The following is a 57671-nucleotide window of genomic DNA, read 5'->3' on the forward strand; positions in this document are numbered from 1 at the left end:
AGCAGGTCGGGCCGGTGGGCGCCGCAGCGGTTGTGCGAGATGAACGGGCCCTCGAAGTGGATGCCGGCCAGGACGCCGTCCTCGACGAGTTCGGACAGGACGTGCGCCTGGCGGGCGACCTCGTCGATCTCGCCGGTGACGGTGGAGGCCACCGTGGTGGTGGTGCCGTGCTCCAGGTGGGTGCGGGCGGCCAGCAGCGCCTCCTCGGCGATGCCGGAGGCGTACGAGGCACCGCCGCCGCCGTGGACGTGCAGGTCGACGAAGCCGGGGACGACGGTGTACCCGGTCAGGTCGAGGTCGCCGGGCTCGGTGTCGCCGCCGAGGCCGGCGATGCGCTCGCCCTCGACGGCGAGGCGGTCGCCCTCGACGACGCCGCCGGGCAGGACCAGCCGGGCACCGGCCAGGGTGGTGCGGTTCGTGACGGTCATGGATGGGTCCTGGATGCCGTTCGCGGGGAGGGGCGGAGTCTCGGGCGGGGGAACGCCGACCGCCCGGCCCACGGGAGGCGGTCCGGTGGGCCGGGCGGCGCGGATCACGGCTGGACGGCCAGCGCGAACACGTGGATCGCCGCGGCGCGGGGCAGCGTGACGGAACGGATCGTCTTGCCGGGCGTCAGCGGGACGGTGTTGGTGAAGACGCCGTACCCGGTGCCGAAGTTGCCCGGCCCGGTGGGCGTGTTGCGGTGGTCCGTGGTGAACGCGGTCTTCGCGCCGTAGGCGTCGGTCGGGGTGCAGCACCAGTTGGGGAAGCCCAACTGGCCGCTGCTGGTGGTGCCGTCGGTGTAGGCGACGGTGACCGTGCCGGAGGCGAAGCCCGTTTCGGCCCCGAGGAAGCCCAGCGCGCTGCCCTGGCCGCTGAAGGTGATCTCCTGGCCCGCGGCCGACACGTTGTCGTTGGTGCCGGCGGCCGCGGACGGCCAGGTGAAGCTGAGGCCGTTGGCGCTGATCGTGGCGCCCGCGGTGGCGCCGGCCAGGGCCAGGGCCTGCGCCGAGTAGCTGTTCCCGGCGCCGTCGAAGTCGCCGGGAGCGGTGTCGCTCTCGGAGGTGGCGCCGACGTTGTCGAACGCCGCCTCCAGCGACGGGTAGGGCACGGTCCGCACGATCGTCTGCTCACCGCTGACGGTGTCGACCCCGGCCGGCCGGGCCCGGTAGCTCGCGGTGGCGGTGATCGCCGTGGCCGTGGTGCCGGGAGCGCCCTGGGGGCCGTGCACCGTCACCGTGGCCGACGCGGTCGTGCCCGGCGCGATGCGCGGGAGCGTGACGGTCGCCGGGGTGACGGTCCAGTCGGCGGGGGCGCTGATCCGCACGCTGGTGTCGTTCAGCGCGACGGCGCCGTTGTCGGCCAGGGTGATCCGGTACGTCCCGGGCTCCTGGGCCGTGCTGACGTCCTGCCAGGTGACGGCGGTGGCGGGGGCCAGGCCGTGGGTCGCGCCGGGGTGGACCCGGTAGAGCACCGTGGCGTGCGGCGGCACGTTCGCGGAGATCACGCCGGCCGTCCCGACGGCCTTCTTCGTCACCAGGTCGTCGAGCCGGTAGCCGCCGGCGGCGGGCAGGCCCGCCCGGGCGGCGGTCGTGGTGATGGTCTGCGCGGTGTCGGAGGAGTTGAAGAGCGCGACCGCCCGGTCCCCTCCGGCCAGCGGCCTGCTCAGCACGTCGTAGCCGGTTCCGTGCTGGACGACCCGCCCCTGGACGCCCAGCCGGTCCTGGTCGACGGCGATGACGTCGCGATTGCCGAGCAGCTCCAACGCCGCCGGGGAGAGACGGGTGAGGTCGGTGCTGGAGATCAGCGGCGCGGCCATCACGGCCCACAGCGAGATCTGGCTCTGCATCTCGTCCTGGCTGAGCCCGGAGTCGCCGGCGAGCAGGAAGTCGGGGTCGTTCCACCGGCCGGGGCGCTGCAGGTCGGCCAGTCCGACGTTGTAGCCGTAGTTGTACATGATCGACGCCCACTTCTCGGCGCCACCGGCCTGGCCGAGTGCGATGTCCGCGCCCTCCCGCCACAGGTTGCCGAGCGGCGCGGACCAGCGGATCACCGACTCCCAGTTCGTCGCACCCTGGAAGTAGGCGGGCGCGGAGACCGAGAAGACCATCCTGCGGTGGGTGTCGAGCAGCGCCCGGCTCATCGCGGTGTAGGTGTCGCGGTAGCTCTGCTCCTCGGTCTCGCCGGGCTTGACCGGGACGTTGCAGCCGTCGAGCTTGACGTAGTCGACGGCCCAGGACGCGAACAGGTCCGCGTCCTGCTGCCAGTGGTCGAGGGAGCCCGGGTAGCCGCCGCAGGTGGCGGTCCCGGCGTCCTCGTAGATGCCGAACTTCAGGCCGAGGTCGTGGACTTGGCGTCCGATGTAGGCCATGCCGTGCGGGAACAGCCGCGGGTCGGCGACCAGGTTGCCCTGGGCGTCGCGCTGCTTGGACATCCAGCAGTCGTCGATGGTGACGGTGTCGTACCCCTTCTTCGCCAGCCCGGTGGAGACGAGGGCCCGGGCGTTGTCGAGGATGGTCTTCTCGTCGATCCCGCACTGGTAGTACGACCAGTCGTTCCAGCCCATGGGCGGTGTGGGGGCGTAGTTCGGGTACTCGGCGACGGTGCCGGACGGGGAGGGCTCCGCGGCGACCGCGGGCTGAGCCAGGAGCGTAGCGGTGGACACGGCGGCGAGCGCCGTACAGCAGGCGACGGTGGTACGGAGCCACCGGCGGAGGGCAGTTGACACGCTTCGACCTCACGGGATCTCGGGGTCAGGGCATGGATGGCTGCTGTTGGTCCCAGCCAGACCATTTGTACGGGGCTCTGCTCACTCCTGACAAGATGACGGGCAGAATAAGCAATAACACGCACTCAATGGCAAAGTCCGAGCACGAGTGCACGTGGCCCCGGCCCGGCCGAGCCGCCACCGGACGCAGGAGCGCGACCGGCCGACCGGTCGGGTCGGGGCCCGTTGGGGTCCTGGGATACTGGATCATGTCGCGGCCGACGGCTCCCCGGTCGCCGACGCGAACGCCCCGGCGCCCCGCCCGGCCCTCGGCGGTGGCACCGGTACGTCCGGACCGCGGCAGGGTCGGCCTGCCGGAGGAAGCGGGAGCGGTCAGGCACCCGTTCGATCGAAAGGGCCTTCGTGGCTGATCAGAGTTTGCTCGCCCCGCAGCGCCAGGCGCTGATCCTGGAGGCCATCCGCAAGGCCGGCGCGGTGCGCGTCGCCGAGCTGGTCGAGCAGTTCGGCGTGTCGGACATGACGATCCGCCGCGACCTGGACGCGCTGGTCCGCCAGGGAGACGTGCGGAAGGTCCACGGCGGGGCCATCGCGGTGGGGACCGCCAGCACGGACGAACCCGGCTTCGACGTGAAGTCCGGGCTGGAGGAGAGCACCAAGGCCGCGCTGGCCGACGCCGCCGCGCAGCGGGTGGAACCGGGCAGCGTGGTGGCGCTGTCCGCCGGCACCACCACCTACGCGGTCGCCTCCCGGCTGCTGGAGGTGCCGGGGCTGACGGTCGTCACCAACTCCCTGCGGATCGCGGACCTGCTGTGGGCGGCGGAGAGCGACGGAGCGGAGACCGTTCCGTCGCTGCTGCTGACCGGTGGGGCGCCGACACGCTCCGCGGCCCTGGTGGGGGCTCTCGCGGACCAGACGATCCGCACCCTCCACGTGGACCTGCTCATCCTCGGCGTGCACGGCGTCAGCGAGCAGGCCGGGCTCACCACCCCCAACCTCGCCGAGGCGCAGACCAACCGGGCCCTGATCGCCTCGGCCCGCCGCACCGTCGTGGTCGCCGACCACACCAAGTGGGGCGTCGTCGGCCTGAGCAGCTTCGCGGCCCTGACGGAGGTCGACTGCTTCATCACCGACGACGCCCTCCCCGCGGCGGCCCGCAACGTGCTCGCCGAGGCGGTCGGCGAACTCGTCGTGGTACCGGCCGCCGGCTGACCGGGGGCTCCGGGCCCCGCCCGGTCAGGCCAGTCGACGCGCCCCCGCAGAGGGGACGGCGGTGAAGGCGACGGGTGCGGCGAAGCCCGCGGTGCCGAAGGCCGAGCGCACCGCGTCCGCGACCGCTGCCACGTCCGCCGCGGCCACCAGCGCGATGACGGAGCCGCCGAAGCCGCCGCCGGTCATCCGGGCGCCCAGCGCCCCGGCGGCCACGGCGGCCTCGACCGCGAGGTCCGTCTCGGGGCAGGAGACCCGGAAGTCGTCGCGCAGCGAGGCGTGTCCGGCCGTCAGGACCGGCCCCAGCGCGGCGGTCCGCCCGCCGTCCAGGTGCTCGATCACCTCGGCCACCCGCCGGTTCTCGGTGACCACGTGCCGCACCAGCGGGGCGAGTTCCCCGGGCAGGCGCTCCAGGGTCGCGGTGAGGCCGGCGGCCGGCAGGTCGCGCAGCGCGGCCAGGCCGAGCAGGTCGGCGGCCCGCTCGCAGCCGGCCCGCAGGGCGGCGTAGGCGCCGTCGCCGAGGTCGTGCTTGACCCGGGTGTCGATCACCAGCAGCCGGAAGCCGGCCGCCTCCAGGTCGAGCGGGACGTGGCGCCGCTCCAGCGTCCGGGTGTCGAGGAGCAGCGCGGCACCGTCCGTGCAGCAGGCGGAGGCCATCTGGTCCATCACCCCGCAGGGCACGCCGACGAAGGCGTTCTCGGCCCGCTGGGCGACCAGGGCGAGGTCCGGCGCGGACAGGCCGAGCCCGTACAGGTCGTTCAGGGCGGCGGCCGTGGCGCACTCCAGGGCGGCGGAGGAGGAGAGCCCGGCACCGGCCGGCACGTCGCTGTCGACGGAGAGGTCGGCGCCGCCGATCGCGTGTCCGGCCTCGGCGAGGGCCCAGAACACGCCGGCCGGGTAGGCGGCCCAGTTGGTGACGACCCCGGGGGCCAGGCCGTCGAGCGCGAGGTCGGTGACGGTGCCGTCGCCCCGGGTGCTGTGGAACCGCACCCGGCCGTCCGTGCGGCGGCGGGCGGTGACCCTGGTGGTGTGCGGGAGGGCGATGGGCAGGACGAAGCCGTCGTTGTAGTCGGTGTGTTCACCGATCAGGTTCACCCGGCCTGGCGCGGCCCACACGCCGCTCGGCCGGGCGCCGTGGACGGCCTCGAAGTCGGTGGCGGCCCGGTCGATCATCTGCTCGGCTCCCGTACGTCGTGCGCGTGCGTCGTGGCGGCTCCCGTCGGTGCCTCCATCGGCGGACGGGAGCCGATTTCGACATAATCAAACATCATCGGCCGCCGCAGTCAACGCCTGCGGGTTTCGCAGCGCGGCGCGGACCGGAATCGGTGCCCGGTGCCTTGCCGGCAGGTCTACACCTGTTGACAAACGATCGAATATGTTTGATTCTGTTGGAGATCGGCGCAGACTGGCCGAACTCCCCCGCAGAAGGAGCACGGCGGTGCACAAGACCGCGACCAAGTTGGCCGACGGCCGCGAACTCGTCTACTACGACCAGGAGTTCGGCACGAACCGGAACGCCGTGGACGAACGCCCGCTGGAACCCTCCGCGAGCCTCTCCGAGACCCGGCTCGACCCGGTGCTCGGCGAGTGGGTGACCGTCGCCGCCCACCGTCAGCAGCGGACCTACCACCCCCCGGCCGGCGAGTGCCCGCTCTGCCCCTCCCGGAACGGACGGCTGAGCGAGGTCCCGGCGGCCGACTACCAGGTCGTGGTCTTCGAGAACCGCTTCCCCTCGCTCGCCCCGGACTCCGCCGCTCACGTCACCGCCCACGAGGGCGACCCCCTGCGCACCCTCCGGCCGGGCACCGGCCGCTGCGAGGTGGTCTGCTTCGCCCCCGACCACGACGCCTCCTTCGCCGACCTGGACGAGGCCGGGGCCCGCCTGGTGCTGGACGCCTGGACCGACCGCACGGCCGAACTCTCCGCCCGGCCCGAGGTCCGGCAGGTGTACTGCTTCGAGAACCGCGGCGAGGAGATCGGCGTCACCCTGGCCCACCCGCACGGGCAGATCTACGCCTTCCCCTTCGTCCCCTCCCGCACCGCCCGGATGATCGGCCGCGCCGAGGCGTACCGGGCGAGCACCGGGCGGAACCTCTTCGAGGACCTCGTCGCCGCCGAACGGGCCGCCCCCGAGCGGCTGGTGCTCCGGGGCGGGCACTGGACGGCCTTCGTGCCCTTCGCCGCCCGCTGGCCGTACGAGGTCCACCTCTACCCCAACCGCCGGGTGCGCGACCTCACCGCGCTGAACGAGGCCGAGCGCGCCGAGTTCCCCGGCCTCTACCTCGACCTGCTGCGCCGCTTCGACCGGCTGTTCCCCGCTCCCGCCGGCTCCGCGCCGAACCGGACCCCGTACATCTCCGCCTGGCACCAGGCGCCGAAGGACGGCGGCGACGAACTCGCCCTGCACCTGGAGCTGTTCACCGTCCGGCGCGCTCCCGGCAGGCTCAAGTACCTGGCGGGCGTGGAATCCGGGCTCGACGCCTTCGTCACCGATGTGAGTCCGGAGGCCGCCGCCGAGCGGCTGCGCGAGGCCGCGGCCGACTGACCCGGCCCACAGGAGGGCCCCGGCACGGCCGTCGATCGAGCCGTGCCGGGGTCGGGGTCAGGAGGTCGACCACCGCCGCGGCGGCGATCCGGTGTCCGGCTCCCGCGTCACCGCGGCGCCTGCGGAACGAAGGCGAGGGTCTGCTCGGCCGCCGTGCGGCCGCCGCCGACCGTGGAGCCGGTGGTGTCGCTCCAGGAGCGGGCGGGCACGGTCTCGGCGAGTCGGCCCGAGGTACCGGACATGCCGATCACCAGGCCGCTGTAACGGTTCACCAGCTGGAACCGGCCCTTCCCGGCCTTGCTGGGGAGCACGAACCACTGCTGCCCGACGGTGGCGTTCCCGCCGACGGCGCCGGTGGCGGTCAGCGCCGCGCCCCAGGCCCGGCCCGCCGTCGAGGTGGCGTCGACGCCCAGCAGCCGACCGGTGGCGGCGTTGACGATCCGGTAGGAGCCGTCGCCCTCGGCCAGGAACCGCCAGGACCCGCGGGCGGAGCCGGCCGCCCCGGCCGTGGAGGTGACGGCGGAGCCGCCGGCGCTCTGGGCGAGGACCCGGCCGTTGCCGCTCTGGATCCGGTAGGTCCTGGCCAGGTCGACCGGCGGGGCGGCCGGCGCGGACGAGCCGACGGTGAGCTCGACGTACTGGCCGTCCGAGCCGGCGCAGGCGAAGGAGCAGTACGACCGGAAGGTCCTGCCGACGATCGTGGTACCGGTCAGGCTGGCGCTGTCCAGGAACCAGCGGTACCAGGAGGCGGTGTGGTAACCGCCGGTGTCGCCGAGCAGCGTCCACTTCTGGGTGGCCAGGTCCTTGGTGGCGTAGATCTGCTGCGGGGCGTTGCCGCTCTGGTCGACGGCCTGCGGAGTGCCGATGTAGAGGCCCAGGTAGGCGTCGTAGGCGATGTTCATGACGAACAGCGGCGTGCTCGGGGCGAGCGTGCCGGCCGCGATCTGCCGGCTCACGGTGCCGGGGTTGGCCGGGTCGTACTCCTTGGCCGGCGGGAGGTACCCGGTGGGGTTGGCGCCGTCGGCGGGCACCATGTCGCTCTCCAGGCCGCCGGCCCCGGGCTGCGACCACGCGCCGTCGTACCACTTCTGCCAGCTGCCCGGCGTCATCTTGGCGGACATCGGGGCCCGCGCGACGTGCTGCTGGAACGCGCCCCAGCTGCCGCCCTTGTCGACGATCCGGGAGCCGTAGAAGACGTAGAAGTATCCGGAGGCGGTGTCCACGAACAGTCGCTGGTCGCCGTCGCCGTAGGAGAAGGTCTGCTGCGGGAAGGCCGCGGTGTCACCTCGCGTGGTGCTGCGGGGCGAGGTGATCACGTGGTCCCTGATCGTCCAGGTCCGGCCCTGGTCGGTGGAGACGGCGTAGTCGATCGCGTCGTAGTGCAGGCCGTCACCGAAGGGCTGGGGGGTGAACTCGTTGTGCACCAGCCCGTACCAGTCCCCGCTGTCCGGGTCGACCCAGACCCCGGCCAGGTCGCAGTAGTTCCGCTGGGCGTAGTGCGAACCCTGCGGCGCGTAGCTGGACTCCCGTCCGGTGGGGCTGTTGTTGCAGCGCGCCGTGGTGTCGTCGTTGCGGTCCGACGGGTCGGCGGGGTTGACGGCGTCGCTGATCGCGGCGGACCTGGTGGCGCTGTCGAAGTCCCGGCCGGTGAAGAAGTCCCACTGCCGGGAGTCGTTCGCGCCGTACAGCGAGTGCGACTGCTGGAAGTAGAACGTGCCGTCCTTGTCGGTGTAGGGACTGGCCTGGGTGTCGTCGGGGTAGGCGTACGAGCCGGTCCTGCCGACCGAGACCGTGTACGTGGCGGGGGCCGGTCTGCCGGCGGCGGGTGAGTCGGCGGACGGCCTGTCGGCGGACGCCGGTCCGGCGGCCAGGGTTCCGGCGCCGAGCGCCGCCAGGGCCGTGGCGGCGAGGACGCGGGCCCATCGGGTGGGTAGAGGTGGCACTGGTACTCCTCTTCCGTGGCGGGGCGCACGGTTGCGCCCCTGCTGTGGGGGGCGGAACGGGAGAGTGGTCCGGGGCGGCGGGCGGTCAGCCGTCCGCCATGCGGAAGTCGTACTGCGGGGGCACCGGTGTGCCGGGGTGGACGGCGAGCCAGAGGGTGTCCAGGGAGAGCTCGCCCTCGCGCATGGTGTCGACCTGGATGCCCTCGGCCAGCAGTCGCCGGACCCGGTCGTCGTCGCCGAGGGCGTGCGCCGCCTCCGCCTCGGCCAGCCTGATCCGCCCGTGCGCCCGGTCGGCCGGGGAGAGCGCCTCGATCAGCGCGAGCGCCTCGGCGGGGCGCTCGGCGCGCCGCAGCGACTCCAGCGTCTCGATCGTCAACTCCCGTAGTTCCGGCCGGAGTCGGTGGGACGAGAGCATGAGGTCGGCGGCCTCCCACGGCTGCGGGGCGAGGAGGGCGAGCGCGCGCAGCGCCCACGGCGAGGCCTGCACGGCGACGGAGCGTTCGAACGCCTCGTGGGCGGACTCCCGTTCCCCGTCGGCCAGGCGCAGCAGCCCGAGCTGGTACAGCGCGTGCCAGTCCGTGGCGTTCGCCTCCAGCAACCGCCGCCAGTGCGCCCCGGTGACCGGCTCGGCCGGCGGGTCGCAGACCGGGAGCGTGCCGGTCCTCAGGAGCCGCCGCCAGGGCTCCTGGGCGGCCGCCGGCTCGCCGAAGGGCAGGGCGGGCGAGGCGGGCAGGGCACCGGCCTCGATCTCCAGCGCGGCCCAGCCGCCGCCCTCGGACAGCACCTCCTCGGGCGCGCCGAACTCCCCGGCCCGGGCGTCGGCCCGATCCAGCTCCAGCGGCGGGAGCAGCCGGTCCAGCGCCTGGCCGGCGGCCTTCCGGGCGGCGCCCCAACTCCCGTGCACCGCCGTGGGATCGGCCTGCAGCAGCCCGTACGCCTCGGTCCACGACCAGGTGGCGCCGGCGGGCATCGCCAGGTGCTCCAGCTGGGTGCGGGCCAGGCCCGCCTGGATCTCCAGGTAGGCGGAGTCCGGGCCGGAGAGCCACTCCTGCCAGTGCCTGCCGCCGGTGCCGGTGCCCCAGCAGAACAGCTTGCGTCCGCGCAGCCGGGCGGTGGAGGTCTGGACGAGCCCGGCGCCGGTGCCGTCCAGCGCGGCGATCCAGGGGCGTTCGCCGCCGGGGAGGTCGAGGAAGTAGTCCGCGGCGCGCGCCGCCCGGCCGGGGTAGCTGCGGTCGGCGCCGTCGACCTCCGGGAAGGCCACCCGGCGCAGATCGCTGACGTAGTCGCAGTGGAAGGCGTGGTCGGCCGGGCCGAGGACGCGCACGTCCCGGTCCTGGGGCACCGCGATGTTGGACCACCAGTAGACCGGTGTCTCGCTCGGCGCGGGGTTGTGCACGGCGACATGGACGTAGAGCACCGGGGAGCCGGCGGGCAGCCAGCTGTCCATCCGCAGCACCAGGCGCCGCAGCCGCTCGAAGGCGTACATCCGCAGGACCGGGGTGCCGTCGGGCGCGCGCACCCGGACGGCGTGCAGCGGCTCGCAGGTCAGCGGCCAGTGCCCGGTGGCGCCGAGGTTCCACTCCACCCCGCCGGCCAGCCAGGCGTCGCGCAGGGCGAGGTTGGCGGGCTGCAGGATCCGGTTGCGGTGCAGCAGCTCCCGCCCGGTGGGGCGGTGGACCAGGGACCACAGCCGCCCGCCGAGGGAGGGCAGGAAGGTCGCGGTGAGGGTCTCGTTCTCCAGTACCACGCACGGGAGTTCGCGCTCGGTACGGACGCGGTCGTACCCGCCCTGCCGGGTGTACGGCAGCAGCGTGTCGGGCACCCCGTAGGCCAGGTTGCGGCGCATCTCGTCGTCGACCCCGGCGCCGGCGCCGGTCTGCCGGGGCAGGCCGTGCAGGATCGGCAGGGTGCCGCCGACCGGATCGGGGGTCCCGTCGATGCGGAGCGGGTCGGTGCGCAGGGTCGAGGTCACTTGCCGATCCCAACTGTCATGCCCTGGATGATCCGCGAGCCCATCCAGGAGAAGAGCGCGATCATCGGGGCGAGGATGATGCAGACCCCGGCGAACATCGTGCCGAAGTCCAGGCCGTTGAACTGCTGTGCCGCGACGAACGAGGAGAGCGCCACCGGGAGGGTGGTCGTTCCCTGGCTGTTCGTCAGGACGAGGGCGAACAGGGTCTCGTTCCAGGCGGTGATGAACTGCAGGAGGAAGGCGGTGACCAGTCCGCCCCGGGCGACCGGGAGCACCACCTGGACGAAGGTGCGCAGCGGGCCGGCGCCGTCCAGGACTGCGGCCTCCTCCAGCACGCCGGGGACGCCGCGGAAGAAGCCGGTCAGCAGGAAGACGGTGAACGGCATCGCCAGGCCGACGTAGACCAGCCCGAGGCCGAGGTCGCTGTCGGTCAGGTCCACCCGGGACAGGCCGATGAACAGCGGCACCACCAGGACCTGGCCGGGCACGCCGAGACCCATGGCGAAGCTCATCGTCAGTGCCGAGGAGGTCCGCGAGCGGCGCCGGGCGAGGGCGTAGGCGCAGGGGGCGGCGAGGGCGACGGCGACCACGGAGGAGAGGCCGGCGGTGAGCACGCTGTTGAGGGCCGCCCGCGCGAAGCCGCCCTCGTCGAGCGCGGTGGTGTAGTTGCCGGTGTCCGGGCTGGTCGGCAGGCCGAAGCCGTGCCGCAGGATGTCGGGGCCGCTGCGCAGCGAGGTCAGCAGGATCCACAGGAGCAGCAGCAGGTCGGCGGCGACGACGATCCAGACGGCGGCCGTGCCGATCCTGCTCGCGGGTCCGGTGGGTCGGTTACTGCGTCGCACGGGAGGGACCTTTCCGGTTGGGTGCGGGGGGCCGGGACGCGACGGGTCAGTACTCGACCGGCTCGCGGCGCAGCAGGCGGCGCAGCACGACGGTGATCAGGGTGACCATGGCCAGGCTGACGATCGCGGCGGCGGTGGCCGTGCCCAGCCGGGGGACGGTGCCCTGCGGGAAGGCCTCGGCGTACACGTACACGGCGGTGTTCCAACTGCTCACCGGCGGATAGGCGTTGGTGCTGCCGCCGTAGAGCAGGATCAGCTCGAAGATCTTCACCGAGCTGACGGTCCACAGCACCGCGCAGACCGCGATGACGTCCCAGGCGCACGGCAGGGTGATGTGCCGGAAGCGCTGGAAGGGGCCGGCACCGTCGAGTTCGGCCGCCTCGTAGAGGTAGTCGGGGATCTGGTCGACCGCCGCCATGATGATGGAGGTGTAGTAGCCGGTCGCCGTCCAGACCAGGGTGCCCAGGACCATCGGGAGCAGGTTGTCCGTCGACAGCCACTTGGGCGGTGTGGTCACCCCGAAGACCTTCAGCGCCTGGTTGACCGGGCCGGTGGGCGAGAACAGGAACCCGGCGGCGATGCCGAAGACCATGCCGTTGACCAGCGAGGGGAAGAACAGCACCGACCGGGCGAAGAGCCTGGCCCGCATCTCGCGCAGCACCAGGGTCAGCGCGAAGCTGAGCACGAAGGTGATCGTGCCTCCGACGACCATCAGTTCGAGCGTGTTGAACAGCGAGGTGCGGAACCTCGGGTCCTGGAACAGCAGGAGGTAGTTCCGCGGGCCGCGCCACTCCATCTCGCCCATGCCGTCCCACGCGTACAGGCTGGTCCACAGGGCGTAGCCGACCGGGGCGACGAACAGCACCGCGTACACGATCAGCGCGGGGGCGGTGAAGGGCCAGAACACCCGGCGGCGCTGGCGCTCCAGCGGGCCGACGCCGGAGCGGACGGCGCGCTCGGGCCGGCCCGGGGCGGCGTCCGTCCGGGGCGGCTCCCCGATCGTCGTCGCCACCGTCAGCCCTGGGTCTGCCAGTAGGTGACCTGGTCGGCCTTGCACTTGGCGACGAACCGGTCGGCCGTGGTCCTGCCGTGCCAGAAGTCCAGGTAGTTCTCGTTCAGGACCTTGGGCAGCCAGCTGCCGGCCACCCCGTCGAAGGCGAGGCGCACGGTCGGGGCCTCCAGGGCCTTCTGGACGTCGGCCAGTTCGGCGGGGGCCGGGATGTCGCCGCGCGGGGTGAGGTTGCCCGCGGTGGTGGAGATCCCGGACAGGTGCTTCTTCTGCAGGAAGAAGGCGATGAACCTCTGCGCGGCGGCGGCGTTCCTGGCCCGCTTGGGGATGGCGAAGCCGAACAGGGCGGCGTCCGGGGTCTTCGCGCCGGGCGGCAGCATCGACGCCGTCCTCCAGCCGGGCGGGACCTGCTTGGCCACCTCGGCGGTGACGTAGTTGCCGTCCATGTAGAAGGCGGCCTTGCCGCCCGCCCAGTTGGTCTCCTGCGCGGGGTACTTGGTGGCGTCGTAGCCCTCGATCAGGTGGCCGCCCCTCACCAGCTGCTCCACCTGCCGCGCCGCGCCGAGGACCGCCGGGTCGTCCCAGGTCGCGCCGGTCCGGTCGGCGGCGAGCCGGGCGACGTTCACCCCCGCTCCGTCGAGCAGGTAGTCGAAGTACAGCGCGTTGCTCCAGGGGTCCTCCCCCTCGGAGGCGATGCACGCCTTCCCGGCCGCCTTCAGCGTGTCGCAGACCTTGAGCAGTCCGGCCCAGTCGGTGGGCGGACTCGGCATGGCGGTGGTGATCGCCGGGTCGGCCGCGTTGTAGAACATGGCGTTGGTGACGACCTCGTACGGGATCACGTAGTGGTTGGAGCCGGAGGGGTCCTTCGGCAGCATGTCGAAGTACTTGGCCGGGAGGACCTGGGAGACCGGGACGTCCTCCTCGGGCACCCGCAGCTGCAGCACCGGCGAGAGGTCCAGTGCCTGTCCGGCCGCGGCGGTGGTGCCGTAGACCTTGTCGTCGGACTCGTCCCACAGGTCCGGGGCCCGGTTGGCGGCGATCGCCGGGCCGATCTTCTTGGCGATGTCCCGGCCCGCCCAGGTGACGTCCACCTTGGCGCCGGTGGTGGCGGTGAAGTCGTCGATCGCGGCCTTCAGCACCTTGGCCTGCGGCTCGTCGGCGCGCCACATCGACCAGTAGGTGAAGCTGCCGGCGGCCTTCGCGCCGCCCTCCGAGCCGCTGCCGCAGGCGCCCGCTCCGAGCGCGAGGGCGACGGCGGTGGCCGCCCCGACGACGCGGGCGGCGGGCATGGTCGTTCTCCCCATGGGTGGTTCCTCTCGGAGGCGCGAGATGCCGCGCGGACGTGTCGTCAGCCGGGGCCCGAGGACGGGGAGCGGCTGGATGGCTGGGACGATACGGTCGGGTTGACCGGTAAATCAAGAGTCCTTGCAAAAACCTGCTCAGGACTGCGGTGCCCCGACACCGTTCACGCAAGGAACTCTCAAGTGACGAGCCAGAGCAGTGGTTTGATCAATCTTGACGCCCCCTCACCGGTGCCCTACCTTTCACCGAAGGCAAGTTGACCGGTAAAGTCGAAGGATCCAGTCATGGTGACGATGCAGGACGTGGCCGAGCGCGCCGGGGTCACGAAGCAGACCGTCTCCAACGTCATCCGGGGGCGGGGCGCCGTGAGCCCGGCGACCGCGGCCCGGGTGCGCGCCGCGATCGGGGAACTGGGGTACACCCCCAACCTGGTCGCACGCTCCCTGGCCACCGGCGCCACCAGGACGGTGGGACTGTTCGTCCCCACCGTGACGGGCTCCTTCTACCCCGACATCGTCGAGGAGGTCGAGGACGTCCTCGACGCGAACGGCTACCACCTGCTGCTCTGCACCACCCGGCTCGACGGCGAGCGCGCCAAACGGCACCTGGCGGGCCTGACCAGCCGCTCGGTGGACGCCCTGCTGATCGCCGGCGACCGGGACCTGATCGACCACCTGCCGCTGCTGGCCGAGGCCTCCTTCCCGGTCGCCCTGTGCGCCTGGGAGACCGACGCCCCCGACCGCTTCCCGGTGGTCACCATCGACTACGAGCGGGCCGGCTACCTGGCCGGGCGCCACCTGCGCGAACTCGGGCACGAACGCGTCGCGGTGCTCGCCAGCCCCGACCACGGCCCGCGGGTCGCGGGCTTCCGGCGCGCCTTCGCCGCCGACGGACTGCCCGTCCCCGACGCCGCCGTCCACACGGCCTCCGAACCCACCCCCGCGGGCGGCTTCGCCGCGGCGACGGCGGCACTCACCGCCGACCCGACGATCACCGCGCTCTTCGCCACCCACGACGTCCTCGCCCTGGGGGCACTGGAGGCCGCCCGGGCCGAGGGCCGCTCCGTGCCCCGCGACCTGTCGATCGTCGGGCACGACGACAACCCGGAGGTCGGCGTGGCCCGACCGGCGCTCACCAGCGTGGCCATCCCCAAACGGGAGATGGCCCGGGAGGCGGTCGAGCTGCTGCTGCGCGCCCTCACCCGGTCCGGCAGCCCGGCCAACTCGATCCAGCTGCTGCGGCCCGAACTCGTCGTCCGGGACAGCACCGGCCCGGCCGACGGCCGCTGAACGGACCCGGCCCGGCTCCCCGGCGCCGCCCCGGCTACTGCATCGCGCCCGCGCCCGACGGTGCCGCGCGGTTCCGCGCAGTTCCACGCAAAGATCGTCCCTCGCGCGCGCGGCACTAGACTTCCGCCATGCTCAAAGCCGACCGCACCTCCCGGATCCTCACGCACCTCACCGAGACGGGCAGCGCCGATGTGCACGAGCTGGCCGGGCTCCTGCGGGTGTCGGCGGCCACCGTCCGACGGGACCTCCAGGAGCTCCACGACCAGGGCCTGCTGCACCGCACCCGCGGCGGGGCGGTCACCGGCGCCGTCAACCTCGAACTGCCGCTGCGCCACAAGCACGGCACCCGGCAGGCGGAGAAGCGCCGCATCGCCCTGGCGGCCGAGCAGCTGGTGCCCGACGGCGCGGTGGTCGGCCTGACCGGCGGCACGACGACCAGCGAGCTGGCCCGCGTCCTGGCCGAACGCGGCGGGATCACCATCGTGACCAACGCCGTCAACATCGCGGCCGACCTGATCGTCCGGCCGGACATCCGCCTGGTGGTGGTCGGCGGCATCGCCCGGACCACCAGCTACGAACTGGTGGGGCCGGCCGCCGACCGAATGCTCGCCCAGTACCACCTCGACATCGCGTTCATCGGCGTGGACGGCCTGACTCCCCAGGAGGGCTGCACCACGCACGACGAGATGGAGGCCCAGACCGACCGGGCGTTCCTGCGCAGCAGCGCGCGGTCGGTCGTCCTGGCCGACAGCAGCAAGATCGGCCGGGTCACCTTCGCCCGGATCTGCCCGCTCTCCGACGTCCACGACCTGGTCACCGACGGCGAGGTCACGGCGGCGCAGGAGGAGGCGATCGCCGCCGACGGCGTGCGGATCCTGCGCGCCTGACGCCGAGGCGCCGTCCTCACGGGCCCGGATCCCGAAGACCCGGCTCCCACCCCCACGCTGACGCCCGGTCGGTCCCACCGGCCGGGCGTTTCTGTCACCGCAGCGGTTGACATGAACTCACTAAACCAGGAAGCTCTTTCGCATCTGCGCGGAATCAACTCCAATCAAGCATTTCCAATCAGTCGATCAAGCGCATACGAAGGCGGCAACCGCGGTGGACGACCGTGTGCCGGCGCTCGCCGCGGTGTGCGCCACCGGCGCCTCCCCGCTCGCCCGGGCACGTCCGGCACGCCCTGACCACCGGCCCCCGGACCACCCACCCCTCGAACGCCGAACGGAGACACCACCGTGCGTCCACTCCGGCCCCACCTCCGCAGGGCCGCCCTCCTGGCGGCCCTGGCCGTCCTCCCCGCCCTGGCCGGGCCCGCCCTCCCCGCCCGCGCCGCGGCCCCCGCCTCCGCCGTCCTCGACCAGGGCCACCGGAGCGTCACCTGGCAGAGCCCGCAGTACGCCAAGGGCACCCTCGGCAACCCCGCCAGCTGCCCTCCGGCCACGCAGGACCCGGGCGGCACGGTCTGCGACCACTTCGACCTGACCGTGAACGTGCCGGCCGGGTACTGGGACGACAACCCGGAGGGCGGCGTCCCGGTGTCCGTCCGCTGGCAGAACCCCACCGACGACTTCGACCTCTACGTCTACGACGCCGGCGGCAAGCAGGTGGCCACCAGCGCCGGCACCGCCGACCCGGAGGCCACGGTGATCCCGAAGGCCTCGGGCACCTACCACGTCCTGGTGGTCCCCTACGACGTCCACGGCGGCTCCTACACCGGTACGGCCTACCTGCCACAGACCGCCGACGCCGGCGACCTGACCGGCTTCGGCGGCTCCCAGGGCAGCTACGACATCGCCGCGGGCACCCTGAAGGCCCGGGTCGACTTCCTCGCCGACGACCAGCTGCGCCTGCGCGCCGCCCCGGACGGCGTCCTCACCGATCCGGCGGGCAGCACGATCGTCCGCAAGCAGCCCGAGCCGCAGCGCGACACCAGCACCTTCGACGCCGGCGCGTACTACGGCATCCGCTCCAAGGGCCTGGTCCTGCGGGTCTACAAGCACCCGCTGCGGTTCGGCCTGTACAAGGCCGACGACCGCACCGCCCTCTGGCAGGAGAGCGCCCCGCTGCGCTGGAGCACCGGCGGACTGCGGCAGAGCCTGGAGCGCGGCGCGGACGAGCAGTTCTTCGGCGGCGGTGAGCAGAACGGCTCCTTCTCCCACCGCGACCGGACCGTCCACGTCGCCAACGGCACCGACTGGAACGAGGGCGGCTGGAACAACTCCCAGCCGTTCTACGTCTCCACCGCCGGCTACGGCGTCTTCCGCAACACCTTCACGCCCGGGATCTACGACTTCGGCTCGCCCGTCCGCACCGGGCAGCAGGAACGCCGCCTGGACGCCTACTACTTCACCGGTGACGTCAAGGCGGTGATCGGCCGGTACACCGACCTGGTCGGCAAGCCCTTCATGCCGCCGGTCTACGGGCTGGAGCCCGGCGACGCCGACTGCTACCTCCACAACGCCAACCGCGGCGAGCGCCACACCCCGGACGCGCTGAAGGTCGCCGACGGCTACGTGGACCACCAGATGCCGCTGGGCTGGATGCTGGTCAACGACGGCTACGGCTGCGGCTACGAGAACCTCGCGCAGACCGGCACGGGCCTGCGCAGGGACCACGCCCAGCTCGGTCTGTGGACCCAGAACGGCCTGCCCGACCAGGCCGAGGAGGTCAAGGCCGGCGTACGGGTGCGCAAGCTCGACGTGGCCTGGGTCGGCAACGGCTACGACTTCGCGCTGAACGCCTGCGACCAGGCCAAGGCCGGCATCGAGGACGGCAGCGACGCCCGCGGGTTCGTCTGGCTGCCGGTCTCCTGGGCCGGCGCGCAGCGCTGCGGCGTGCTGTGGAGCGGTGACCAGAGCCTGTCCTGGGACTACATCCGCTGGCAGATCCCGACCTACGCCGGCGCCACCATGTCCGGCATCGCCTACAACAGCGGCGACGTCGGCTCGATCTACCGCCGGGACCCCGCGATGTACACCCGCGACCTGCAGTGGAAGGCCTTCCTCCCGGCGATCATGACCATGGACGGCTGGGCCCGGGACATGACGGGCACGCAGCAGCGGGACCAGCAGCCCTGGCTGGACGGCGAGCCGTACACCTCGATCAACCGCAAGTACCTGCAACTCAAGGAACGGCTGCTGCCGTACATGTACACCCTCTCCGCGGAGGCCGCCCGCACCGGCGTCGGCGCGGTCCGCCCGCTCGCCCTGGAGTACCCGCACGACCCGAACGCCCTCGGCCCGAACGCGACGTACGAGTTCCTGGCCGGGCCCGACCTCCTGGTCGCGCCGGTCTACTCGGACACCGCCGTGCGCGACGGCATCTACCTGCCCGAGGGCACGTGGACCGACTACTGGACCGGCCGCACCTACCAGGGCCCGACCACGGTCAACGGCTACTCCGCCCCGCTCGACACCCTGCCGCTGTTCGTCCGCGGCGGCGCGATCGTCCCGATGTGGCCCAAGGGCACGCTGTCCTGGGAGAACCGCGACCGCTCCGAACTCGACTACGACCTCTACCCGAAGGCCTCGGGCGACTCCTCCTACACCCTGTACGAGGACGATGGCGTCACCCGGCAGTACGCCGCCGGCTCCTCGGCCACCCAGCAGGTCGACGTGCACACCGGTCGCGCCGTCACCAACATCCGCATCGGCGCCAGTGACGGCGACTACGCCGGCAAGCCGGCCGAGCGCTCGTACCGCCTTACCGTGCACGGCCGCCCCGCACCGCGCGTGGTGGCCACCGACGCGGGCCCGCTGCCCCGGCGGGACTCGGCCGCCGCGCTCGACGCGGCCGGCTCGGGCTGGTACCACGACGCCGCCACCGGGGTGACGACGGTCCGGACGCCGTCCGTCCCCACCGGCGACGGCTTCTCCCTCAACCTCGTCCACGGCGGCAACTGACCGCACCACCGCGAGGGGCTTCCGCCCCGGTACGGCGAGGGCCCCGCCCGCTCGGCAGGGCCCTCGCCGGGTTCCCCCACCTCCGCGGGGCGGGAAGCTCCGGGCCGGCCTCCGCGCACACCGGGCCTGGAGGGGCGGCAGCCCGTACGATCCCAGGACCCGCTCCTGCGGCATGCTCGACGTCGGCACCAACTACGCCGGCCGAGGCTACCGGTGGACGATCCACCCGCCCGCCGCCGTGATCATCCTGATGATCCTCTGCTTCAACGTGATCGGCGACGCCTGCGCGACGCCCTCGAAAGCACCCTGGACCGGCTTCGTCCCGTAGCGTTTTCCTTCCACCGCGGGGACCCGCGGTGTACGAAGGGGAGGGTTACATGAACTCGCTTGTCTCGACGGCCCGCTGGTTAGGCTCCCTGGCGGTGGCGGGAGCGCTGCTGCTCACCGGGTCCGGCTCCGCCGGCGCCGCCACCGGCACGTCCGGCGGGCCGGTCCCGGGCGTCCCGCAAACCGTCGAACTGGACTCGTCCCCCGCCTCGGTGGCCGTCAGCCCGGACGGGCACAAGGCCTACGTCGCGGTGAAGGACACCACCAAGGGCGCCAAGGTGAAGGTGGTCGACACCCAGAGCGGCGCGATCACTGCAGTGGTGACGCTGTCCACCGGTCTCGGCGCCGGCCCGGGACCGCTGGCCGTCAGCCCTGACGGCTCGCGCGTCTACGTGCTGTTCTCCACCGCCCGCAAGGCACCGCTGTCCAGCCTGGGCGCCATCGACACGGCCACCGACACCGTCGTCTCCAGCACCGAGGCACCCGACCAGCCGCGACCCGACGGCACCTTCCCCGGCGCCCTCACCTCCCTGGCCGTCAGCCCCGACGGCGCCACCGTCTACGTCGGCCAGGACGGACCGGCCCGCTACCACCGCCCGGCCGAGCCGGGCGCCCGGGTCCTGTCCTTCTCCCCGCAGCAGCAGGCCTACACCACCGCCGTCCCGGTCCCCGGCCACTACCTGGGCTCGATCGTCACGCCGCCCAACGGCGACACCGCGTACACCGCCACCGACGAGAACCTGGTCCGCCTGGACACCAGCACCGCGACCCCGACCGTCACCGGCACCACCGCCGCCCCGATCGGCGCCGTCCCCAGCCTGGCCCTCTCCCCCGACGCCACCCGCCTCTACGGCGTCGGGAACAACGGCACCGGCTACGCCGTCGACCTCGCCACCGACACCCTCACCACCCTCGACATCGCCCCCGGCCAGTGGCTGCAGAACCCCACGGTGTCCGCCGACGGCACCCGGCTCCACCTGGTCCAGCAGGACCTCACCAGCTCCGACGGCAAGGCCTCGGTCCTCGCCCTCGACACCGCGACCAACACCCTCGTCCCCACCGAGGAAATCACCGGCCTCGCCTGGGTCACCGCTCTGGCCCTCGGCCCCGACACCCACACCTTCTACCTCACCGTCAACTCCACCCTGCGCATCCTCGCCCACTGACCGCACCCACCCCGCACCCCGCCCCGCCTTCGGGGCGGGGTGCCCCCGCCGAGACCCCCAACCCCAAGGGGTCCGCCGGGGGCTCCCTCCAGCGTTTCCGTCGCCCGCACGGTCGTCGTCCTCGTCCTCGACGGAATCCGGAAATGACCACTGCCGGGAATGAGTCAGTGGAACACGATGGCGTGGCCGCCCTCGATGCTTGCCAGGCATGCCCGATAGAGCTGGTACCAGGTGAAACGCTCCGTCGCGAACGGTCCGTCCACCGCGAGATCCCGAGCCTCCCAGGCCTCCCCCGAACCGGAGGGAACGCGCTCGTCGTCGAGGTTGATGCCGATCGACGGCGCCATGTCCGACAGTTCAGCCAGCAGGCGCTGACTGGAGCCGACGATTCCGGCGCCCTCGACTCCCGCCTCGTCAGGGAGGAAGAGCGGATCCTCGAACTCGACCGGCACGTAGTAGCCGGAGCTGTCGGAGTGGCAGAGCAGATGGGAGGCCAGCCTCGACGTCTCATCCTGGATCTTCTCGCAATCGCGGTCGAACTGGCGCCCGCTGACCTCCAGAGCCGACGTGACAGGTTCGCCGAGGCTCACGAGCACCAGGATGCGGCGCAGCTGGGTCAGGTACCCGTAGGGAAAGCCACCGGAGAAGGTACGGGCACGAGGCGGATCGGTGATCTCCGGCTCGTGCCAGCTGATCCCCTCCTCCACGAGCGCCCGGCCGAGGCGGGCGAATGCCGCCCGGTGACGGTCGAGACCCTCCGCATCGTTGCGAGCCTGGTCGTAGAGAAGTCCCACTGATATCGAAAGTCCCATGGGCCAGAGTCTAGGAACGACCCCTGACGGCGACGCCTCCGCTGCCGCGCCGACAGCCTTGGGGCCCGTGCCGCCGAGCCCGGACCGCCCGCACTCGCACCCGTACGGGCAGTCCCGTTGACCGGCGCGCGTCGTGCGGACGGGGGTACAACGGCTGCGGCCGGGAGCGCGGGGAGCCAGGATCGAGCCATGGCCATTCGCTTGGGACTCGGGCTGCCGCAGATGAAGTGGTACGACCTCGCACGTGCTCCGGCGGCGGTGGCACGGGCAGCGGAGCGGATCGGCTACGACAGTCTGTGGGTCTTCGAGCGGGTGCTGGTCCCCGAGCGGCCGCGGCAGGGCCTGTACGACGTGCCGGGGCTGGCCTGGCCGGACTCCTACCGGTCGGTCGCCCATCCGCTGGTGGTGCTCTCGCTCGCCGCCGCGGCGACGGAGCGGGCCCGGCTCGGCAGCAGCGTCCTGGTCGCTCCCCTGCACGGGCCTTTCCAGCTGGCCCGCGCCCTCGCGACGCTGGACGCGGCGAGCGGCGGCCGCGTGGTCGCGGGGCTGGGGACGGGCTGGTCGCTGGACGAGCACGCGGCCGCCGGGCACGCTCCCTTCGAGGAGCGCGGAGCCGTGCTGGACGAACTGCTGGACGTCTGCGCGGCGGTGTGGGGCCCCGACCCTGTGTCGTACCGGGGCACGCACGCCCTGATCGACGAGGCGGAGGTCGGGCCGAAGCCCGTACGCCCCGTGCCCGTCTACCTGGCGGCGTCCGGCGGCAATGCCCTGGACCGGGTCGCCCGCCGCGCCGACGGCTGGCTGCCGACAGGCATGACGCCCGGGCAACTGGCCGTCCTGCGGCGTGAGATCGGCGAGCGGGCCGCGTTGTACGGCCGCGATGCGGGCGCGGTGCAGGTCTGCGCGAGGGCGAACGTCCGGATCACCGAGGCCCCGGTCCGCGATGCCGAGCGGAAGCCCTTCGTCGGCACGGTCGAGCAGATCGTCCAGGACACGGCCGGCTACGCGGCCGCGGGGGCTGACGAGGTGCTGCTCGACCTCCAGACGAACGCGCGGGACGCCGACGAACTCGCCGATCTGGCGGCCCGGGTGCACGCGGACATCCGCGGCGCGGGGATCTGAGACCCCGCACCGGTCGTCCCGCCCCCGGGTTCGGCCGTCCCTCGCGGGCGAAGGCGAGCCATGCGGCGAGCATCCGGCCGGACGGCTCCTTCGGAGGCGCCCCGAGGAGCGGGTCGGTGGCTCCGAAGACCAGGCCGATCTCCGCCATGTGGCAGGTGCCCAGCCGTCCAGGACGTCGGGAGAACTCGTAGACGAAGATCTGTGCTCCCGGGGCGACAAGGGCCTCCGCCACGCGGATGGCCGGGAGAGGCCACGGGATTTGGCTCCTCGGGAACTCCCCCACGGCCTCGCGCCGGACCGCTTCAGCCGGCTCCCTCCGGCCCCGGTCCGTCGGCCCAGCCGTCGGCGTCCAGGTCGTCCAACTGCTCGCGCAGCAGGGCGAGGGTGGCACTGAGCAGCCGGGAGACGTGCATCTGGGAGACGCCGATTCGCTCCGCTATCCGGGACTGGGTGCAGCCGTCCCAGAAGCGCAGCTTGAGGACGGTCTGCTCGCGTTCGGGCAGGCGGGCCAGCAGTGGGCGGACGGCGGTGCGGAAGTCGGCGAGTTCGATGCCGGGGTCGCAGTCGCCGAGCCGGTCGAGCAGGGCGCTGCCGGTCTCGTCGGTGTCCTGGTCGCGCAGTGCGTCCAGGGAGTTGGGGCGGCAGGCCCGGCCCGCCAGGAGTCCCTCGGTGGCCTGTTCGACGGTGAGGTGCAGGTCCTCGGCGATCTCCTCGGGCCGTGGCAGCCGGCCGAGTTCCTGCTCCAGGCGGTCGGAGTCGCGGGCGACGGCGAGGTAGAGCTCCTGCGTGCTGCGCGGGACGCGCACCGGCCAGGAGGTGTCGCGGAAGAACCGCTTGATCTCGCCGGTGATGGTGGGGATCGCGTAGGTGACGAACTCGACGCCGCGCTGCGGGTCGTAGCCGTCGACGGCCTTGATCAGGCCGATCGTGCCGACCTGGAGGATGTCCTCCATGTCCTCGGCCCGGTGCCGGTAGCGGGCGGCGATGAAGCGCACCAGCGGCATGTTGAGCTCGATGATCGTGCCGCGGACGTAGCTGTAGGCGCGGCTCTCGCGGGCCAGCCCGGCCAGCCGCTCGAACAGCGCATCGCTGAGCTCCCGCGCCTCGGACTTCCCCATGCGGCGGAGTTCGGCCGCGGTCGGTCTTGGTGGCAGATCGGGCGGCAGGCTCGGGGGCGCGGATCGGCGGTCGGTGGTTTCCATGCGGATGGACACTTGAGTTCTCCAGCACATCAGGGTGAACGCCCGACGACGCGTGCGGGCTGGTACCGCGCATCGCGGACTTCTTCCCCAGGACCTGTGCCCGGCTTTTTCAAGCGCGGTCCCGGTGGCACCGTCCAGGTGCTCGAAGCGGCCGGAACAATCACGGCCACCACTTCGCCTTCTACCCGGGAATCGGCTTCCGACGCGCGTTCCGGCTGTTCTCCTGCCCGGCTTCGGCTGGTCACGGACCACCGTGGACCGGGCCCGGTCGGGAAGGACCCCGGCTCCAGCCCTCAGATCCGGCGTTCGCGGCGGTTCGGCGGGCCCGGCGGGAGCGCGACCTCCAGCCAGACCAGCTTTCCGCCACCCTCGGGGGTACAGCCCCAGGACCGCGCGAGTCGGTCCACCACGCGCAGGCCGTGTCGGCCCGGACGGCCCGGGTCGGCGTGCGGGCGCAGCTCGGGCGGCACCGGGCTGGTGTCCGTGACCTCCGCCCGCAGACGGCGCCCGTCCCACCTCAGCCGCAGTTCGCCCGGTCCACCGGAGGTGTGCAGACAGGCATTGGTGACCAGTTCGGCGACCATCAGCAGGAGGTCCTCGGCGACCGCCAGTCGTTCCTCGTCCGCGGTGGGCAGCCAGGACCAGGACCGCAGCGCCTCCCGGGTGAGTTCAAGGCCCGCTTGCACGGCGCCCTCGCGACCGGAGAACGCGAGCCGTCTGGTCTCCTCCGTACCCGGGACCTCGATGGGTGGTGGCGCTCCGCCCGGGCCGGTCGTGCCGTTCGGCCCGGGCAGCAGCACGTGCCCGAAGCGGTCCATGCCGGCCTCCTCACGTCGGTACGTTCGCCGCGGTGCGGCCACCGCGTACGGTGTAGCGCGCCGGGCCGGGGCGGATCCGGACTCCCCCGGCTCCGGTGACCGTGAACGGCCACGCCGCCCGGGGCTCGCGTCGGTCGACTGCCCATCGTCCATGTCCTGGTCCATGTCCGACGCCTGCCCGGTTCGGCCACGGCTACACGCCCGCCGTAGCGGATGACGATCGGGACGGCGGGCGCCGGCGGGACGGTTGGACCGGCCGCCGGTCGGGTGTCCCGGCTGCCGGCTCAACCGTCCCGCCCGGATGGTCACCCTCCGTCGGGGCGCGGGGCGGGAAGCGGGCGGTGCCGCAGGGCGTCCTCGACGGTGGGGTGGACGGGGAACAGCGCGGCGGTCCCGGTGAGCTCCAGCACCCGCAGCGTCCGCCCGGAGGGGGCGACCAGCACCACGGGGATGCCGATGTCGAGCGCGCGCCGACGGGCGACGAGGAGCAGGTTGAGACCGGTGCAGGTGAACAGCTCCACACCCGCCAGGTCGACCGCGAGCAGGGCGGGACGCCGGACGAGCGCGGCATCGAGTGCCCGGGCGGCGACGGGCTCGCCGTCCAGGACCATGTCCCCGGTGAAGAAGCACACGAGGGCGTCACCGACCCGGACGGTCTCCGCCTTCAGGCAGGGCGGCACGGCCCACTCCTCGGGCCGGGAGCCGCGCCGTGCGGGCACGCCGGACCCTCCGTCGACGGCGGCCCGCCCGGGCCGGGCGGACGCGATGCGTTCGAGGTCCTGCCACAGGTCGAGGGCCCGCTCGTGAAGCCCCGACGCGGTGCTGCTGCCCTCTTCGAGGGCCGTCAGGTAGGCGTCGACGCCGGTGACGGCGTGGCGCACCTGCCGGCACAGCGGCTCCCCGCAGGTGCGGGGGTCCCGACCGCCCTCGCGGGGCGGCCCCAGGCAGTCGACCAGCCGGGACCTCAGCCGTTCCAGCCCGTGCCTGCTCATCGGGTCCATTGGAACCATCTCCAGAAGCAGTACCGCCGTCGGATCCGCGGCGGAGGCACTGCGGAGTGCGGCTGTTCCAGTCTTCGCCCGTCCATCAGACATGTCAACCATTGCACGAATCTTCTGTCGTGTATCAGCAGTCGTGAAACAGGAGTCCTATCGTGGAGGGATGGACAACAGCACGACGCCCGAACGTCAATGGACCTTCCTGACCAACCACGCCCGCGTGCTGGTCCAGATCGCCCGCGACCCCGGCATCCGCGTGCGCGACATCGCCACCAGCTGCCTGCTCACCGAACGCGCCGTCCAACGCATCATCGCCGACCTCGAACAGGCCGGATACCTCAGCCACGAACGCCGCGGCCGCACCAACCACTACCGCGTCGTCACCAGCAAGCAACTGCGTCACCCCGCCGACGCCGGCCCCACCATCGCCGAACTCCTCGCCACCCTCCTGCGCTGATGCCCACGACGACGGCGAAGGCGTCGCCGGGACGCCGGAGGGTCCCGGTGGCGGTGGTCTCCCCTGCGCTCAGCCGAAGCGGACCGAGTGGTACGGGGCGTCGCTGAACTCGATCGTGGACTTCTCCCCCAGGACCGCGTCGGCCGCCCCGGCACACGCGCCGTCGGTGAACAGCTGCGCGTTCCGGTCCGTACCGTTCCCCCACCGCGTCCACCGCGAGCCGACCGGCGAGGGAGCGGGCGGCACGGCGTAGCAGCCGGCGGGGTCCTCCAGGACGAAGTAGGCCAGCGCGTACTGGCAGCCCCAGGGCCCGCAGTCCTGGGCACGGACCGCGAACGTGCCGATGGCCCTGGTCGGAGCGGCCGAGGCCGGTCCGGCGGGCGCCCTGGGCGCCGCCTGTACCGGGACGGGAGCGCCCAGCAGGGACAGCACCAACACCAGCGGGGCGGAGGAGACGAGGGGGAGGACGCTTCTGCGCATGGGAACCTTCCTTCGGCCCGGCGGCACCGGCAGGGCCGGGTGACGTGCCGGGCGGCGGGCGGTCGCCTCTCACCGGGCCCATTGCCCGGGGACGCCCGCCCAGATGCCCTCCTTCCTCCCCAGGACCAGGGGCCCCATAGTCCCGACGGAGCTCGAACAGATGAACCCGCTCTGTGCCTGTGCGCCCCTCGCGCACCCGGAGGTTCGAAATGCGTTTCGCTCGCGACCTGACATTTCCGCGCACGAAATCGCCCGGGCCGGCTCCAATAAGCCGACCCGGGCGATTTCACCTCCCCGGTATCACGCGTTCTTCCGCGAGGATCCGGGGCATGGCCACCGGGCGAGCCCGTCTACTGGGCCTTGTCGAGATAGAATTTCTCGTTCTCGCCGCCGTTGGCCTTGACCTGGCAGTTCACCGTCCCCCCGGGGCCGGTGGCGGAGGTCACCCCGCTGCCGGTCACCATCCTCAGGAAGATACCCGGGAACGCCGCCGACTCGAAGGAGAACGAACCGTCGACCTGGGCACGGGCGTTGAACTTCTCCCAGGGGCCGATGCCGTATTGGCAGTTGACCGTCCCACCTCCGGCCATGGTGACGGGGACGCCGTTTCCGTCCATGCGCAGGAACACGTTCGGGAAGAACGTCGACTGGATCGTGACCGGTGCGTCTCCGAGCTTTGCGAGGTCGGCTGCCGACAAAGGCATGATGGCCTCTCTCCTTCTGTCTGAGGTGTAGCGGACGAGTCGAACCCGGCGCCGCGGCCGACAGCGTCTTCGGCGCCGGATATCGGGCTTGGGGAGCGTACTCAGTTCGGCATACGCGAGTTCGGCGTACTCGGTCCGGCCGTTTCCGCGTCCGCCCGCGGGAGCGTTTCGGACCGCTCCGTGCATACGCCCCCGCCGGCCCCGTGAGCCGCTTCCCGAAAAGGGAAGCCCATCGAATTGCGGGATAGGACGGCATCACAGACCCCCCCGCCTTACGCTCCCATTTTCTTTCCTGCCGCTGCGGGCCGGGGACTCACTGTATTTGGGTCGGCACAGCCTGTCCAGGCTGTGCGCTTCGGCAATGTCGGCCGAATCGCGGCGGCGCTGACAGGGATCCGGCGGGCCGGCACCGGTTGGGTCGGTGCCGAGCCGCCGCCCGGACGGTGCACCTGGGGCCGCTCGTCGGCGTCGGCAGCGCTGCGGGAGGCCGGGACCGACCAGGGCCAGGCGTGTGCCCGGCCGCCCGCCGGGCAGCGGCCCGATAACCCGTGGCCGTCCAGCCCGCCCGCTGTGAAACTGGCCCGATGGAAGAAGCGCCCACCGCACCGGTGCCCGTCGTCCTCGGCATCGACGACCTGCGACCGCTCCCCCGGGCCACACGGATCGCCCGCACCAGCCGCGAAGGCACCCGGCTCCTGGAGGAGCACCGCGACGGCTTCATCGACGAACTCTGGCTCGACCACGACCTCGGCGGCGACGACACCGTCATGCCCGTGGTGGCCCTCCTGGAAGAAGCGGCCTTCGAGGGACGGCCCTTCCGGATCGGAACGGTCTACGTCCACAGCGCCAACCCCGTCGGCTCCGCCTCCGTCGTCCGGTCACTCACGCGCTGGAACTACCGTGTCCGGCGGGCGTCTGCCCAGGATCCGGTCGGGCGTTCCGGGGGCGACGCCATCGGCGGTGCGTGAGGGGGTGCCACTGGAGTGGGAGCTCCAGTGGTGTCCGACCCCGGGGGGACGGTCCAGCTCCCGCGGCCCCGTCCGGCCGTCGGCCTCGCTGACGCGGTGCGGCCGCGGCCGATGTCCGCGGCCGCCGCGTCGTGGACCTGCGGGAGCGGCCTGGGCGGTGCATCCGCGTCGTCGCCGCGCGGTTGTGGAGCATCGAGAACAACCTGTCCATCTCGAACATGGACTTCGACGACTTCGCCGGGAACGTCGACGCCGACGGCGTGTTCAGGGGCTTCTGACCATCGGCCGCCGATCAGGCGGCCACCGCCGACGCCCGGCGGTGACAGCCCGGTCGCGGATCACCGGCCTGCCAACGGACCACGGATCGCGGCGGCTTCCGACCACGACATTCCCCGGATCCCCGGCTCACGCGACACCGCCGAAGACGTCAGAGGTGCAGCATGGCCACGACCGCCGGGGGCGGGCCCCACGACGCAAGATACGGTCCGTCACATGTCGAAACACGGACGACGGATCCGCCTGACCGCCGGGGCTGCCATAGCCCTGCTCGGTGGCGGGTTCGCGATCAACGCCTGGATGAACCGGGTTCCGGAAACCAGGGTCTACGAGGGCACCGTGGCCGGCAAGCCGCTGCTGGTCGGCTCGGACGGCCGGACCCTGACACTGAGCATCGGGTGGGGTTGTGAGAAGCAGCCCGAACTCGTGGCCCGCGAGTCCGCCGACGCGGTGAAGGTCTCCCTGCGGCACACAGTCCCCCCGGGGTTCTGCGACCCGGGTGGCATCGGACAGATCACGACCCACCTGAACAGACCGCTCGGGACCAGGGCGCTGAACGACGCCTCCGGCAAGCCCGCCGTCCACTTCGACGAGCGCGACCTCCTGCGGCCCGTGTTCCTGCCGGAGAACTACTCCCCCTATCCCGCGGGCAGGATGGTCCACCTGCCCGGTCTGGCCCCGCTCCCGACCGACACTCCGGCCTGGGCCAGCGGGTACCGACTGGGGACGGGCCCTGAACAAGGCAATCTGATCATCAGCCAGACCCTCCGGAACAGCGCACCACCGGAGGGCCGGGCCGCCCTGGTCAAGGGCCACCCCGCGGCCATCACGCAATCCGATCCGAACGGCGGGCCCCGTTCGCTGACATGGTCGGACGGGACCTACACCTTCGTCGTCACGACCGGTGCTCCCCCGCGGCTCTCGGACGAGGAACTCGTCCGCGTCGCCGAGAATCTGCGGTGACCGACACCACGACGACGTCCGGCGGCTGTCCATCAGGCCGACCCGGCGGAGTCGCGGCCGCTCCTGCGCTGGTCAGGGCGGAGAGCCTTCATCGAGCCAGACGCCCCCGCCTCCGGGGCTGCCGGGGGCGGGGGCGTCGGGTGCGGGGTGGGAGCGGGTCAGCTGCGGGTGACCACGAGCTGGCTGGAGCCGTCCGGCAGGCCCGCGATGGCGGCGCGCTGGGCCGGGAAGGTGCTCGCGCCGTACGGGCCCTGGACGGCGGCGAAGCCGGACCAGGAGCCGTTGGAGAAGCGGGTCTCGTGGTAGACGTTGCCGTCGCCGCCGACCACCGCCACCTGGGACGAACCGTCCGGCAGGCCGGCGATGCCGACCGTCCGCGCGGCCATGGTGGGCGTGCCGACGCCGGGGAGCGCGGCGAAGCCGGACCAGGTGCCGTCAGAGAAGCGGGTCTGGTGGTAGACGTTGCCGTCGTTGCCGATCGCCAGGACCTGCGAGGAACCGTCCGACAGGCCCGTGATGGCCACCCGGCCGGCCGCCATCCGCGAGCTGTTCACCCCGGGGAGCGGGGCGAAGCCGCTCCAACTGCCGTTGGAGAAGCGGGTCTGGTGGTAGACGTTGCCGTCGTTGCCGATCGCCAGGACCTGGGCGGAGCCGTCGGGCAGGCCGGCGATGGCGACGTCCCCGGCCGCCATGGTCGGGGTGCCGACGCCGGGGAGCGGGGCGAAGCCGGACCAGTTGCCGTCGGAGAGGCGGATCCGGTGGTAGACGTTGCCGTCACTGCCGACGGTCAGCACCTGCGAGGAGCCGTCCGGCAGGCCCGCGATGGCGGCCCGGCGGGCCTGGGTGGCGGGCGTGCCGTCGTCGGGGAGCGCGGCGAAGCCGCTCCAGCTGCCGTTCGCGGCGCGGACCCCGTGGTAGAGCCGGCCGTCCAGGCCGATGCCCAGCTCCTGCGAGGAGCCTCCCGGCAGCCCGGCGATCGCGGCCTCCGAGCCGCGGAAGACGCCCGCCCCGCCCGTCAGCGGGCTGAAGCCGGGCCAGGCGCCCGAGCTCTGGCGCACGCCGAGGAAGAGCGCGGAGGACAGGGAGGGCGGGGCGCTGGTGAGCTGGATGTCGACGTAGTCCTGGTCGATCGCTATCGAGTAGCCGCCCCAGCTCTCCGGGTTCGCCGGCGAGGCGTACTGGTGGGCGCGCTGGTGGTTGGACCAGTAGCCGGCCGGTATCGACGGGTCGGCGGTGTCCTCCTTGCCGTTCCAGTTGGCGCTGAAGACGGCGTCGGGCATGGTGTAGGCGCTGTTGCCGGCGTTGGCGGCGAGGTCCTTCATGCCGGACGAGGAGCTGCTGTAGACGCCGGAGTTGTAGCCCCAGGCGTGCAGTTCGTTGGTCCAGGCGGTGAGGAAGGCGAGCACCGTGGCCGAGTACTGCGGGGTGGTGTAGCCCTCCATGTCGTAGTAGAGGATCGTGCCGGGGCCGAAGCCGAGGGCCTGGGCCTGGGCCACCGCGTCGTCGGCGGCGTTGGCGCCCTCGGTGGCGGGGTAGGCGATCTTCGGGGCCTGCACACCGACGTACAGCGGCATGAAGGACCAGCCCGCGGACTGCTGCTGCTGGACCCAGGAGGACGTCAGGTTCGGCTGGGCGCAGCCCCGCCTGACACCGCCGATGTAGATTCCGACCGCCCGGTACGGGGAGGAGGTCATCCACGCGTTCATCGCGGCGCTGGAGGGCGCCGTGCAGGCGTCGAAGCCCTTGCCGGTGTAGTTCGTCGCCGACGCGGGCACCTGGGCCGCGGCGGCCATCGGTGCGGCCATGGCCCGGCTGGACGGCGCGGCGGCGGACTTGGGCGTGGCGGACTTCGCGGCGGGGGCCGTCGGGGCTGCGGCGGGCGCCGGCTCCGGTCGGTGTTCCGGCGCGGGGGTGAGCCCGGCACTGGTGATGATCCGGCGCACCAGCGGCTGGTCCGTGTCGTACGTACCGGTCACCGCGACGACGCCGTCCTCCGCGCGGATCGTCTGCGCGACCGGGTTGGAGCCCTCCCGGTCGGGCGCGGCGCCGGCGGCGGGCTCGACCAGCAGGGCCTCCGAGCGGCCGGTCAACCGCGGCGGGCAGACCTGCTGTTCGCCCGGGTGACCGAGGTACACCGCGTGCTGGTCGAAGCGGACGCAGGCCTGCGGGTCCGCGGCCAGGTCGACGACCGGCCAGGCCGTGGGCACCTGGAAGACGCGGCCCTGGTAGGTCACCTTCTTGGTGTCCGGGCTTCCGGCGGGGGCGGCTACGGCGGAGCCGGCGGCGGGCGCCGCCATGAGGACGGCCGCCGCGACGGCCGCGGCGCTCCGGAGCGCTGTCATACGGGTCTTCACCCAGATATCTCCTGACACGACGAAAGGCCGCACGCCGACAGGTCGGCCGCGCGGCACGGGCACGTCACCCTATCCGCGTCCTCGGACAGGCGGTGTCGCAGGCCCCTCCGGTCCGGCCGACCGTCCGTCAGCCGTCGCCCCGGGGCCCGCTCCCGCGCGTCGGGTCAGCCCGGCGGACAGGACGCGTTCTGTTCTCAACTCCGGTCGTGTGTGGGACCGTTGGCAGCGGGCGTCGTCACGGAGAGACCCGGATCGCGGGGGAACGGGGTGGTGGACATGACGGACCGGCCGGGCCCGTACGGACCGAACCGCCGGGGCCTGCTCGCCTCGGCCGGCGCCCTGCTGGCCGGCGGCGCTGCCTCGGGCCTGCCGGGGGCCGCGGGGTCCGCCGGAGGAGCCGCTCCGGCGCAGGCCCCGGGCCGGGGCGCGGCGGTGATCCGGCGGGGCGACCCCCGGTACGCGAGCCTGCTGCGGGGCGACAACTTCCGCTTCGCCGGCGACCCGGACGAGATCCGGGTCGCCGCCACCACCGAGGACGTCGTACGCGCCGTCACCGAGGCGCTGCGCTCCGGGCGGAGGATCGCGCCGCGCAGCGGCGGCCACTGCCTCGAGGACTTCACCGCCGATCCGGGCGTCCGCCTGCTGCTGGACCTCTCCCCCATGGACGCGGTCGGCTACGACCCGGAGCGGCGGGCGTTCGCCGTCCGGCCCGGCGCCACGCTCGGGCGGGTGTACCGGGCGCTGTTCACGGGCTGGGGCGTGACGGTCCCGGCGGGCGCGTGCCCCGAGGTGGGCGCCGGCGGGCACTTCGCCGGCGGCGGGTACGGGCCGCTCTCGCGCCGCTACGGCTCGGTGGTGGACCACCTCCACGGCGTGGAGGTGGTGGTGGCGGACCGGGCCGACCGGGCGCGGACGGTGGTCGCCACCCGTGAGCCGGACGACCCGCACCGGGACCTGTGGTGGGCCCACACCGGCGGTGGCGGCGGCAACTTCGGCGTGGTCACCCGCTACTGGCTGCGCTCCCCGGACGCGACGGGCGACGACCCGTCCCGGCTGCTGCCGCCCTCGCCCCGCGAGCTGAAGGGCTACCAGGCGGTCTGGGCCTGGGACGAGCGGATGACGGCGCGGGCGTTCACCACCCTGCTGCGCAATTTCGGCACCTGGCACGAGCGTCACAGCGAGCCGGGCTCCCCGTACGCGGGCCTGTACGCCATCCTCTCGGTGGCCCGTCGCGGCGGCGGCCCGATCACGATGTTCGTGCAGGCCGACGCCACCGTCCCCGACCTGGACCGGATGGTGGCCGAGCTCGTGTCCGCGGTCGGCGCGGGCACCGGCGTCGAACCCGCCGTCGACCACCGGACCGTACCGTGGCTGCACGCCCTCACCTGGCCGGGCGCGGGAGCGGCCGGGGACATGTTCAGCCGGCGCTACAAGCTCAAGGCGGCGCACCTGCGCCGCTCGTACACCGATGCCCAACTCGCCACCGCCTACAGCTGGTTGACGGATGGCTCCGCCGTCGCGCACGGCGGTCTGCTGTTCGTCGGCTACGGCGGCCAGGTGAACGCGGTGCCGCCGGGGGCGACCGCGACCGCCCAGCGGGACGCGGTGATGAAGGTCGTCTACCAGACGGTGTGGACGGACGAGCGGGAGGACGCGGCGAACCTCGCCTGGGTGCGGGGGTTCTACCGCGCGATGTACGCGGACACCGGCGGCGTGCCGGTGCCCGGCGAGGTCAGCGACGGCTCCTACATCAACTACCCCGACGCCGACCTCGCCGACCCGGCCTGGAACCGCTCCGGCGTCCCGTGGCACACCCTCTACTACAAGGACGGCTACCCGCGGCTCCAGGCCGTGAAGGCCCGCTGGGACCCGTACGGGCTCTTCCGGCACACCCTCTCCGTCGAGCCCCGGCCGGCCCCGTGACGCCGCTCCGGAACAGCCGGGTCCCGTACGGAGGAACGGCGGGTCAGCGGACGGTCACCTGCCAGGCGCTGTAGGCCGTGGCCATGCGGCCGGCGATGCCGGGGCAGTAGTAGGTCGACGGGTTCATGGTCGCGGCGGGGAAGACGGTCGAGTTGGAGGGGCCGGCGTCGCTCCAGGCGCCGGTGGCGGGGGTGCGGACCTTCAGCCCGGTGGTCTCGACGACCCGTCCGCTCAGGTCCTGGCAGACGCCCACGTTGCCGGAGGCCGTCCGGTCGGAGTAGTACTCGAACATGTCCCAGCCGTAGTCGAGGCCGGTCTGGTCGGTGCCCCGGCTGGTGAAGAACGGGTCCCAGGTGCTGGTGGCGACGTTGTAGAGGGAGGCGCTCCAGGTGTTGGTCCGGGCGTCGGTGAGCTGGACCTGGAGGCTGTAGGCGGAGCGGCCGTTCACGGTGGCGCCGTACTTCCGGAGGAAGGCGGCGTCGATGTCGACGGTCGCGCCGACCGCCTGGGAGGGGTCGGTGGTGCACCAGTCCCAGGCCCATATCTGGGCGCTGTCCCGGGTGTGGACGGTGACCATCTCGATGCAGGAGTTGCTGCGCGGCTTGGTGGTGGGGGCGTAGAGGAAGTCGTTGGCGCCGCTCAGGCGCAGCGCGTCGTCGAGGGTGTGGGTGGCGATGACGGCGTCGTAGCCGGTGTTGCCGTTGGGGCCCAGCTCGGTGCCCCACCACCGGTGGGCCTGGGCGGCGATCGGTGCCGGGGCGGTGCGGTTCGTGGCCGTCTCCGAGGGCCGCGCCTCCGTGGCGAGGCCCGCGCGCAGCTCGCGGAACCGCTGGACGGCGGGCCGGTCCTGCGGCCTGATGCCGGCGTCGCCGAGGACGCGGCCGGACACGGGGGCGCCCGTCGGTGCGTCGGCCCGCGGGGCGGCCGGGTGGGCGGCGTGGGCCGGAGCCGACGCCGGGACCGGGGTCGCCTGGGCGCCAGGCGCGAGGGCGGTTCCGGCGACGGCGAGGGCACACGCGCCGGCGGCCGCGGCCGCGGTCCTCAGTACGGACGAACGGCGCGATAGTGTCGTGCTCATGACACTCCTAGGTGTGGGGGAACCCGAGGGGGGTGGCAGCCGCCGCCCGCCGAGGAGCGGATCGGATGCGCGGGGAGATCCGGTCACTGGCGAACGGAGCGGGTGGCCATCAGCGTGGGCCAGGCCCCGGCACGACACAATCCGGCTGCCGGAAGTACCCATACTCAATCAATCCACCTGGCCTGAACGCCGGTTGCCCACCCGGGCGTCCGAACCCCGAACCGCGGGCATCCTCACGATCGGGCCCGGCGGGCGGGCGCAGCCCCGTACGCACCGCCAGGACGTACGCACCGTCAGGACGACCGGAGGCGAGCATGAACGACCTCTGGAAGGCCGTGCTCCACGGTTCCCTCGCCAACCCGGCCCGCCCCGGGACGGTCCTGCTGGTGGATGGCCCGTCCGGCACCGGCAAGTCGCACCTCGTGGCAGGGCTCCGCCGCCGGCACCCGGCCGGCTCCGGCTGCCTGACCCTGACCTGCGCCGGCCCGTCCGACGACGACGACGCACAGCACACCTTCGACGCCCTCGACGCCCTCACCCGCGCCTTCGGCGACCCGACCCGGGCCGCCGTCCCGACCCTGCTGGTCGTGGAGGACGTCCACCGGGCCGACGAACGCACCCGGTGCCGGGTCCGGCGCCTGGCCCGCACGCTCCCGAACGGCTGCGCCCTGGTGCTCACCTGGCGGCCCGAGGACCTTCCCGCCGCCCGGCCCCTGCTGGGCGAGCCGCTCTCCTGCCCGCCCGGCACCGCCGTCCTCCGGATCCGGACCGGTCCGCTCCCGGCCGCGGTGGCACGGGAGTTGACCGAACGGACCCTGGGCGCCCGGTGCCCGGACGACGTGATCGAGCGGCTGTACGCGGTCACCGGCGGCGTCGCCCAGGTGCTCGTGGACGTCCTGCCCGTCCTGGCCGGCACCGTCCTCGCCGACACTTCCCCGGACGGCCCGACCGTGGACGCCGTCGAGGCGCTGGAGGCCCCACCGCGCCTGGCGGAGACCGTACTACGCCGACTCGCCGACCTGCCCGCGGACGCCCGGCGGCTGGTGCACGCCGCGGCGGTGCTGGGCGAACCGGCCTCCGAAGCCGAGCTGGCAGCCCTGACCGACCTGACGGCGGAGACGGCGCGCGGCATGCTCCTCGCCGCCCTCACCGCGGCCGTGCTGACCGACCTCGGCCCCCGGCGGTACGGCTTCCGCGTGCCGCTCGCCGCCCGGGCCGTGACCGCGAGCCTCCCCGCCCCCGAACGCGCCGACCTGCACCACCGGGCGGCGCAGGTGCTGAGACGGCGCGCCGACGTCCCCTGGCCGCAGGTCGCCGGGCACCTCCTGGCGGCAGGGGTCCGCCGCGGCCTGGTCCGGGCCGCCGAGCGCGCCGCCGAGACCCACGCCGCCGCCGGACGGCACCGCGAGGCCGCCCGGCTCCTCCAGGACCTGCTCGCCGACCGCCGGATCCCCGGCCCCGCCCGCGCGAGGCTCGCCACGGCGGCCCTGCGCCGCATCGCCGGGTTCACCCTTCAGGACGCCGGCGCCCTGCTCGACACCCTCACCGGCGCCCCGCTCCTGCCCGGCCCGCTGCGCGCCCAGGCCCGGGTGCTGCAGGGGCTGTCGCTGTGCACCCCGACGACACCGGACCACGACGGCTGGCTGCACCTGGAGCGCGCCGCCAGGACCCTCCCCGACGAACCCGGCCTCGCCGCCCGCGTCCTGGCCGCGATGTCCATGCCGCACTGGCCCGGCATCCCCCTCGCCGAGCACCGGCAGTGCGCGGAGCGGGCGGGCGCCGCGCTGGCGGGCACCACCGACCCCGTCCTGCGGGCCGCCGTCAACGCCAACCTCGTCGGGCTGCTCCTGACCCTCGGCGACCCCGGGGCCGAACAGGCGCTCCCGGCCCGGCCGTTGGGGGAGGACGAGGACAACGGTGACGCCGCGTCGGCCGGTCACCGGGCCCGCGCCCTGTGCAACGCCGCCGACGCCACCCTGTGGCTCGGCCGCTACCACGACAGCCAGGCGTTCCTCGAACGCGGCGCGGCCCTGGCCGGACGCCACCACGCCGGCCCCCACGTCGCCCACGGCATCCGCAGCATCCGGCTGCTCCTCGATTGGGCTACCGGCCGCTGGACCGGCCTCGCCGACCGGGCCGCCGACCTGGTCGCGGACACCGCGCGAACCCCGGTGCTCGGCCACGAGGCACGAACCGTCCTCGCCGCGCTGTGCCTCGCCCGCGGCGAGTGGTCCCAGTGCCGGGCCTGGCTGGCCGGCGGCCTGGCCCCGCACCTGGACCAGCAGTTGGCACCGGTGGCGGCGCTCTCCTCGACCGTACTCGTCCGGCTGGCCCTGGCCCGCGGCGACCACGACGACGCCAGAGCGTACGCGACGCAGGCCTGGGGACGGCTGCGGAGCAAGGGCATCTGGGCCTGGGCGGCGGAACTGGCGCCCTGGGCCGTCACGGCGGCGCTGAGCGCCGGCGACCCCGCCACGGCCCGGACGATGGCCCGGGACCTCCGCACGGCCACCGGCGCGCCGCACCTGCCGCTCGCCGCGGTCGCCCGACGGTGGTGCCGCGCCACCCTGGCCGAGCACGACGGGGACCTCGCGCGCGCCGCCGACGGCTACCGCGCCGCCGCAGACGCCTACGCCGCGCTGCCCCGCCCGTACATGGCCGCCCTGGCGGCGGAGGCCGCGGCCCGCTGCGCCACGGCCGCGGGCGAAGGCGAGGACGCCAGCCGCGACACCGTCGACCGGCTGACCGACGCCCTCCTCGTGCTGACCGGGCTCGGCGCCACCCACGACGCCGCCCGCGTCCGCTCCCGGCTGCGCGCCCTCGCACCCCCGCGCCGAGGCCGGCCCGCCCATCCCGGGCTCTCCCCGCGCGAACGGGAGGTCGCCGAACTCGCGGCCGGAGGTCTGACCAACCGTCAGATCGCGGCCGCACTGCACCTGTCCACCAGGACCGTCGAGAACCACGTGGCCAGGGTGCTGCGCAAGCTGTCCGCGCCGTCCCGCCGGGACCTCCCCGCACGCCTCTGACGCGCGCCTCTACCGGCTCAACATCAGGGCCGCCCCGGAGCCCCGCCGTCGACCGGCAGCTCTCCCGGGAGGTAGCCGTAGCCGGCGCGGCCCGGCACCGCCTCGGCGAGGGCCCGGACCAGCGCGGCCGGCGGCGCCGCGAAGACCGCGGGGTAGTCGCACTCCCCCAGCTCCGGCCGCACCGGCCAGGCCAGCCGTTCCCGCTCCAGGTCGTACCGCGCGTCGACACCCTCGCGGTTGCCCCGGGCGTCCAGGCGGGCCCAACGGCCTTTCAGGTGCACGGCGTTGAGGGCGTGCAGCACGAAGTCGCCCTCGCCGTCCGTCAGCCGCTGGTAGCACAGGCCCGTCGGCACGCCCTGCGCTCGCAGCAGCGCCGCCAGCAGGTGGGCCTTGCCGTGGCAGATCGCGTTGCCCGCGGCCAGCACCTCCGAGGCGCGGAACGCCCCGCTGTAGGCGCCCGCGTCGGCGGAGTGCCGGACCTCGTCGCGGACGTGCTGGAAGGCCGCCTCGGGGGTGGCCAACTCGGCGGCCAACCGCCGCAGTTGCGGGTCCTGGTGGTCGATGACCCCGTCCGCCACGAGGTAGGCGGCGAGGTCGTCGGTCTCCGGTTGCAGGATCATGCCGCCCATCGTGCCCCGCCCCACGGGCCGCACGGGCGGAATTCCAGCCCGTGGACGGTCCGGCGCCCGGAGCGGGACGCCCAGGACCGGACCTTGGGGGCTACTTGGGGGCGGCGGTCATGGAGGCGACCGCGTCCGCCACGCTGCCCCGGTAGTTGCCCATCTTGGGGTTCAGGACGTGGGCCCCGGCGGGGAGCGGGAAGTTGCGGGTGTTCGCGAGGGGCATGTTGGTGCCCTCGCCGTCGACCAGCACGTTGATCTCGTTGATGCCGGGGGCGGTGCCGGTGGTGGCGCCGCTCGGGTCGAGGTCGATCACCGCGTAGGCGCTCCGGCCCGCCGGGACCGGGAACCGCTCCGTGCCGCTGGCGAGCACCGGCTTGAGGTTCTTGCTCTGGTCCCGGGCGGCCGAGTCGCCCAGGTCGACGCCCGGGGAGGAGCTCAGACTGCAGGCCTTCGCGCCGGTGTTGCGCACCTCGATCACCCACTGGTTGGCCGCCCCGGCGCGCGCCGACGCGTTGATCGAGAGGTTCTGGATGTCGCACGGCTGGGCGGAGGCACTCCCGCCACCAGCCCCGCCACCGCTCGACGGGCTCGCACCGGCCGGCGTGTGCGCGGCGGTGGGCGCTGCCGAGCTGGCGGGAGCCGGTGCACCCGGAGCCGGTGCAGTCGCCGAGGGAGCACCGGCGGCCGCCTTGGTGGGCGCGGAGCTCGCCGAGCTGGCGGGCGCGTCGGTGTTCTCAGGCCCGCAGGCGGTCAACGCGAGCCCCGCCCCGACGACGAGGACGGCGGAGACGAACAGCGGGCGACGGCGACGGACGGACATGGTGGCTCCCCGATGACGATGCGGACTGCTTGATCGAACACACCACAGGACGGCCGGACGACGGCTTTCGGTGCCATCCGCAGCGTCACAATCGTCAGGACATGACAGGGACCGGACTGTGACACTCGGTCAGCCACAAGGCAGTTGACGGCACCCCTCACCTGCCGGTATGCCCGGTCCGGCCAGCGCGGCCTGCCCGACGTCTACGGGAGGAGGCGCGTGCCTCCCGGCCATGTCGTGATGGCGGGCCCGGGTGAGACGGATCCGCGAGAGGGCGGGGCTCCGGCCGGCACGACCGGGGTTCCCATTCGCCTCGCAGGAGGTGCGTCGGGGGATTCCCGTTGTGACGATGGCCCCACGGGTCGGGCCCACGGACTGGCTGTGTGAACGGCCCCCGACTGCCCGCCGGTACCTTCGCCGGGCCGACGCGTTCCGCCCGGCGTACCCGGGGTCGTCTGCTGCCCGGGGACATGCCGAGCCCGTCCCCTCCCACCATTCCCATCCGTCGAGAGCAGAGGGAAACCCGCATGTCCGTACGTCGAAACGCCCTGACCGTGTCCGCCGTCCTCGCCGCGCTGGCCGCCGGCGTGGCACCGTCCGCCGATGCCGCCCCGGCAACCGCCTCGGAGATCCTGAACTGCACCGTGAACGCCGCCGTCACCTTCGACCCGGCGTTGTCGGACGGCCCGGAGGCCACCACCGTGACGATCGGGGGGACGGCGACCGGGTGCACCGACTCCCAGAGCGGCCCGACGGCCGTGGTGGGCGGCACCGTCACCGCGACGCTCACGTTCGGCACGCTCAGCTGCAACCCGCTCACGGTGCCGGCGCTGGTCCCGGGCTCCACGGCGACCTTCACCTGGAACCTGCAGAACGGGACGCAGGCCAGCAGCACCATCACCGACATCGCCGCCGTCGAGGTCGACGGCGCCGGCACCCTCACCGGAACCGTCACCGGCTCCTCCTCCCGCCTCGCCGGGGAGACCCTGACCGCGGTCCTGAACATCGACAGCGACCAGCCGATCATCGACAACTGCGTCGACGTCCTGCTCGGCGCCCCGCCCATCGCCCACTCGACCCTCACCGCCGCCACCGCCTTCAGCTGACCCCGCGCCACACCGGCCCCGGGCCCCGCGCGGTTCCGCCCACGGTGGTATTCCCGCAACGCCGAGCGTCCGGTCGGCGCCGCCCGCGCCGACGGGCCTGCCGTTACCCGGGAAACGGCAGGCCCGTCGGCCCGGGGTATCCCACGACGGGGAAGCCGGGCCCCGCCGGATCACCCACTCCTGCCTTATTGCACAATAGTTGCAGTTGCATAGGCAGAAGCAATAAGGAGTGGGTGCGATGCCGGCCTCGCCAGTGGTGCTGGGGATCGAGTCCTCGTGCGACGAGACCGGTGCCGGTCTCGTCCGGGACGGGGTCCTGCTCGGGCAGGCGGTCGCGTCGAGCATGGACGAGCACGCCCGGTACGGCGGGGTCGTGCCGGAGATCGCCGCCCGCGCCCACGTCCACGCGATGGCGCCCGTGGTCCGCGAGGCCCTCGACCGGGCCGGGCTCACCCTCGCCGACGTCGGCGCCGTCGCGGTCACCGCCGGGCCGGGCCTCTCCGGTCCGCTCCAGGTCGGGGTCGCGGCGGCCAAGAGCTACGCCTTCTCGCTCGGCGTGCCCCTCTACGGCGTCCACCACCTCGCCGGGCACGTCGCGGCGGCCGCCCTGGAGGGCGAGCCGCTGCCGAACCCATGCGTCGTCCTGATCGTCTCCGGCGGGCACACCTCCCTGCTGTTGGTGCGCGACCTCGCCCGCGACCCGATCGTCCACCTCGGCGACACCCTGGACGACGCCGCCGGCGAGTGCTTCGACAAGGTCGCCCGGATCCTCGGCCTGCCCTACCCCGGCGGGCCCGCCATCGACCGCGCCGCCCGCGAGGGCGACCCGAACGCGGTGCGCCTGCCCCGCCCGCTCAGCGGGCCCAACGACCCCCCGTACGCGTTCTCCTTCTCCGGCCTCAAGACCGCCGCCGCCCGCTGGGTCGAGGCCCAACGGGCCGCCGGCGGCGAGCCGCACGTCCCGGACGCGGCCGCGGCTCTCCAGGAGGCCATCGCGGACACCCTCACCCGCAAGGCCGTCCGGGCCTGCACCGACCACGGGATCAGCACCCTCGTCGTGGTCGGCGGCGTCGCCGCCAACTCCCGCATCCGCGCGCTGACCGAACAGCGCTGCGCCGCCGCCGGGATCACCCTGCGGGTGCCGCCGCTGCGGCTGTGCACCGACAACGGCGCGATGATCGCGGCCATCGGCGACCTCCTGGTCCGCTCGGGCGCGGCCCCGTCCCCGATGAACCTCTCGATCGACCCCTCCGCGCCCCTGGAGTACGCGGCGCTCTCCCCGCTCGCCGCGGTCCGGGCCGCGTGACGACCCGCAGGGCCCGGCGGCCCCGCCGCACACCCCTCGGCGCCTCCTGACCACCCGGTTCCCGGCCCGTCCGGCGGCGGTGACGGTGACGTGGAGAGCGACGCTCCGGATCACTGTCCGCACCCCGAGCCGCCCGGGCGAGACGCGAGCAGCGGAGGCCTGCACCGCCGACGGCCGGCCGTCGTTCCGCGACCGGCCCCCGGCGTCCCCGGCCCCGGCGGTCGGCGACCGCACCGAGCAGGAGGCTGCCCAGGGGGCGGGCGAAGAAGCCGACCGCGAAGACGGCGAACGTCGACAGGAGCGGCAGCAGGGAGTTGCCCGATCCCTTCGGGAGGACCGCGGCCGCGATGTACGTGGCCAGGAACGTGCAGACGTGCCAGTCGTACCACTCCACGATGTTGCCGACGGAGGCCACGAGGATCTGTCTGCTGCCGGCCTTGCGGGACGGGGCGGACACGGACGTGTCTCCACCGACCGGGCCATGGCCTCGAACCTGGCCGCCATGCACCGGGAGATCCGGACCTCGGGCGGAGTCGGGGCGGCCGCCGACGTGATCGAGCACCACCTGCGCGCCAACCCTGAAGGAGCACCACATGCCCGTCGACGTCAGCGTCCTCATCCCCCTCTACAGAGACCACGAGGGCCGCCACACCCTGGCCGAGGCAAGCCACGCGTGACTGCGCCAGAGCATCCCCTGCGAGGTCGTCGTCGCGATCTCCGGGAACCCGGACGTGACAGTGGCCGAGGACGTCGACACCGACCGGGCCGTCCGCCTCGTGCCGGCCTACCCCGCGGACCGGCCCCCCGGCCTGCTGCGAAACACGGCGGCGGCCCACGCCAGGGCGCCGGTCCTGTACCTCACCGACGCCGACGTCCTGCCGCTCGGCCGGGACTTCCCGGCCCGCGCCCTCGACCTGGCCGGGGGCGGACCGGCCGGCCGTGGCAGTACCGGCTGGTCAACCGCCCCGACGGCGTGGACCACGTCGACCTCGTCCCCGCGGGCCCCGGAAGGTTCTGCTACGGCATCGCCACGATGCCGGTCCTGGTCGACCTTCAGCCGGGCCTCCCGCACCGGGCTCCTCGCGCTCGCGGGGATTCCCTGGGGCCGGGGAGCAGATGACGGTGGTGATGGACGAGCACGGGGTCAGAGCGGTCACAGGTGCCATACACCCACCGCCGGGTTCGCAGCGCCCTCCAGCCCCCGGCCCCGGGCCGCCGGCCACCGGCGGCCCGGGGCACGCGGTCAGGCCGCGCTGTAGCGGACCAGCAGCAGGACGTCCGCCACCTTCGCCGGGTCGATCCCGGGGCCGGCCACGGCCAGGGTCCAGGTGCCGACGGCGGGACCGGAGACGGCGATATCGGAGGTGGTCAGGTGGGTGCCCGGCGGGACGTGCCACGCGGAGCCCGTCGTGCCGTTGAGCGTCAGGCTCAGGCCGGAGGCGTCGACCGGGCCGGTGCCGACGGGCTGGAGCACGACGGTCGCGGCGGCCAGGCTGAGCGTCCGCGCGGACAGGAAGTAGGGGAAGTGCTGCGCGGTCACCTCGAAGGAGGTCGTGACGGTCCCCGCACCGCCGCCCGCCGCGGCGGTCACCTGCTGCCAGGCGGCCGGGAAGTCGTGGCGCAGGCTGAACAGGCGCAGCAGGCCCGTGGACGTCGCGTACTGGGTGAGTTCGCCGACGACGCGGCTCTCGACCGTCACCCGGAACGCACCGTCGTCGAGCGCCGTGTAGCTGAGCTGCAGGACCACGTCGGAGATGGTGTCGTAGTCGAACGCCCTCAGTTGTGTGGGGAGTTCGAGCTTCCACACGCTCTCGACCGCCCCCGAGCCCTCGAACGGCAGGTAGCGCTCGTCGCGGAAGTTCAGCTCGAACAGTCCGGCGTCGTTCAGGCCGGTGCTGGTGGCGATGGCGGAGGCGATGTTCGGCTGGACCGGGAGCGTCACCAAGGCGCCGGGCGCGGGATCGGGCGCGGTGCGCACCTCGCTGGCGACGAGGGAGAGCTTCGCGGCGACGTTGGTGTAGGGCCCGGTGACGCCAGGGATCGTCAGCCGCACCGACTTGATCAGCCGCTTGTACTGGCCGGGGTAGACCACGTCGAACAACAGCTCCGGCAGCGTGAAGGTGCACTCGCCGGTATCCCGCAGCGCGACCAGTGCCGTGGGGTCGACCACCGTCAGCGGGAAGAACTGGCTGACCTCCAGGCGGCGGGTGTTCCTGGCCATGTAGGCCTCCTCCAGCTGCCGGAGCTGGAGATCCAGCCGCTCACCGCTGAGCAGGCCGGCGATGCCGCTCTCCCAGTTGTCGGGGGCGATGAAGGAAGTCGTGTCGCCCATCTCGAAGGCGTACGCCTGCTGGGCTGCGGCCGCGAGGCCGTACGCGACGTCGTACGCCTGCCGGTGCAGCCGGGTCAGCGTACGGGCCTGGTAGGTGTACAGTCCCAGGCCGCTGAACTTGCCGCGGTAGAACGCGTCGAGCTCGTCCGCCTGGTCCATCTGCTTCTGGTGTACGTCCAGCTCCCGCTGGGCGTACCCGGCGTGCGCCTCGGCGGCCAGGCGCTGCTGCTCGACCTGCCTCAGTTCCTGTTCGGCGAGGGTGAGTTGCTGCCCCCACTCCTGGTAGCGGCGGTCGAACCCGGCGCCGGTCGCGGCGGCCGACGCGACGGCCTCCGCGGTGGCGCCGAGCGAGCCGAGGGTCTGCGCCGCCTGGGCCACGCTGTTTCCGATCTCGCGGCCGCCGTAGGTCATGGCGAACGGGCTGCCGACGTTGGGGAACAGGAAGGAGATCGCGGACATCGCGTACAGCGCGGACTCGCCGCCGCGCACCACGGCCGCGGCGGTGCGCGAGTCGGCCTCCAGTTTCTCCCAGCCGGTCAGTCCGGAGCCGATCAGCCCCTGGTAGTAGTCGATCCTGGCCTGGACGAGGGCCTTCTGCTCCTCCAGGGCCTGGAGCTGGTGCTGCGCCTCCTGGACCTGGCCGGTCTTCACGTCCTCCACCATGCGCAACAGGGTGCGTTCGTGCACCGACCGCAGCAGGGTCAGCTCCTCGGCGTCCTTCTTCTCCAGTGCCGACAGCAGGCTCGCGCCGAACGCCGTGACGGTCTGCGCGGACTGCCGGGCGCGCTCGATCACTGAGCCGAAGCGGTACGCGGGGGCGGCGGGTGCCTGGACCGAGGCGACCGCCTCCTCGATGCTCAGGCCAGCGGCCCGGGCGCGGACCAGGTCCAAGGGGTTGACCGGCGGGGCGAACAGCGCGAGTTGCCGGCGCACCCCGCTGAGGTTCATGCAGTTGCGGATCTTGTTCAGCCGGTCCTCCACACGGTCCCAGTAACCGGCCAGCACGTCGTCCGGCGGCACGCAGAAGACCAGCGTGGTCTGGTTGACGACCTCGAAGGCCGGCAGCAGGTCGTAGGCCAGGGTGTCGCCGCTCCACAGCTGCGCCAGGTCGGTGTTGCGCTGGCTGAGGTCGGCGGCATCGCCGTACGACAGCAGTTGGAGGCCGGTGGTGACGGGCAGGCCCGTCGCCGTGGCCGTCGCGGTGGGGGTGTGCGCGTGCGCGTGGGTGCCGCTCGTGTCGATGATGTCGCCCTGGCTCAGGCTGGTCTGGTAGACCCAGTTCTCCAGGGTGACCAGGAAGTCGGACACGTTGCTCATCTGCGGCCCGATCGCGTCGTACGTCAGCTGCTCGGCCGGTACCACCGGGCACTCGCCGAGCTGGACCGGGCGCGGCCCGAGGATCTCCGAGGCCAGCACGTACAGCATCGTGGCCTCGTTGATCGACTCGGTGGTGTCCTGCGCGAACAGTGAGTCGCCCCAGTCGATGAGGTTGTCGACGAAGCCCATGACGACCGCTTTCTGGAAGGCGACCGGACGCAGACGGGCGATGGCGAAGGGGTTGAAGGGATCGTTCTTGTACGCGTCCAGGGCTGCCGAATCGGTGAGGACGTCCTGGAGCGAGGGCACGGTCAGACCCCTGAAACCCACGTACCGCCAGTTGCGGTCGGCGTCGGTGTCGGAGCTCGTCGGGTCGAACAGCCGCTGGTACCACCACATGGCCTCCTCGTACCGCCCGGCCGCGTTGAGCTGGTGGGCCATCATCCACGGCAGGTGCAGGAACAGCTCCTGGTAGTAGGTGCCGTAGGCGGCGCTGTTCCTGATGTCGACGTGGGCGGGGTCGTCGTCGGGCGTCAGCAGGGCCCAGGGCGCGGTGATCGAGAAGCCGACGCCGTACTCGAGCCCCCAGAAGTACTCCGAGTGCAGGGCCAGCAGGCCCTCCACGCCGTGGTCTGCGTTGATCCGCAGCAGGTCGCCAACGATCGAGGTGGTCAGCCGGATGAGCTGGCGCGGGTTCCACCACCACCGCAGGGGCTGGAGGGGCAGGGAGGTCAGCGCCCGGGGCAGCCTCAGGGACGCCAGGTTGAAGGTCAGCGGCGCCGAGTGCGACCGCCCGGGAACGAGCGCCGCGGCGGGGAGTGCGGGCGCCTCCTTCGCCGGTCCTGCGGTGCCCGCCGTGATCGCCGGTCCCGCGGCGGCCTCCGTGATGATGGGCAGCAGTGCCGAGACGAAGTGCGAGAAGCGGGGGAAGTCCAGGTAGTGGCGGTCGTGGATCAGGTACTGCTGGTTGTGGACGGGGACGGCCAGGACGGATTCGGGGAATCCGTTGTTGACCGCCTGGATCGGGGAGACGAAGTCCGGTTTGCCGTGCTCGAAGTAGACGTTGTAGTCCGGTACGGGGAAGCCGGTGGTGACGAAGTCCGGCGACGACCCGCCCGCTCCGGGATCGGTGTGGAACATCTCCCGCAGCAGGTCGAAGCCGGCCGGGTCGGTGTCGGAGGACTGCCACACCCCCAGCCAGCCCACGGGTGAGCCGAAGGTCCAGTACAGCCCCATGGCGTGTCCGGTCGGCGTGCCGGGCACCCAACGGTCGGGGTTGTGCAACTGGTTGTGGAACAGGTTCAGTTGGCGGTCGTGAACCCGGTCGGCGCCCTGGTCGAGAAACCGGTTCATGTAGCGCAGGATGATGGCGTCGCCGCTGATCACGGGGTACGGCGTGTTGGCGGTCTTGTCCCCGGGCATGTCGTCGGCGACGAAGGACTCCCACCACCAGACCTGGTTCGGCTCGCCGATCGGGTAGAGCCAGTCCAGTTTCTGCGGCGCGAGCCAGGTGCCGTCCGGCTTCTGCGCGGAGTAGACCAGGCCGACCTTGACGGTGGACGGCTCGTCGTGGGAGCCGCCGCCGCTGAAGCTGGTGTGCTCGGTGGTGACGATGCTCGCCCAGAACAGGTAGAGCTTGCCCTGGAACCGGGTCGCCGAGACCCACTTCCCCTCGATGGGCAGGTCGACGCGCTTCCACGGTGTCCACGTCGAGGTGTTCCACGTGCGGTAGTGGAAGACCGCAGGGTCGGACTGGGTGCGGCCGAAGAAGTAGTACGTCGCCTGGTCGTCGTCGTAGTAGCTGCCACAGATCCGCAGGCCCGCGACCTCCGCCAGCCGGGTCAGGTAGCGCTGGAAGGCCTCCTCGCCGGTGTCCTTGGTGATGGGCTTCTGCAACAGATCGGCTTCGAGGTCGGTGAAGATGGGCGTCTTGTCGTCCCGCAGGTCCGGGTCGATGTACGCCTCGGGGTAGAGGAACACCTTGCGGTTTGCCTGCCAGACCCGGAAGTTCCTGCGCCACGCCCACTGCTGGGCCGGCACCGCCGATGGTGGCACGTCGACGAGGGTCGCGGAGCCTGCGGGGTCGGACTTCTCCAGGCCGGTCAGGCAGCGCTGGAGGTAGAGCTGCACGCTGGAGATCGCCGACACGACCCGGGAGGTCCTGGCGCATCCGCTCATGTCCACGTCGAGCAGGAAGTAGTCGTAGATCTCGTTGTGGTCGTGGAAGTTCAGTTGCGGCTGGCCGTCGACGAGGAACCCGCACAGGGCGTCGCGCTTGAGGGTGTTGACGCGGTCCTGGTACGGCTCCAGCGCCGCGTCGCGCGCGGTGTCGTCCTTGTACTGCGCCGCGATGGCGCCGGCGGCCACCGCGGCGGCGTCCCGCAGTACCGGGTAGCCGGTGTCCTGGCCGAGCTTGTGCAGCGAGTACGCGTTCACTCCGAGGGTGCGGCACAGGGCGAACACCTGGTCGAGGCGGGTGAGGGCGTCGATCGCGACGGGCGGCAGGCTCGTAGCCGCGACGATGGAGTCGATCAGGCTCTGGTCCACCTGGTGCGTGGCGGCGAGCCGGGCGCGGTCGGCCGGGCCGAAGGTGCCGCCGGCGTCGTAGGAGCTGAGGAGTTGCTGCACGACGGTCTCGGCGTCGACGGCCTGCGTCACCGCGGTCGCCGCGGCGACCTGCGCGCCGTAGGCGGCCACCGCCTGTACGTCGCGCAGGGTCAGGGCCTTGAGGTCGGCGATGCCCAGGACGTGCCGGTTCGCCGTGAGGTAGGCGATGCCCGCGTCCTGCAGCCCCACCGTGCCGAACAGCAGCGCCACCCGCTCCAGCTGGTGCAGCAGGTCCAGCAGGGGGAGCAGCAGGGCCGGATTGTCCGGCACCGTCCCGGTGAACGGCGCGTCCAGTGCCGCCTGGATGTCCGCTGCGGCGATGTCGTGCGCCGCCCAGACCAGCATCGTGGCGAGCCGCGCGGAGCCGACGTTGAAGTTCGTGGCGAGCCTGGTGCGCAGCGCGTCGAGCCTGGGCTGCGTGCCGGAGACCTGGATGCCGTGCACCAGCGCGGCGGCGGTGGCCGGGTTGTTGAGGTATCTGACGGTCTTGCCGGTCACACCGGTGAGGACGAGTGCGAGTTGGGAGATCGTGAGGGGCGAGCCGGCCTGCCAGCGGTGGAAGGCCAGCAGTTGCTCGATCCGGTCCAGCGAGTTCAGCTCGGCCGTGGCCGGCGGCGGGAGGACCAGGCCCAGCGCCGTGATCAGGTCGGGCACGGTGTACCCGAGCGAGCGGGCGACGAGCACGTGCCGGTACAGCAGCGACAGGCTGTGCCGGTTGAGGGTGGTGTGCCCGGTGGCGTCGAAGGCCAGCTCGTTCTTCAGCAGCGCGAACAGCAGCAGCAGGTCCGTCTCGCTGATGCCGAGCCCGGCCAGCAGCAGCGGTGTCTTGGGGTCGATGACCGGCGGGTTCGTACCGAGCGTGGTGTCCAGCGAGTAGTGGTAGTAGCCGACCGTCGGGTTGAGCGGGAGCGCTGGGTCGGCGGGGCCGAAGATGCCGCGCAGGTCGAACACCGTCTCGTACAGCAGCCGGGCGCCGGGTGCGGTCGGGGTGTTCGGGAAGGCCGTGGAGACCGGCATGTCGGTGACGAGCGCGCACAGTTGCTGCACAGACGGGCCGAACGCGCCCTGCAGGGCGAGCAGCCGGCCGACGAGCTCGGTCGCCGCCTCGCTCACGTCGCCGCCGACCAGTGCGGCCTGCTGGGCCGACAGCAGGACCAGGTCCAGCTCGTCCAGGGTCCACGGCAGCGGCCGAGCGAGCCGGATACGGCGGTGGATGCGGTCGGCGCGGTCGGCGGTCAGGTTCTGCAGCGCCTCGGGGAAGTTCTGGATCTCGCCGGCGCCGCCGCTCAGCTTGACGACGGTGATCTGCGCGAGGTCGGGGTCGGAGCGCGCAGCCAGCACGGTGGTCAGGTCGTCGCGGGAGATGGCCAGGCGGCGTACGAAGTCGGTGACCGGCAGCAGGTTCAGCGTCGCCGGACCGCCCAGCCGCTGGATGATCCCGGCGGGGTCGGGGGTCGCGACGACGGTGGCCTCGTCGGGCGACAGGCCCGTGCGGGCGCGCCTGACCGTCGCGTCCGGCAACTGGAGCACCTGCTGAACGTCGGCCACGGCGAGGCCGAAGTAGCCCAGGTACAGGCCGAGTTCGGCGAAGGGCAGGCTGAAGGGTACCTGGCAGGAGAATTTCTGCGCCGGATCGCTGAGCACGGCGTAGACGTCCGGCTGGGTCGCGGTCAGCACGTGCGCCTGGATCCAGTCCTCCATCACCTGGTCGACGATCGACAGGTACGGCACCAGGGTGTTGGTGTTGTCGCACGTGAGCCGGAGCTTCCACAGGTCCGCACGGCGGTTGCGCAGGTACAGCGGGTGGGTGCTCAGGCCGGGGCCGGTGAAGTACGGCTGGGAGACGTGCTGTTCGGTGAAGTACATCAGGTCGGTGAAGTACGCGGCGGGGCTGAGCACGGACTGGCAGTCGCCGCACGTGCAGTAGTCCTGGGAACCGAACAGTCCGGTGAGGCCGGTGATCCGCAGCAGGTCGTTGACGAAGGTCGGGGTGACCGGTGAGACCGGCAGCCCGGCGAACGGCCCGTTGAGGACGTCCCGGGCCGAGCCGTACGCCTGCGCGACGTTCAGGACGACGTCCTGGACGCGGGCGTAGACCATCCGGGCGGTGCCGACGTCCAGGCCCCCGCCGCCGGTGGTCGTGCCGCCCAGGCTGTGCGGGCCGCCTGCGGAGGTCGCGCCGCCCGGTCCGTGCGGGCTGAGGGTGGCAGTGACCTTCGCGATGAAGGAGGCCTCGGTGTGGGCGGCGATCCGCAGGGCGGAGTCGAAGCCGGCCCGGGCGAGGGCGGCACGGGTCGCGGTGTCGTGCCCGATCGTCAGCAGCCGCTGGTGGGCGGAGAGCCTTCCCAGGACGGCGGGCCGGTCGGCCTCCGGGACTCCGGTCCAGTTCAGCCCCGCGGCCCCCGCGCCGGTGGCCAGGTCCAGCCGGCGCAGGTCCAGGCCCGGGTTGTTCTGGTACACCGCGGTCAGGTGGTCGTCGCCGGGGGCCAGCCGGGCCGCCAGCGCCTGGGTGGGATGGGTGTGTTCGAGGTTGGCGACCAGGTTCCGGGCGTAGGCGTCCGGGGTGGTGCCCGGCGGGAGGGGCCCCGGCGTGGCGGTGATCACCTGGGTCCAGCGCGCGGCGTCCCAGCCGGCCAGGGTGAGCGGGGCGGTGGCGCCCTGGCTCACCAGGGTGTGCAGCAGGCCGGTGTGGTGGTCGGTGAGCCGGCCGAGGTCGAGGATGCCGCTCAGCGAGGCGGCCTCGGCGTCGGTGATCGCACCGGAGGAGCGCAGCGCGTCCAGCGTGTTGTCCTGCGCGTCGAACAGTCCCGTGCTCTGGGCGGCCGCGGCGCCGGTCGCGGTCTGCGACAGCCCCGCGAGACCGGCGAGTTCGACCACGATGCCCTGCTGTACGTCGCCGAGCAGCAGCGGGTTGTCCCGCACCGGCGCGTCCAGGTGGAGGAGGTCGGTGACGGTGACGGCGCCGGCGCCCGGGGCGGGCTGGGCCGCGATCGTCCGCGCCAGGGCGGTGGCTTCGGCGGTGAGCGCGGGAGAGGCGGCGATCCCGGTGAGCACGGCGCCCGCCACGGCCGCGACGGTCACGCCGGCGTAGTCCTGCCAGCGTGCGGAGGACAGCGCCGAGGCCAGTGCGGTCTCCAGGGCGTCGGACGGCGTGCCCGCGCCGTTCACCAGGGCGGTGACGGCCCCGGCGAGCGCGGCGTCGAGGCGGGCGTCGACGATCGGCTCGCCGCCGGCGTGCCGGGTGTCGGCGTACCGGACGGCGGGGTCGGCCAGCTTCGCCGCCTGGCCGGTCGTCGTGGACCGCGCATGGGCCGCCGCCTGGGCGATGAGGTCGCCGAGGTGGGCGGCCTGTGCGGCGAGTGCCGACGGGGCGATGCCCTCGTTGACGGCCTTCTGCAGGGCGGCGGCGAAGTCGGCGGCCGGGTGCCCGGCGAGGCCCGGCCAGTCGGCGGGCAGCTTCTCGCGGATCAGGCCGTAGAACGCCTCGGGCGGGATCCCGGTGACGCCCGCGGCGACGGCGTCGGTCACCAGCCCCGCCGCCTGGATCAGCGCGGTGAGCCGGTCGGCGGCCGCACCGGTCTCCCCGAGGAGGAACTCCAGGTCGGACATGCGCAGTTGGCCGAGGCCGGCCGGGCTCGGATTGTCGACGAGCTGCTCGACGACCGCGGCCAGCCGGTCCCACTCGGAGGGCTGCCCGGCCATCGGCCCGGTCACCACCAGGTTGATCACGGCCTGCGGTGGCGCGTTGAACATGGTCGGCGAGGCCGCGACCACCACGCCGGCCGCGTCGCGGACCCGGACGATCAGGTCCGCCGATCCCAGCTCGACCCGGGCGAACTGCGTCCGGTTGTAGTGGATGGTGTACATGCCCGCCGCGTCCGTGCGCGTCTCGTTCGGGAAGCCGGGGGCGAACGGTCCGAGCGGCTGCTCGGTGCGCAGGTCCCGGTCCACGGCTCGGATCACCGCGTTGACGACGGGGGCTCCCTCCGGCCAGGTGACCTGCCCGGACACCGTGAGGTCGTCAGCGACGGACGGGCCGTGCCCGTCGCCGGGCCCGTGTCCGCCGTAGCCCCGGCCGCCGTAGCCAGGGCCGCCGCCCTGTCCGCCCTCGCCTCCCGCGCCCGTGGCCGCCCCGCCTGCGGCGGCCGGTCCGGGTGCGGCGGGGCCTTTCGGCCCGGTCGGCAGGTCGGGTGGGAACGCGAGGACGGCACCACCGTCGTCCACCACCCACTCCCCGGGCGGGCCGAAGCCCCGCCCTGGCTCACGGGTCGCCCGGTGGGGGCCCCGGTGGTCGGTGGACGACGGCCCGAGGATCGTGGACTCGGTGCTCTGCGGCGGCCCCGTCACGACGGCGGCCCGCCGGCCGAGCCGCGACCCGGCCGCCACGGCGGCGGTCCCACGGACAACGGTGGACATGACTCCCCAAACTGATCTGTGTGGTGCGCGGACGTAGGAAGCGCGAACGTGCCGAGCGGGGGTGCCGCTAGACCATGGGCAGACTCGGATCGAACGTCTGCTGCGGTTCCGGCTCGACCGGCGGCGCGGCCGGGACGGCCTTGGGTGCGGGCCGCACGGGCGGCCGCGGGGGCGGGGGCGCGACCGGCGGCGCGGGCGGCGCCTCGGGCACGGGCTCGGGCGTCGGCGCGGGTCCGGGTGTGGGCCCTGCCGGGGGCTGCTCGGCCGCGCCCTGAACGACGGCCTTGCCGATCGAGTACACGATCCCGGCGATGCCGAACGCCTCACCGACCGGACCCGGGATGGCACCGCCGAAGTCCAGCAGGGCGCCGAAGTAGTCGCCTTCGCGCAGGTCCTCCAGGCCCATCCCGATGCCGAGCGCGATGCCCACGCCGGGCACGAGCAGGGCGCTCTTCTTGAGCGCCTGCTCGCCGATCCGCTTCAGGGCGCCCTCTCCGGCCTCCTCCAGGGCGTGTTCGGCGGCGCGTTCCGCGGCGTGTTCGGCCGCGCTCTCGACGGGAGCCACGCGGATGCGCGGCTCGGTATCGACCCGGATCCGCGGTTCGGCGTCGACGCGGACCCGCGGCTCCTCGACGTCCACCCGCACCCTTTCCGGCGGTTGAGCGGCGGGAGCCTGCGCCGGGGCCTGCGCGGTGGCCTGGGCCGAGGACCGTGCGGCCTGCCAGCGCCGGTAGACGTGTTCCTTGGCGTAGTTGTCGGAGGCATTGCCCCAGTAGCCGCTGCCGGCGTCGCCGTGCGTGGCGAACTTCATGTTGTAGGGGTGCTCGACGTGGACGGCGCTACGGACCCGCGGGGCGCCCTTGCCCATGCCGCCCCGGCCTCCGCCCGGATTGCGCCACTTGTACAACTTGTCGCCGTGGCGCTTGAGCATGGTGCGGTGGTGTTCGAGGATCTCCTTCGGCGTCTTCCAGGCGTCCTGCCCCCAGCGCGGATCGATGGGCTGGCCGGGGTGGAGCCTCTCGATGATCTGGCGGGTCTCCGCGTCGAGCGGGGTGGTGCGCATCCGCAGGTCGTAGATGAACTCCTTCCCCCGGCCGCTCCCCGCCCGCCCGGTCGGGTCGGCGAAGTTCACCGGGTCGCCGGAGACGTACGCGTACAGGTTCAGGCCGTCGGTGAAGCCACCGGGGTCGGTGCTGATCCAGCGGCCCAGCCAGCAGGCGTAGTAGCGGGCGCCGTAGTAGTACAGGCCGGTCTCGTCGTCCTTCTCCTTGCCGTTGTAGCGGTAGCGCTTGACGCTGACCTGCGCCGCACCCGCCGCCAGCCACAGCGAGGTCGTGCCGTAGGGGTGGTACTCCTCGTACGAGATGACCCGGCCGGTGGTGTCCGTCTCCAGCAGGCTGGAGCCGAGGCGGTTGTTGAACTGCAGACGGGCCGCCGGCGAGCGGTCCGAGCCCGGATCGTCGGTGTCGACGGTCACCGTCTCGACCAGCGCGGTCCGGCCCTCGCCATCGCCGATGTGCACGGTGGTCCGTTCGAAGACGACGGCCCCGCCGCGCCGGCGGCGGAAGACCTCGTACCCGCCGACGTAGGTCCGCTCCTCCTGGAGCCCGCCGATCCGGGTCACGGTCTTGCGCACGCGCCGCCCCGTCGCGTCGTACAGGTAGGACGCCCGGCCGCCGCCCCCGAGGTCCACCGACCGCAGTTCGTCGGCATGGTTCCACTCCAGTGCGCCCGGCAGGTGGGCCATGCCGGTCGTCCGGCCGTTCGCGTCGTAGCGGAAGGCCGCGGAGCCGGCGCTGCCGGCCGGGTCGCCGGGCCTGGTATGGAAGAGCAACCGGTCGGACGCGGTGTCGTTGGTGTAGCGGCGGGTGAAGCTGCCGTTGGGCCCGGCGCTGTGCACCAGGGTCAGGGGGTTGCCGGCCGGGTCGTAGGTGTAGTCCTGACGGTAGGTGCGCAGCGCCTGGGCGTCGTTGGGGTGCGGGAGCGGCGCGTACGCGGGCTCGGTGCTGTCGGGCTGGACGCCCAGGCTCGCGTGTTCGCGGCCGGTCGCCGAGCGCAGCCGGTAGACGGGATCGTAGGTGTAGCGGGTGACCGGGGCGGCGACGTTGCCGTCGAAGAAGACGGTCTGCTGGGCGGCGTCGGTCACCTCGACCAGGTTCCCGGCGGCGTCGTAGGTGTAGCCGAGGTCTTGGAGCGCGGTGGGCGATCCGCCGCCGGTGAGCGTGCGCAGGCCGGTGAGGTTCGAGGAGATCGGGTCGTACGTGTACGTGGTGACGATGCCGTCCGCGTAGCCGATCAGCCGCCGCCGGCGGTGGGCGTCGTGTTCGACGTCGGTCACGATCGGGGTGACGGCGGTCGCCGTGCCCGGGAAGGCGTCGACGGCGGCGAGGAGTCCGCCCTCGCCGTAGCGGGGCGCGACGCGGGTCCCGTCGGGGAGGGTCTGCAGGACCGGCCGGTTGAGCGCGTCGTAGGCGGTCGCGGAGGTGAGGACGTCGGTGGTGTCCAGCAGGGGCGCGGCCAGGGCGTCGAGGTCGGCGAGCGGCCGGCCGTGCAGCGGTGACCAGTCCGGCGGGGTCTCGGCCTTGGCGGGGGTGCGGGAGGTGGAGAGCAGGTTGCCCTTGAAGTCGAAGGCTCCGGCCTGGTCCAGGCCGCCCTCGTCGTAGTGCCGGTACACCCGCCCGAGCAGGTTGAGGCTGACGGCCTGGGGGTGCGACTCGCCGTGCACGGTGAGGTCGGCGAGCCGTTCGGTGCTCGCGCCGGCGGCCAGCACCCAGGTCTCGGCGGGGCGGCGCAGCGGGTCGTAGGTGTAACGCACGGTCGTGCCCACCGCGTCCCAGGCGCGGAGCGGGACGCCGGAGCAGTCGGTGAGCCGTCGCCGCTCGCCGGAGTCCGCGGCGGCCGTGCGCAGCACCCGGTTGAGCAGGTCGTGCGTCTGGTCCACCGCGCGCACGCCCCGCGCGTCGGTCACGGCGAGGGTGTTGCCCTCGACGTCGAGGACGGCAACGGTCTCGTACACCCCGTCGGGGCCGTTGTCCTGGCGGGTGCGCACGGTGCGGCCGAGGGTGTCGAGGACGGCGACGGCCGGGGTGTTCGCGTAGGCGGCGGCGAGCTGGGCGGCCCGTTGTTCGGCGGGCGGGGTGCCGGCGGCCTGTCGGTCGGCGTACCACCGGCTGGTCAGGACGGTGTCGCCGGGGTCGCTGCGGGTCTCCTCCCACGGGGTGAACGCGGTCGTGTCGTAGGTGCCGTCGGGGTGGTCGGTGCGGATCAGCCGGCCGAGCGGGTCGTAGCGCAGGATGTCCGTCACGCCCTGCTTGACCAGGACCTCGGCGTCCTCGTAGTCGACGGTCGTGGAGAAGTAGGGTTCGTAACTCTCCACCGGCAGTGCCTTGTTGTTGTAGACGGTGCGGCCGCTTCCGATCCAGCGCGGCGCGGTGCCGGTGTCCACGGGCACCGCGTGGCCGTCGGCGCCCAGGGCCTGGGCCGGACCGGGCTCAGCCTGCGACTTGGTCATCGCCACGCGGCCGAGGCCGTCGGTGTAGACCCGGCTGCGCTGCCAGGGGCTCGCCGGGTCGCCATGCCGTTCCCGTGTCTCGACGTGCGCCCAGACCGGTCCCCCGTGGGTCTGCCAGGCGTCCAGGCCGTAGGTGTAGACGGTGCCGGGCAGGGCGTCCGGGTCGCCGTCGGTGCCGGCAGCCTTGCCGGTGGTCCAGGTCGCGGTGATCAGCCCGAGCGGGTCGAACGCGCAGTGGCCGCGGTTGCCGTTGGGGTCGGTGATCTGCCGGGGCGCCAGCACCCGGTAGTCGTTGTCGACCGTCGTGACGAGCGTGTCGTACGGCGCGGTCCGCGACGCCCTGCTCGCCGTCGTCAGCAGCCGGTGGCTGTCGTAGTCGATGGTGGAGGTGTTGCCGAACGGGGAGGTGTACGACACGGGCAGCAGGAAGTCCGCGCCGTAGCCGTGGACGCCCGAGGGGGCCCACCACAGGCCGTCCTCCAGGACGTAGCCGCCCTCGCCGGTCAGCAGCGGGGCGTCGACGAGCCCGCCATAGGCGGCGGTGAGCAGCCCGGGTGTGAAAGCGAGCCGGTAGGACTGGTGGGGCAGTGCGCGGGCGCCGGTGAGGCCGAGCGGCAGGGGCGCGGTGAGGTCGTCGGACCAGTAGCGGGTGCGCTGGCGCTCGATGCACCGCCGCTGGACGACCCGGGCCGCGGGCTGCTGCTCGTAGGGGATCTCGACGGCCGCGGCGAAGGCCGCGCGCAACTGGTCCGCGGTGTACCGGTGGCCGCCGGGGGCGGGCAGGCCGGTGATCTCGTGGGCGATGACCTCGATCGGTGTGCCCAGCCGCAGCACCTGCGCGGTGTCGGTGTTGTCGATGGTGGCCCTCACCCAGGTCACCGGGACGGCCTGCTGTTCGGCCACGGCGGGGGTACGGCGGGCGTAGTCGACGGCGGCGCTGGAGGTCACCGAGCCGTAGGCGTCCACGTCCAGGGTCAGCGAGTGGGCCACGCGGGGATCGGCCGGGTCCCGCTCGTAGTGGCGGAGCAGCACTTCGGCCTCGTAGGTGGTGAACGCCGCCCACGCCGCCCACGGCCGGTGCGGCGCGGGTGTGCCCTGGACGGCGGGCTCGGCGGCGGGCTGGAGGCGGCGGGCCCGGTGGGACTGCTCGGAGACGCTGTAGGGGTGGACGGCCTGCGGCGTGCCGTCGTCGGCGTAGATCTCGGTGCGCAGCGGCGCACCGGTCAGCGCCCGCAGGGCCTGCCGGTACTCCTCGCCGCCGGTCACGCCGTCGAACGTCACGGGCGGCAGCGGGTCCGCCGCCGTGTCCCCGTTCCAGCGGCCGGTCAGCACGTCGGAATAGGCCCCGGTGTGGAACCACCGTCGGGTGCGCACAGGGGGTACGTCGAGTTCGCCGCCGGGCGCGGCGAAGGTCTCGGCGTCACGGGTCTCGACCATGCCGAAGCCGCGGAACTCCCTTTCCACGCCGTCGAAGTAGCCGTGCCGGTAGCTGTAACCGCAGGTGTGGTCGGCGGCCGAGACGGCGTCGGTGATCCGGTGGAGGGCCACCACCGGGACAGGGAAGGGCAGGCTGGTGACCCAGTGGTCGGCCGGGTCGGCGGAGGCGCGGTCGGCGAGGTAGTAGCGGGTGGAGGGGGCGTACTCGACGCGGGTGCGGGCGCCGAAGTTGTTGCGCGCCTCGCACAACAGGTGCGGCTTCCAGCCGGCCAGGCGGGGATCGCCGTCCGGCAGGCCGGTGTCGGTGCCGCGTGACAGGTCCAGGTACTCGACCCGGCCGCGGTCCAGGGGCGAGGACCAGACCAGGCAGGCGGTGCCGGTGCCGAGCAGGTCCACCACGTCGGCCCGGCCGAGCCCGTCCACGGTCGGGAACGCCCCGAGCGACTGTCTGGGGCCGAAGCCGTTGCCCGCGAGGTTGCGCCACCAGTGGACGTCGTCGCGGCCCAGGTAGAGGAGGTCGGCCGGCCCGGTGCCGTCGATGTCGGCCAGCCGCACCCGGCGCGGGTCGAAGGTGTCGGCGAAGTCGAAGACGGGGGCGCCGTCCATGGTGACCTTGGCGCCGAAGCGGCCGTGGCCCAGCGCCGGCCAGTAGCAGACCTCGCCGTCGCGGATCCGCACCATGTCGCTCAGACCGTCGCCGGTCATATCGGCCGTGAAGACCGTCCGGGTGGTGTCCACCCAGGTCAGCCGGGGTGCGCGGGTCTCGTCCCAGGGCAGGGTCACCTGCTGCCGCGGGCCGTAGCCG

Annotated in this window: 36 protein-coding genes and 1 pseudogene (1 of these 37 running past the window's edge); 16 read left to right on the top strand and 21 right to left on the bottom strand. The window is 73.2% G+C overall.

Features of this window, described 5'->3' with window-relative positions:
* On the bottom strand, positions 1-428 hold a 428-nt coding region (locus ACFCY1_RS17495), incomplete at its 3' end, for an amidohydrolase family protein (RefSeq protein ID WP_375875095.1).
* Between the two features lie 104 nt (positions 429-532).
* Positions 533-2707, bottom strand: coding sequence for an NEW3 domain-containing protein (locus ACFCY1_RS17500; protein ID WP_375875096.1), 2175 nt, complete (start codon positions 2705-2707; stop codon positions 533-535).
* Between the two features lie 402 nt (positions 2708-3109).
* Between ACFCY1_RS17500 and ACFCY1_RS17505 the strand changes: the two genes are divergently transcribed.
* Positions 3110-3916 (top strand): DeoR/GlpR family DNA-binding transcription regulator, encoded by an 807-nt coding sequence (locus ACFCY1_RS17505; protein WP_375875097.1) that lies wholly within the window; start codon positions 3110-3112, stop codon positions 3914-3916.
* A gap of 24 nt (positions 3917-3940) precedes the next feature.
* Here the strand turns inward: ACFCY1_RS17505 and galK are convergent, their stop codons facing one another.
* On the bottom strand, positions 3941-5086 hold the full coding sequence (gene galK, locus ACFCY1_RS17510) for a galactokinase (protein ID WP_375875098.1): 1146 nt from the start codon (positions 5084-5086) through the stop codon (positions 3941-3943).
* A gap of 265 nt (positions 5087-5351) precedes the next feature.
* Here galK and galT point away from each other — a divergent pair, with 265 nt between their 5' ends.
* Complete coding sequence (gene galT, locus ACFCY1_RS17515; RefSeq protein ID WP_375875099.1) at positions 5352-6458, top strand: galactose-1-phosphate uridylyltransferase; 1107 nt, start codon at positions 5352-5354, stop codon at positions 6456-6458.
* Positions 6459-6565: 107 nt separating this feature from the next.
* Here the strand turns inward: galT and ACFCY1_RS17520 are convergent, their stop codons facing one another.
* The 5 genes from ACFCY1_RS17520 to ACFCY1_RS17540 form a co-directional block, all read right to left on the bottom strand.
* Positions 6566-8401, bottom strand: coding sequence for an RICIN domain-containing protein (locus tag ACFCY1_RS17520; RefSeq protein WP_375875100.1), 1836 nt, complete (start codon positions 8399-8401; stop codon positions 6566-6568).
* Between the two features lie 85 nt (positions 8402-8486).
* Positions 8487-10373 (bottom strand): DUF5107 domain-containing protein, encoded by a 1887-nt coding sequence (locus ACFCY1_RS17525; protein ID WP_375875101.1) that lies wholly within the window; start codon positions 10371-10373, stop codon positions 8487-8489.
* Positions 10370-11215 carry a carbohydrate ABC transporter permease gene (locus tag ACFCY1_RS17530; RefSeq protein WP_117486249.1) on the bottom strand — a complete coding sequence of 282 codons (846 nt, stop codon included), beginning with the start codon at positions 11213-11215 and terminating at the stop codon, positions 10370-10372. The genes ACFCY1_RS17525 and ACFCY1_RS17530 overlap by 4 nt, the downstream gene beginning before the upstream one ends.
* 46 nt (positions 11216-11261) lie before the next feature.
* Entirely contained in the window at positions 11262-12227 is a 966-nt protein-coding gene (locus ACFCY1_RS17535; RefSeq protein WP_375875102.1) for a carbohydrate ABC transporter permease, read from the bottom strand.
* A 2-nt stretch (positions 12228-12229) separates the two neighbouring features.
* Positions 12230-13528 (bottom strand): ABC transporter substrate-binding protein, encoded by a 1299-nt coding sequence (locus ACFCY1_RS17540; protein ID WP_375875103.1) that lies wholly within the window; start codon positions 13526-13528, stop codon positions 12230-12232.
* 282 nt (positions 13529-13810) lie between these two features.
* On the opposite strand from ACFCY1_RS17540, the gene ACFCY1_RS17545 reads away from it, so the two are divergent.
* From ACFCY1_RS17545 to ACFCY1_RS17565, 5 genes are all read left to right on the top strand, one after another.
* The gene (locus ACFCY1_RS17545) at positions 13811-14815 is read left to right on the top strand and encodes a LacI family DNA-binding transcriptional regulator (protein WP_375875104.1); all 1005 of its coding nucleotides are present in this window, start codon (positions 13811-13813) and stop codon (positions 14813-14815) included.
* Between the two features lie 128 nt (positions 14816-14943).
* Entirely contained in the window at positions 14944-15702 is a 759-nt protein-coding gene (locus ACFCY1_RS17550) for a DeoR/GlpR family DNA-binding transcription regulator (protein ID WP_049649312.1), read from the top strand.
* A gap of 348 nt (positions 15703-16050) precedes the next feature.
* On the top strand, positions 16051-18717 hold the full coding sequence (locus ACFCY1_RS17555) for a TIM-barrel domain-containing protein (protein ID WP_375875105.1): 2667 nt from the start codon (positions 16051-16053) through the stop codon (positions 18715-18717).
* 172 nt (positions 18718-18889) lie between these two features.
* Positions 18890-19045, top strand: a complete 156-nt coding sequence (locus ACFCY1_RS17560; protein ID WP_375875106.1) for a hypothetical protein — start codon at positions 18890-18892, stop codon at positions 19043-19045.
* A gap of 49 nt (positions 19046-19094) precedes the next feature.
* Complete coding sequence (locus ACFCY1_RS17565; protein ID WP_375875107.1) at positions 19095-20210, top strand: hypothetical protein; 1116 nt, start codon at positions 19095-19097, stop codon at positions 20208-20210.
* Positions 20211-20374: 164 nt separating this feature from the next.
* On the opposite strand, the gene ACFCY1_RS17570 is transcribed toward ACFCY1_RS17565, so the two are convergent.
* Positions 20375-21022, bottom strand: a complete 648-nt coding sequence (locus tag ACFCY1_RS17570; RefSeq protein ID WP_375875108.1) for a hypothetical protein — start codon at positions 21020-21022, stop codon at positions 20375-20377.
* A gap of 189 nt (positions 21023-21211) precedes the next feature.
* Here ACFCY1_RS17570 and ACFCY1_RS17575 point away from each other — a divergent pair, with 189 nt between their 5' ends.
* Positions 21212-22144: a TIGR03619 family F420-dependent LLM class oxidoreductase gene (locus ACFCY1_RS17575; protein WP_375875109.1), complete on the top strand. Its 933-nt coding sequence runs from the start codon at positions 21212-21214 to the stop codon at positions 22142-22144.
* Positions 22145-22446: 302 nt separating this feature from the next.
* On the opposite strand, the gene ACFCY1_RS17580 is transcribed toward ACFCY1_RS17575, so the two are convergent.
* The 3 genes from ACFCY1_RS17580 to ACFCY1_RS17590 all read right to left on the bottom strand — a co-directional run bounded on the left by ACFCY1_RS17580 (position 22447) and on the right by ACFCY1_RS17590 (position 25156).
* Positions 22447-23262 (bottom strand): SigB/SigF/SigG family RNA polymerase sigma factor, encoded by an 816-nt coding sequence (locus ACFCY1_RS17580; protein WP_375875110.1) that lies wholly within the window; start codon positions 23260-23262, stop codon positions 22447-22449.
* 377 nt (positions 23263-23639) lie between these two features.
* Positions 23640-24164 (bottom strand): ATP-binding protein, encoded by a 525-nt coding sequence (locus ACFCY1_RS17585; protein ID WP_375875111.1) that lies wholly within the window; start codon positions 24162-24164, stop codon positions 23640-23642.
* Positions 24165-24469: 305 nt separating this feature from the next.
* Complete coding sequence (locus ACFCY1_RS17590) at positions 24470-25156, bottom strand: STAS domain-containing protein (protein ID WP_375875112.1); 687 nt, start codon at positions 25154-25156, stop codon at positions 24470-24472.
* Positions 25157-25325: 169 nt separating this feature from the next.
* Here ACFCY1_RS17590 and ACFCY1_RS17595 point away from each other — a divergent pair, with 169 nt between their 5' ends.
* A complete protein-coding gene (locus ACFCY1_RS17595) occupies positions 25326-25619 on the top strand; it encodes a helix-turn-helix domain-containing protein (RefSeq protein ID WP_049649322.1) in 294 nt (97 codons plus the stop codon).
* 69 nt (positions 25620-25688) lie between these two features.
* On the opposite strand, the gene ACFCY1_RS17600 is transcribed toward ACFCY1_RS17595, so the two are convergent.
* Together ACFCY1_RS17600 and ACFCY1_RS17605 are read right to left on the bottom strand one after the other, a co-directional pair.
* Entirely contained in the window at positions 25689-26099 is a 411-nt protein-coding gene (locus ACFCY1_RS17600; protein ID WP_049649323.1) for a hypothetical protein, read from the bottom strand.
* Between the two features lie 350 nt (positions 26100-26449).
* Positions 26450-26803 carry a hypothetical protein gene (locus ACFCY1_RS17605; RefSeq protein ID WP_375875113.1) on the bottom strand — a complete coding sequence of 118 codons (354 nt, stop codon included), beginning with the start codon at positions 26801-26803 and terminating at the stop codon, positions 26450-26452.
* Positions 26804-27387: 584 nt separating this feature from the next.
* Between ACFCY1_RS17605 and ACFCY1_RS17610 the strand changes: the two genes are divergently transcribed.
* The 3 genes from ACFCY1_RS17610 to ACFCY1_RS17620 all read left to right on the top strand — a co-directional run bounded on the left by ACFCY1_RS17610 (position 27388) and on the right by ACFCY1_RS17620 (position 29010).
* The gene (locus ACFCY1_RS17610) at positions 27388-27771 is read left to right on the top strand and encodes a cyclic-phosphate processing receiver domain-containing protein (RefSeq protein WP_375875114.1); all 384 of its coding nucleotides are present in this window, start codon (positions 27388-27390) and stop codon (positions 27769-27771) included.
* 131 nt (positions 27772-27902) lie between these two features.
* Positions 27903-28049 (top strand): DUF6924 domain-containing protein, encoded by a 147-nt coding sequence (locus ACFCY1_RS17615; RefSeq protein ID WP_159028316.1) that lies wholly within the window; start codon positions 27903-27905, stop codon positions 28047-28049.
* Between the two features lie 214 nt (positions 28050-28263).
* Positions 28264-29010, top strand: a complete 747-nt coding sequence (locus ACFCY1_RS17620; protein ID WP_375875115.1) for a hypothetical protein — start codon at positions 28264-28266, stop codon at positions 29008-29010.
* A gap of 158 nt (positions 29011-29168) precedes the next feature.
* Here ACFCY1_RS17620 and ACFCY1_RS17625 read toward each other — a convergent pair whose 3' ends face one another.
* A complete protein-coding gene (locus ACFCY1_RS17625; RefSeq protein WP_375875116.1) occupies positions 29169-31352 on the bottom strand; it encodes a glycoside hydrolase domain-containing protein in 2184 nt (727 codons plus the stop codon).
* Between the two features lie 288 nt (positions 31353-31640).
* Between ACFCY1_RS17625 and ACFCY1_RS17630 the strand changes: the two genes are divergently transcribed.
* A complete protein-coding gene (locus tag ACFCY1_RS17630; protein WP_375875117.1) occupies positions 31641-33287 on the top strand; it encodes an FAD-binding oxidoreductase in 1647 nt (548 codons plus the stop codon).
* Between the two features lie 43 nt (positions 33288-33330).
* Here ACFCY1_RS17630 and ACFCY1_RS17635 read toward each other — a convergent pair whose 3' ends face one another.
* Positions 33331-34365 (bottom strand): hypothetical protein, encoded by a 1035-nt coding sequence (locus ACFCY1_RS17635; RefSeq protein WP_375875118.1) that lies wholly within the window; start codon positions 34363-34365, stop codon positions 33331-33333.
* A gap of 314 nt (positions 34366-34679) precedes the next feature.
* Between ACFCY1_RS17635 and ACFCY1_RS17640 the strand changes: the two genes are divergently transcribed.
* Positions 34680-37391: a LuxR C-terminal-related transcriptional regulator gene (locus ACFCY1_RS17640; protein WP_375875119.1), complete on the top strand. Its 2712-nt coding sequence runs from the start codon at positions 34680-34682 to the stop codon at positions 37389-37391.
* 23 nt (positions 37392-37414) lie between these two features.
* Here ACFCY1_RS17640 and ACFCY1_RS17645 read toward each other — a convergent pair whose 3' ends face one another.
* Both ACFCY1_RS17645 and ACFCY1_RS17650 read right to left on the bottom strand, forming a co-directional pair.
* Positions 37415-38011, bottom strand: coding sequence for a transglutaminase domain-containing protein (locus ACFCY1_RS17645; RefSeq protein ID WP_375875120.1), 597 nt, complete (start codon positions 38009-38011; stop codon positions 37415-37417).
* A gap of 100 nt (positions 38012-38111) precedes the next feature.
* Positions 38112-38834: a DUF4232 domain-containing protein gene (locus ACFCY1_RS17650; protein WP_375875121.1), complete on the bottom strand. Its 723-nt coding sequence runs from the start codon at positions 38832-38834 to the stop codon at positions 38112-38114.
* A 527-nt stretch (positions 38835-39361) separates the two neighbouring features.
* Here ACFCY1_RS17650 and ACFCY1_RS17655 point away from each other — a divergent pair.
* Both ACFCY1_RS17655 and tsaD read left to right on the top strand, forming a co-directional pair.
* A complete protein-coding gene (locus ACFCY1_RS17655; RefSeq protein WP_375875122.1) occupies positions 39362-39940 on the top strand; it encodes a hypothetical protein in 579 nt (192 codons plus the stop codon).
* A gap of 238 nt (positions 39941-40178) precedes the next feature.
* Positions 40179-41246 carry a tRNA (adenosine(37)-N6)-threonylcarbamoyltransferase complex transferase subunit TsaD gene (tsaD, locus tag ACFCY1_RS17660; RefSeq protein ID WP_375875123.1) on the top strand — a complete coding sequence of 356 codons (1068 nt, stop codon included), beginning with the start codon at positions 40179-40181 and terminating at the stop codon, positions 41244-41246.
* A gap of 208 nt (positions 41247-41454) precedes the next feature.
* On the opposite strand, the pseudogene ACFCY1_RS17665 reads toward tsaD, so the two are convergent.
* The 3 genes and pseudogenes from ACFCY1_RS17665 to ACFCY1_RS17675 form a co-directional block, all read right to left on the bottom strand.
* Positions 41455-41703 (bottom strand): annotated as a pseudogene (locus ACFCY1_RS17665) (MFS transporter); the annotation flags it as partial.
* A gap of 786 nt (positions 41704-42489) precedes the next feature.
* Complete coding sequence (locus ACFCY1_RS17670; RefSeq protein WP_375875124.1) at positions 42490-51918, bottom strand: neuraminidase-like domain-containing protein; 9429 nt, start codon at positions 51916-51918, stop codon at positions 42490-42492.
* Positions 51919-51985: 67 nt separating this feature from the next.
* Positions 51986-57671, bottom strand: partial view of a SpvB/TcaC N-terminal domain-containing protein gene (locus ACFCY1_RS17675; protein ID WP_375875125.1) — the 3' portion only. Its footprint extends 1628 nt past the window's final position; the window shows 5686 of its 7314 coding nt (coding positions 1629-7314); its start codon lies beyond the right edge, outside the window — the gene reads right to left on this strand; the stop codon is at positions 51986-51988.

The sequence above is a fragment of the Kitasatospora sp. NPDC056273 genome (assembly GCF_042268845.1).
GTDB lineage: Bacteria > Actinomycetota > Actinomycetes > Streptomycetales > Streptomycetaceae > Kitasatospora.

What these genes read in the sequence shown, in the direction of transcription:
- galK (WP_375875098.1), bottom strand. Translation starts at nt 5,086, where the DNA reads ATGATCGACCGGGCCGCCACCGACTTCGAGGCCGTCCACGGCGCCCGG.
- ACFCY1_RS17540 (WP_375875103.1), bottom strand. Translation starts at nt 13,528, where the DNA reads ATGGGGAGAACGACCATGCCCGCCGCCCGCGTCGTCGGGGCGGCCACC.
- ACFCY1_RS17545 (WP_375875104.1), top strand. Translation starts at nt 13,811, where the DNA reads ATGGTGACGATGCAGGACGTGGCCGAGCGCGCCGGGGTCACGAAGCAG.
- ACFCY1_RS17550 (WP_049649312.1), top strand. Translation starts at nt 14,944, where the DNA reads ATGCTCAAAGCCGACCGCACCTCCCGGATCCTCACGCACCTCACCGAG.
- ACFCY1_RS17560 (WP_375875106.1), top strand. Translation starts at nt 18,890, where the DNA reads ATGCTCGACGTCGGCACCAACTACGCCGGCCGAGGCTACCGGTGGACG.
- ACFCY1_RS17565 (WP_375875107.1), top strand. Translation starts at nt 19,095, where the DNA reads ATGAACTCGCTTGTCTCGACGGCCCGCTGGTTAGGCTCCCTGGCGGTG.
- ACFCY1_RS17570 (WP_375875108.1), bottom strand. Translation starts at nt 21,022, where the DNA reads ATGGGACTTTCGATATCAGTGGGACTTCTCTACGACCAGGCTCGCAAC.
- ACFCY1_RS17575 (WP_375875109.1), top strand. Translation starts at nt 21,212, where the DNA reads ATGGCCATTCGCTTGGGACTCGGGCTGCCGCAGATGAAGTGGTACGAC.
- ACFCY1_RS17580 (WP_375875110.1), bottom strand. Translation starts at nt 23,262, where the DNA reads ATGGGGAAGTCCGAGGCGCGGGAGCTCAGCGATGCGCTGTTCGAGCGG.
- ACFCY1_RS17585 (WP_375875111.1), bottom strand. Translation starts at nt 24,164, where the DNA reads ATGGACCGCTTCGGGCACGTGCTGCTGCCCGGGCCGAACGGCACGACC.
- ACFCY1_RS17590 (WP_375875112.1), bottom strand. Translation starts at nt 25,156, where the DNA reads ATGAGCAGGCACGGGCTGGAACGGCTGAGGTCCCGGCTGGTCGACTGC.
- ACFCY1_RS17595 (WP_049649322.1), top strand. Translation starts at nt 25,326, where the DNA reads ATGGACAACAGCACGACGCCCGAACGTCAATGGACCTTCCTGACCAAC.
- ACFCY1_RS17600 (WP_049649323.1), bottom strand. Translation starts at nt 26,099, where the DNA reads ATGCGCAGAAGCGTCCTCCCCCTCGTCTCCTCCGCCCCGCTGGTGTTG.
- ACFCY1_RS17605 (WP_375875113.1), bottom strand. Translation starts at nt 26,803, where the DNA reads ATGCCTTTGTCGGCAGCCGACCTCGCAAAGCTCGGAGACGCACCGGTC.
- ACFCY1_RS17610 (WP_375875114.1), top strand. Translation starts at nt 27,388, where the DNA reads ATGGAAGAAGCGCCCACCGCACCGGTGCCCGTCGTCCTCGGCATCGAC.
- ACFCY1_RS17620 (WP_375875115.1), top strand. Translation starts at nt 28,264, where the DNA reads ATGTCGAAACACGGACGACGGATCCGCCTGACCGCCGGGGCTGCCATA.
- ACFCY1_RS17625 (WP_375875116.1), bottom strand. Translation starts at nt 31,352, where the DNA reads ATGACAGCGCTCCGGAGCGCCGCGGCCGTCGCGGCGGCCGTCCTCATG.
- ACFCY1_RS17630 (WP_375875117.1), top strand. Translation starts at nt 31,641, where the DNA reads ATGACGGACCGGCCGGGCCCGTACGGACCGAACCGCCGGGGCCTGCTC.
- ACFCY1_RS17635 (WP_375875118.1), bottom strand. Translation starts at nt 34,365, where the DNA reads ATGAGCACGACACTATCGCGCCGTTCGTCCGTACTGAGGACCGCGGCC.
- ACFCY1_RS17640 (WP_375875119.1), top strand. Translation starts at nt 34,680, where the DNA reads ATGAACGACCTCTGGAAGGCCGTGCTCCACGGTTCCCTCGCCAACCCG.
- ACFCY1_RS17645 (WP_375875120.1), bottom strand. Translation starts at nt 38,011, where the DNA reads ATGATCCTGCAACCGGAGACCGACGACCTCGCCGCCTACCTCGTGGCG.
- ACFCY1_RS17650 (WP_375875121.1), bottom strand. Translation starts at nt 38,834, where the DNA reads ATGTCCGTCCGTCGCCGTCGCCCGCTGTTCGTCTCCGCCGTCCTCGTC.
- ACFCY1_RS17655 (WP_375875122.1), top strand. Translation starts at nt 39,362, where the DNA reads ATGTCCGTACGTCGAAACGCCCTGACCGTGTCCGCCGTCCTCGCCGCG.
- tsaD (WP_375875123.1), top strand. Translation starts at nt 40,179, where the DNA reads ATGCCGGCCTCGCCAGTGGTGCTGGGGATCGAGTCCTCGTGCGACGAG.
- ACFCY1_RS17670 (WP_375875124.1), bottom strand. Translation starts at nt 51,918, where the DNA reads ATGTCCACCGTTGTCCGTGGGACCGCCGCCGTGGCGGCCGGGTCGCGG.